The 57,175-nt window shown below is 56.4% G+C and carries 53 protein-coding genes (1 of these 53 running past the window's edge); 11 read left to right on the top strand and 42 right to left on the bottom strand.

The annotated features are described in order from the left end of the window. Positions 1-605, top strand: the 3' portion of a protein-coding gene (locus NCG89_RS00535; RefSeq protein ID WP_251087827.1) for a hypothetical protein. Its footprint begins 73 nt before the window's first position; 605 of the gene's 678 nt are visible here — the last part of the coding sequence; the start codon falls outside the window, past its left edge; it ends in the stop codon at positions 603-605. Positions 606-628: 23 nt separating this feature from the next. Here the strand turns inward: NCG89_RS00535 and tusA are convergent, their stop codons facing one another. Genes tusA through NCG89_RS00515 form a run of 4 tightly spaced genes read right to left on the bottom strand, consistent with a single transcriptional unit; the run spans position 629 to position 2,274 of the window. Further along, a complete protein-coding gene (gene tusA / locus NCG89_RS00530) occupies positions 629-874 on the bottom strand; it encodes a sulfurtransferase TusA (RefSeq protein WP_251087826.1) in 246 nt (81 codons plus the stop codon). A gap of 35 nt (positions 875-909) precedes the next feature. Continuing rightward, on the bottom strand, positions 910-1,137 hold the full coding sequence (locus NCG89_RS00525; RefSeq protein ID WP_251087825.1) for a YheU family protein: 228 nt from the start codon (positions 1,135-1,137) through the stop codon (positions 910-912). After that, complete coding sequence (locus NCG89_RS00520) at positions 1,127-1,957, bottom strand: class I SAM-dependent methyltransferase (protein WP_251087824.1); 831 nt, start codon at positions 1,955-1,957, stop codon at positions 1,127-1,129. The genes NCG89_RS00525 and NCG89_RS00520 overlap by 11 nt, the downstream gene beginning before the upstream one ends. Continuing rightward, on the bottom strand, positions 1,957-2,274 hold the full coding sequence (locus NCG89_RS00515) for an MTH1187 family thiamine-binding protein (protein WP_251087823.1): 318 nt from the start codon (positions 2,272-2,274) through the stop codon (positions 1,957-1,959). The genes NCG89_RS00520 and NCG89_RS00515 overlap by 1 nt, the downstream gene beginning before the upstream one ends. Before the next feature lie 156 nt (positions 2,275-2,430). Between NCG89_RS00515 and NCG89_RS00510 the strand changes: the two genes are divergently transcribed. Next, complete coding sequence (locus NCG89_RS00510; protein ID WP_251087822.1) at positions 2,431-2,946, top strand: glycine cleavage system transcriptional repressor; 516 nt, start codon at positions 2,431-2,433, stop codon at positions 2,944-2,946. A gap of 82 nt (positions 2,947-3,028) precedes the next feature. Here NCG89_RS00510 and NCG89_RS00505 read toward each other — a convergent pair whose 3' ends face one another. The 5 genes from NCG89_RS00505 to prmB all read right to left on the bottom strand — a co-directional run bounded on the left by NCG89_RS00505 (position 3,029) and on the right by prmB (position 7,044). Beyond that, positions 3,029-3,235: a hypothetical protein gene (locus tag NCG89_RS00505; RefSeq protein ID WP_251087821.1), complete on the bottom strand. Its 207-nt coding sequence runs from the start codon at positions 3,233-3,235 to the stop codon at positions 3,029-3,031. A 35-nt stretch (positions 3,236-3,270) separates the two neighbouring features. Continuing rightward, positions 3,271-3,702, bottom strand: a complete 432-nt coding sequence (locus NCG89_RS00500) for a hypothetical protein (RefSeq protein WP_251087820.1) — start codon at positions 3,700-3,702, stop codon at positions 3,271-3,273. Positions 3,703-3,770: 68 nt separating this feature from the next. After that, positions 3,771-4,925: an MFS transporter gene (locus NCG89_RS00495; protein WP_251087819.1), complete on the bottom strand. Its 1,155-nt coding sequence runs from the start codon at positions 4,923-4,925 to the stop codon at positions 3,771-3,773. A 1-nt stretch (position 4,926) separates the two neighbouring features. Continuing rightward, the gene (aroC, locus tag NCG89_RS00490; RefSeq protein WP_251087818.1) at positions 4,927-6,027 is read right to left on the bottom strand and encodes a chorismate synthase; all 1,101 of its coding nucleotides are present in this window, start codon (positions 6,025-6,027) and stop codon (positions 4,927-4,929) included. 72 nt (positions 6,028-6,099) lie between these two features. After that, positions 6,100-7,044: a 50S ribosomal protein L3 N(5)-glutamine methyltransferase gene (gene prmB, locus NCG89_RS00485; protein ID WP_251087817.1), complete on the bottom strand. Its 945-nt coding sequence runs from the start codon at positions 7,042-7,044 to the stop codon at positions 6,100-6,102. Between the two features lie 134 nt (positions 7,045-7,178). On the opposite strand from prmB, the gene folE reads away from it, so the two are divergent. Beyond that, positions 7,179-7,721: a GTP cyclohydrolase I FolE gene (folE, locus tag NCG89_RS00480; protein ID WP_251087816.1), complete on the top strand. Its 543-nt coding sequence runs from the start codon at positions 7,179-7,181 to the stop codon at positions 7,719-7,721. 144 nt (positions 7,722-7,865) lie between these two features. On the opposite strand, the gene NCG89_RS00475 is transcribed toward folE, so the two are convergent. The 14 genes from NCG89_RS00475 to sdhC form a co-directional block, all read right to left on the bottom strand. Further along, positions 7,866-8,747, bottom strand: a complete 882-nt coding sequence (locus NCG89_RS00475; protein WP_251087815.1) for an alpha/beta fold hydrolase — start codon at positions 8,745-8,747, stop codon at positions 7,866-7,868. Continuing rightward, on the bottom strand, positions 8,737-9,216 hold the full coding sequence (gene sixA / locus NCG89_RS00470; RefSeq protein ID WP_251087814.1) for a phosphohistidine phosphatase SixA: 480 nt from the start codon (positions 9,214-9,216) through the stop codon (positions 8,737-8,739). Before sixA ends, NCG89_RS00475 begins: the two co-directional genes overlap by 11 nt. An 11-nt stretch (positions 9,217-9,227) precedes the next feature. Continuing rightward, a complete protein-coding gene (locus tag NCG89_RS00465) occupies positions 9,228-10,247 on the bottom strand; it encodes an NAD(P)H-dependent glycerol-3-phosphate dehydrogenase (RefSeq protein WP_251087813.1) in 1,020 nt (339 codons plus the stop codon). Positions 10,248-10,341: 94 nt separating this feature from the next. Then, positions 10,342-12,255 carry a molecular chaperone HtpG gene (gene htpG / locus NCG89_RS00460; protein ID WP_251087812.1) on the bottom strand — a complete coding sequence of 638 codons (1,914 nt, stop codon included), beginning with the start codon at positions 12,253-12,255 and terminating at the stop codon, positions 10,342-10,344. 115 nt (positions 12,256-12,370) lie between these two features. Beyond that, the gene (locus NCG89_RS00455; protein WP_251087811.1) at positions 12,371-14,032 is read right to left on the bottom strand and encodes an acyl-CoA dehydrogenase family protein; all 1,662 of its coding nucleotides are present in this window, start codon (positions 14,030-14,032) and stop codon (positions 12,371-12,373) included. Between the two features lie 281 nt (positions 14,033-14,313). After that, positions 14,314-15,186 (bottom strand): succinate--CoA ligase subunit alpha, encoded by an 873-nt coding sequence (gene sucD / locus NCG89_RS00450; RefSeq protein WP_251087810.1) that lies wholly within the window; start codon positions 15,184-15,186, stop codon positions 14,314-14,316. Then, a complete protein-coding gene (gene sucC / locus NCG89_RS00445) occupies positions 15,186-16,352 on the bottom strand; it encodes an ADP-forming succinate--CoA ligase subunit beta (RefSeq protein ID WP_251087809.1) in 1,167 nt (388 codons plus the stop codon). The genes sucD and sucC overlap by 1 nt, the downstream gene beginning before the upstream one ends. 139 nt (positions 16,353-16,491) lie before the next feature. Continuing rightward, the gene (lpdA, locus tag NCG89_RS00440; protein WP_251087808.1) at positions 16,492-17,928 is read right to left on the bottom strand and encodes a dihydrolipoyl dehydrogenase; all 1,437 of its coding nucleotides are present in this window, start codon (positions 17,926-17,928) and stop codon (positions 16,492-16,494) included. 76 nt (positions 17,929-18,004) lie between these two features. Further along, positions 18,005-19,219 carry a 2-oxoglutarate dehydrogenase complex dihydrolipoyllysine-residue succinyltransferase gene (gene odhB, locus NCG89_RS00435; RefSeq protein WP_251087807.1) on the bottom strand — a complete coding sequence of 405 codons (1,215 nt, stop codon included), beginning with the start codon at positions 19,217-19,219 and terminating at the stop codon, positions 18,005-18,007. A 65-nt stretch (positions 19,220-19,284) separates the two neighbouring features. Continuing rightward, positions 19,285-22,122, bottom strand: coding sequence for a 2-oxoglutarate dehydrogenase E1 component (locus NCG89_RS00430; protein ID WP_251087806.1), 2,838 nt, complete (start codon positions 22,120-22,122; stop codon positions 19,285-19,287). Positions 22,123-22,385: 263 nt separating this feature from the next. Further along, on the bottom strand, positions 22,386-23,102 hold the full coding sequence (locus NCG89_RS00425; RefSeq protein WP_251087805.1) for a succinate dehydrogenase iron-sulfur subunit: 717 nt from the start codon (positions 23,100-23,102) through the stop codon (positions 22,386-22,388). Positions 23,103-23,119: 17 nt separating this feature from the next. After that, positions 23,120-24,892, bottom strand: a complete 1,773-nt coding sequence (gene sdhA / locus NCG89_RS00420; protein ID WP_251087804.1) for a succinate dehydrogenase flavoprotein subunit — start codon at positions 24,890-24,892, stop codon at positions 23,120-23,122. Between the two features lie 3 nt (positions 24,893-24,895). Next, complete coding sequence (sdhD, locus tag NCG89_RS00415; RefSeq protein WP_251087803.1) at positions 24,896-25,264, bottom strand: succinate dehydrogenase, hydrophobic membrane anchor protein; 369 nt, start codon at positions 25,262-25,264, stop codon at positions 24,896-24,898. Continuing rightward, positions 25,258-25,632, bottom strand: a complete 375-nt coding sequence (gene sdhC / locus NCG89_RS00410; protein ID WP_251087802.1) for a succinate dehydrogenase, cytochrome b556 subunit — start codon at positions 25,630-25,632, stop codon at positions 25,258-25,260. The genes sdhD and sdhC overlap by 7 nt, the downstream gene beginning before the upstream one ends. Before the next feature lie 547 nt (positions 25,633-26,179). Between sdhC and gltA the strand changes: the two genes are divergently transcribed. From gltA to NCG89_RS00395, 3 genes are all read left to right on the top strand, one after another. Further along, positions 26,180-27,463: a citrate synthase gene (gene gltA, locus NCG89_RS00405; RefSeq protein ID WP_251087801.1), complete on the top strand. Its 1,284-nt coding sequence runs from the start codon at positions 26,180-26,182 to the stop codon at positions 27,461-27,463. A 209-nt stretch (positions 27,464-27,672) separates the two neighbouring features. After that, entirely contained in the window at positions 27,673-28,458 is a 786-nt protein-coding gene (locus tag NCG89_RS00400) for a glucose 1-dehydrogenase (RefSeq protein WP_251087800.1), read from the top strand. A 281-nt stretch (positions 28,459-28,739) separates the two neighbouring features. After that, the gene (locus tag NCG89_RS00395; RefSeq protein ID WP_251087799.1) at positions 28,740-28,976 is read left to right on the top strand and encodes a DUF2789 family protein; all 237 of its coding nucleotides are present in this window, start codon (positions 28,740-28,742) and stop codon (positions 28,974-28,976) included. A gap of 441 nt (positions 28,977-29,417) precedes the next feature. Here NCG89_RS00395 and NCG89_RS00390 read toward each other — a convergent pair whose 3' ends face one another. After that, positions 29,418-29,810: a hypothetical protein gene (locus tag NCG89_RS00390; RefSeq protein ID WP_251087798.1), complete on the bottom strand. Its 393-nt coding sequence runs from the start codon at positions 29,808-29,810 to the stop codon at positions 29,418-29,420. Between the two features lie 204 nt (positions 29,811-30,014). Between NCG89_RS00390 and NCG89_RS00385 the strand changes: the two genes are divergently transcribed. Continuing rightward, positions 30,015-31,310: a CinA family nicotinamide mononucleotide deamidase-related protein gene (locus NCG89_RS00385; RefSeq protein WP_251087797.1), complete on the top strand. Its 1,296-nt coding sequence runs from the start codon at positions 30,015-30,017 to the stop codon at positions 31,308-31,310. 3 nt (positions 31,311-31,313) lie between these two features. Here the strand turns inward: NCG89_RS00385 and NCG89_RS00380 are convergent, their stop codons facing one another. From NCG89_RS00380 to NCG89_RS00350, 7 genes are all read right to left on the bottom strand, one after another. After that, positions 31,314-31,709: an HIT family protein gene (locus tag NCG89_RS00380; protein ID WP_251087796.1), complete on the bottom strand. Its 396-nt coding sequence runs from the start codon at positions 31,707-31,709 to the stop codon at positions 31,314-31,316. Positions 31,710-31,774: 65 nt separating this feature from the next. Next, positions 31,775-33,832, bottom strand: coding sequence for a GNAT family N-acetyltransferase (locus NCG89_RS00375; RefSeq protein ID WP_251087795.1), 2,058 nt, complete (start codon positions 33,830-33,832; stop codon positions 31,775-31,777). A gap of 2 nt (positions 33,833-33,834) precedes the next feature. Further along, a complete protein-coding gene (locus NCG89_RS00370; RefSeq protein ID WP_251087794.1) occupies positions 33,835-34,131 on the bottom strand; it encodes a hypothetical protein in 297 nt (98 codons plus the stop codon). Continuing rightward, positions 34,131-34,439, bottom strand: a complete 309-nt coding sequence (locus NCG89_RS00365) for a DUF2288 family protein (RefSeq protein ID WP_251087793.1) — start codon at positions 34,437-34,439, stop codon at positions 34,131-34,133. The genes NCG89_RS00370 and NCG89_RS00365 overlap by 1 nt, the downstream gene beginning before the upstream one ends. A gap of 46 nt (positions 34,440-34,485) precedes the next feature. Then, complete coding sequence (locus NCG89_RS00360; protein WP_251087792.1) at positions 34,486-35,256, bottom strand: pseudouridine synthase; 771 nt, start codon at positions 35,254-35,256, stop codon at positions 34,486-34,488. Continuing rightward, on the bottom strand, positions 35,201-36,841 hold the full coding sequence (locus tag NCG89_RS00355) for a type IV pilus assembly protein FimV (RefSeq protein WP_251087791.1): 1,641 nt from the start codon (positions 36,839-36,841) through the stop codon (positions 35,201-35,203). Before NCG89_RS00355 ends, NCG89_RS00360 begins: the two co-directional genes overlap by 56 nt. A 317-nt stretch (positions 36,842-37,158) precedes the next feature. Beyond that, positions 37,159-38,436 carry an MFS transporter gene (locus tag NCG89_RS00350; protein WP_251087790.1) on the bottom strand — a complete coding sequence of 426 codons (1,278 nt, stop codon included), beginning with the start codon at positions 38,434-38,436 and terminating at the stop codon, positions 37,159-37,161. 88 nt (positions 38,437-38,524) lie between these two features. On the opposite strand from NCG89_RS00350, the gene NCG89_RS00345 reads away from it, so the two are divergent. Beyond that, positions 38,525-40,033: an AbgT family transporter gene (locus NCG89_RS00345; RefSeq protein ID WP_251087789.1), complete on the top strand. Its 1,509-nt coding sequence runs from the start codon at positions 38,525-38,527 to the stop codon at positions 40,031-40,033. A 27-nt stretch (positions 40,034-40,060) separates the two neighbouring features. Here NCG89_RS00345 and phoU read toward each other — a convergent pair whose 3' ends face one another. The 10 genes from phoU to NCG89_RS00295 form a co-directional block, all read right to left on the bottom strand. Further along, positions 40,061-40,786: a phosphate signaling complex protein PhoU gene (gene phoU / locus NCG89_RS00340; protein WP_251087788.1), complete on the bottom strand. Its 726-nt coding sequence runs from the start codon at positions 40,784-40,786 to the stop codon at positions 40,061-40,063. An 85-nt stretch (positions 40,787-40,871) separates the two neighbouring features. Continuing rightward, positions 40,872-41,696 carry a phosphate ABC transporter ATP-binding protein PstB gene (gene pstB, locus NCG89_RS00335; protein ID WP_251087787.1) on the bottom strand — a complete coding sequence of 275 codons (825 nt, stop codon included), beginning with the start codon at positions 41,694-41,696 and terminating at the stop codon, positions 40,872-40,874. A 43-nt stretch (positions 41,697-41,739) separates the two neighbouring features. Further along, on the bottom strand, positions 41,740-43,437 hold the full coding sequence (gene pstA, locus NCG89_RS00330) for a phosphate ABC transporter permease PstA (protein WP_251087786.1): 1,698 nt from the start codon (positions 43,435-43,437) through the stop codon (positions 41,740-41,742). 24 nt (positions 43,438-43,461) lie between these two features. Beyond that, on the bottom strand, positions 43,462-45,696 hold the full coding sequence (locus NCG89_RS00325) for an ABC transporter permease subunit (protein WP_251087785.1): 2,235 nt from the start codon (positions 45,694-45,696) through the stop codon (positions 43,462-43,464). Between the two features lie 169 nt (positions 45,697-45,865). Continuing rightward, entirely contained in the window at positions 45,866-46,834 is a 969-nt protein-coding gene (locus tag NCG89_RS00320) for a PstS family phosphate ABC transporter substrate-binding protein (RefSeq protein WP_251087784.1), read from the bottom strand. 92 nt (positions 46,835-46,926) lie between these two features. After that, positions 46,927-48,222 (bottom strand): phosphate regulon sensor histidine kinase PhoR, encoded by a 1,296-nt coding sequence (gene phoR / locus NCG89_RS00315; protein ID WP_251087783.1) that lies wholly within the window; start codon positions 48,220-48,222, stop codon positions 46,927-46,929. 7 nt (positions 48,223-48,229) lie between these two features. Continuing rightward, positions 48,230-48,937, bottom strand: a complete 708-nt coding sequence (gene phoB / locus NCG89_RS00310; protein ID WP_251087782.1) for a phosphate regulon transcriptional regulator PhoB — start codon at positions 48,935-48,937, stop codon at positions 48,230-48,232. Between the two features lie 84 nt (positions 48,938-49,021). Beyond that, positions 49,022-49,876 (bottom strand): formyltetrahydrofolate deformylase, encoded by an 855-nt coding sequence (purU, locus tag NCG89_RS00305; RefSeq protein WP_251087781.1) that lies wholly within the window; start codon positions 49,874-49,876, stop codon positions 49,022-49,024. A gap of 6 nt (positions 49,877-49,882) precedes the next feature. After that, positions 49,883-50,731 carry an SPFH domain-containing protein gene (locus tag NCG89_RS00300; RefSeq protein ID WP_251087780.1) on the bottom strand — a complete coding sequence of 283 codons (849 nt, stop codon included), beginning with the start codon at positions 50,729-50,731 and terminating at the stop codon, positions 49,883-49,885. A gap of 49 nt (positions 50,732-50,780) precedes the next feature. Then, positions 50,781-51,251, bottom strand: coding sequence for an NfeD family protein (locus tag NCG89_RS00295; RefSeq protein WP_251087779.1), 471 nt, complete (start codon positions 51,249-51,251; stop codon positions 50,781-50,783). Between the two features lie 170 nt (positions 51,252-51,421). On the opposite strand from NCG89_RS00295, the gene NCG89_RS00290 reads away from it, so the two are divergent. From NCG89_RS00290 to NCG89_RS00280, 3 genes are all read left to right on the top strand, one after another. Then, a complete protein-coding gene (locus NCG89_RS00290) occupies positions 51,422-53,572 on the top strand; it encodes a YgiQ family radical SAM protein (protein WP_251087778.1) in 2,151 nt (716 codons plus the stop codon). Positions 53,573-53,772: 200 nt separating this feature from the next. Further along, positions 53,773-53,979, top strand: a complete 207-nt coding sequence (locus NCG89_RS00285; RefSeq protein ID WP_251087777.1) for a cold-shock protein — start codon at positions 53,773-53,775, stop codon at positions 53,977-53,979. Between the two features lie 208 nt (positions 53,980-54,187). Further along, complete coding sequence (locus tag NCG89_RS00280) at positions 54,188-54,718, top strand: acyloxyacyl hydrolase (RefSeq protein WP_251087776.1); 531 nt, start codon at positions 54,188-54,190, stop codon at positions 54,716-54,718. 114 nt (positions 54,719-54,832) lie between these two features. On the opposite strand, the gene rlmKL is transcribed toward NCG89_RS00280, so the two are convergent. Continuing rightward, positions 54,833-57,001, bottom strand: a complete 2,169-nt coding sequence (gene rlmKL / locus NCG89_RS00275; RefSeq protein WP_251087775.1) for a bifunctional 23S rRNA (guanine(2069)-N(7))-methyltransferase RlmK/23S rRNA (guanine(2445)-N(2))-methyltransferase RlmL — start codon at positions 56,999-57,001, stop codon at positions 54,833-54,835. Positions 57,002-57,175 lie beyond the last annotated feature (174 nt).

The following is a 57,175-nucleotide window of genomic DNA, read 5'->3' as shown; positions in this document are numbered from 1 at the left end:
ACAACCGCAGAATCCTGCGGATTATTCCAGACCTTGAAGGCAACTGCCTTCTCTACAGTCATCACGCTCTGTCGACGGAAAAGCTGTTTGCCATCAAAATTTTGGCCTGGGCTCAGCTGGCCGATCAACGCTTTGTTGCGCTGGTGCCCTGGCTAACCGGTGTTGCCAAATGCACCGATCTGCAAAACCCCCAGGATGGTCAGTCCCAGGGGTATTACGCGCCCGCGCCGCAGCGCACCTTCTCCGAGATTCCGCCCCAGTATCGAGCGGCCCTTGAGGCTATGCCGGCCAACAGCGACAGCAACGGACTGGTTCAGGAATTTGCCGACCTGGTCGGCACCCACGCGGCGATGATCACCGGCGAAGAACAGTCTTTTGCCCTGGAGCCGGTGGTGAGCTGGCGCCTTTATGGCGATGGTCGGCTGGAAGCGATGATCGCCGATACCGATAAGGCCACCCAATTCCCGATTTTGTCCGGTGATCCCTGTCTCTACTCCGCCCAGCAGAGCGGCAACTTTCGCTATTTCTTCCAGTATCACATCGCGAATCAAATCAAAGCCGGCGGCCAGATCGCAACCCGGGCCTTACAGCAATTGCTGAGCTGAGCGCGGCCACCCGTTCGCGCCAACTAGGCTTTTTGGAGGAGGTAGCGAAAGCGCGTGGCGTCGCTCTCCTGATGAACCAGGGTGTGACCAAGAAAGTGGCAAAACTTGGGGATATCTCGCTGGGTTGCCGGGTCAGTGGCAATCACTTCGAGCACCTCCCCCACGGCAATATCCCGCATCTTTGCATGCAACAGCATCACCGGTTCAGGGCAGAACAGACCACTGGTATCTAGGGTGTCAGTCACTTCTGGTAAAGGGGCTTCGCTCATCTTCCACGCAATCTCTGTCTCTTTTGCTGCATCGCTCACGGGTGGCGCGGCAACACCGTCCAACTCTCACTGGTCGGGCAAAATGCGATGACCGCCCTACCGGCTTCCAGAGCCTGGCGAAGCTGGAGGCGTTTTTCCTCCTGACTGCACTCCACCTCGCCGTAATCCGTGCCATCCCGGCTAACCAGCTCGTCCAGCATCCCCTCAAGCGCCTCGGGGCTTAGCTTTTGCCAGGGAATTTCCAGGAAGTCATCACTGCTCATGAACGGGCTTACCAAATTTCAGGGTCATGCGATCGCTTTCGCCAATCGCGAGATAGTGTTCGCGTTGCTCATCCCCCAGGCGCAGCCGTGGCGGCAAGGTCCACACCCCAGCGGGGTGATCGTGGTCGTCTTTTGGGTTGGCATTCAGTTCGCTCTCATCGAGCAACAAAAAGCCAGCGGCCTCGGCCAGGGCAATGACCTTCTCCTCGGTGACATAACCCGACTCGATCATTTTCTGCAGGGAGGTACCGGGGCTGGCCCGGTGCTCCACCACGCCAAAAATGCCACCGGGTTTGAGCGCGGCAAATGCGCTGTCAAACACCGTCTGGGCGGTGCCTGCCTTCAACCAGTTGTGGACGTTGCGGAAGGTAAGCACCTTGTCTGCCGATCCGGGCGGCGCAATGGTTATCGCTTCCGGCGGCTCCAGGCTGGTCACGGTTACCTGCGAGTAAACCTCCAGGTGGGTCGCAAGGGTATTTTCGTAGGCCTGCCGGGATCGACGAAAGAACTCCACCTTGCTGTCCGGGCGAAAATGCGCCGCGTAAAGCTTGCCGCAATCCTTGAGCACTGGCGCTAAAATTTCGCTATACCAGCCGCCGCCGGGCCAGATCTCTACCACCACATCACAGGGCTGCACCGAGAAAAACGTGAGTGTTTCCAGGGGATGGCGATAGCGGTCGCGCTGCCGATTCTCAGCGCTGCGATGGGGTGCTTCCAGCACACCGTCCCAGGATAACTGCTGCCCCAGTGGCTCGGTGGCACTGAGGTGCCCCACTGGCAACAGCGCAATCAGGCTCCAAACCCAAAACCGTACCGGCATTAATTCTCTCCTCGCTGATTGTTGAGAAACGCCCTGACACTATCGACCTTTTCCACCATGGACTGGGGCCGGTCTACACGGGTGCCGATCTTCAGGGTACTGGAGATACGGCCCGCCCCCATTTCATGGATCCGCCAATGGCAGCGTTTCACCACATCCATGACCTGATCCCATTCTCCTTCAATATTGGTGCCGAACGCGTGAAGGGTGTGCGTGAGCCCCATGTCCGCAATAATCTCCTGGCACTCGGCAATGTACGGTGTAAGCGACGTGTTGCCCACCATCGGGATAAGGCAGAAATCGACAATGACTTTCATATATTGGCCCCGAACGCGTTACTTGGGTTGGCACCGGCGCTGCGACGGCAACCGCTTTGAGACTATACTAGACAACCGCCGACGACGCTCGATGCGCTGCGCAGTTCAGCCCCGTCACCGGCCAAACCAATGATAATACGGGCAGCGAGGTTTCCCTTGAACAGCACTTTAGTTTTCACCTTTATCGGTGCCGACCGGCCGGGCCTGATCGAGCGCCTTGCCGACGTTGTCGGTCAGCACGGCGGCAATTGGCTGGAAAGCCGCATGGTCCAGCTGGCCGGGCAATTTGCCGGCATCGCCCGAGTAGAACTGGCGACAGAAAAGGTCGATTCGCTCAGCACGGCGCTGAACGCCCTAGGCAGTAGCGGCCTGGTTGTTCACCTGCAGCCGGGCAGCCACTCTCAAACCAGCGCCCCGGAAACCCTGTCGCTGCATGTGCTCGGTCCCGATCGCCAGGGCATCGTGCGCGAAATCAGCCGCGCGCTGGTCCAGCGCAATATCAATGTTCGGGAAATGAGCTCCAATGTCACCAGCGCGCCAATGAGCGGTGAACCCCTGTTTGAAGCGCACATTACCATCGAAGTGCCCCAACGGGCTGAACTCGATGATTTGTTCGATCAGTTGGATGATATCGCCGAAAAACTGGACATTGATATCGACGCGGTCTCCTGACGGGCAGGCCCTGGCACGCCTGACCGGCAGAAACTGGTAATTAGAGCGGCTGCTCTGGAAGCGCGCCCACTTGGGGCCGTCGCTAGCGCAGCAGCTTAATCACAGTGACCAGTGCCGCAGCGGCCAGGGCAATCACGGCAACCCCCAACAGGCAAACGACAAAATACTGAGCGACTTCCTGCCAGGGAATATCAAAACTCCAGATCGCTGATGACACCAGCATCAATGTGGCCAACACAGCCAGAACAGGTGTGCGATAGCGTTTAAACACCGCAAAGTAATGCTTCATGATTCCCCTGATTTGTGCGGCCAGCTCAGCCGCGTTCAGCTCAAGCTGTCTTCTTTAATCCACTCACAACGCAGATGGCCACCCGCCTCTCCCGGCCGATGAATGCCCGCCTCTGGCTGCCACAAAAAAGTGTGGCTGCCACTGAAAGCGGTTTGCAGGTGAACGGTGGCCGTTGCCCAATACATTTTGTCCAGCAAGCTTTCAAACTGTTTGATCCAGTTGCTCCATTCGTGTTCCACCCCTTTATAGGAACTACCGAAATGGATCACATCGGTTTGGCAGGAACCGAGGTCAACCGCCTGCTGCGGCGCGGAGAACATTTCACGGCACAGCAAGGGCCAGTCTTCAACGCTGGGAAGATGGGCCATTGCGCCCCGATTGATCGCCCGACGACTGTCGATATCAACGCTGTCGTCCAGGTAAATCATGTCGGTGATGCACCCGTAAACCACTGATTCGTTTGCCATTGGCCGATGTTCCCCCCGATTGCAATCGCAGCAGTTTACAAAAGCCTCGGAGCCACAACCAGCGCTATTCAGCGTTGTGACAAACGCGACTCTTTCAAACTCAGCGCCGACACGGCCACAGCGACCCCGGCAACCCCCGCCGCGGCAATGAAGCAGGTGTACGGGTCAATATCCCAAAGCCAACCGCTCAGCGCAGCACCACTGGCACCGCCAGCGCCAAAACTCAGGCCGCTGTACAGCGCCATGCCCTGCCCGTGGTGGCCGGGAAACAAGTGGCGGATCACCTCTATGCCCGCCGCATGGAAGCTGCCGAAGCTGGCGGCATGGAGGCACTGGGCGATAATCAGCAGGGGCAATACATCGACAAAACTGGCGATCATCCACCAGCGCAATGCCGACAACAGCAGGCTGACGAGAATAATCTGACGCAGGGAAAACCGCGCCATCAACCAGTGCATCACCAGGAAAAGCAGCACCTCTGCCACTACGCCAAGGGACCATAGCGCGCCGGTCATCGCCTTGGAGTAGCCCCTATCCTCAAGGAAAATACTGAAAAAGGTGTAGTACGGCCCGTGGGACACCTGCAAGAGAAAGCACACGGCAAAAAAGGCCATTACCGCCGGTTTCTTCAGAATACTCAGCAAACTGCCCCGCTCATGCGATGATGGCCGATTCCCCTTGCCTTCGGAAACCAGCAGACTGGCCAGCCAGATCGCGCTGAGCAGTAAGGTGATCAAGTACAGCAAGTGCACGATCGGGTGGCGATCCAACCACCAGCCCACTCCCATCACTGCACAGATAAAACCGATTGAGCCCCACACCCGAATCTGGCTGTAGCGGGTATAGCGACCGCTGAGATGACTGAGGGTCAAGACATCAAACTGGGCCAGTACGGCGTTCCAGAAAAAGCTGTACGTCACCACCACCACGGCCAGCCACCAGAAACTTTCGCCCAGGTAGACCCCGGCAAAGGCGATCACCGCCATGAGCGAACCGCCCCGGATCACCCGAGTCCGCTGATCAAAATGATCCGCCAACCAGCCCCACAAACTGGGGGCCAGTATTTTAGTGGCCATCAGCAACGCCGCCAGAATTCCAATTTCGGCGGAGTTAAACCCAAGGGACTTCAGATACAGCGACCAATATGGCAGCCAGGTGCCAAGCAGGGCGAAATAAAAAAAATAAAACCCGGACAGACGCCAGTAAGGGAGCCCTGAAATCATTTCAGGGCTTGGCGGCGGGGATTACCGGTGTGGAGCAGGCTACGGCGCCATTCTGCGCGCGATTTCGCAGGTAATGGTCCATCAGCACAATGGCGACCATCGCTTCAGCAATCGGCACCGCGCGGATGCCCACGCAGGGGTCATGGCGGCCCGTGGTGATAACATCAACCGGGTTGCCATCAACATCAATGGTCTGTCCCGGGATCAAAATGCTGGAGGTCGGTTTGAGGGCAATGTGGGCCACCAGGTCCTGGCCGCTGGAAATGCCGCCAAGAATGCCGCCGGCGTTATTGGATGTGAAGCCCTCAGGGGTCAGCTCGTCCCGATGGTCACTGCCTCGGGCCGTCACGCAATCAAAGCCGGCGCCAATCTCCACCCCTTTCACGGCATTGATGCCCATCAGCGCCTGGGCAATATCGGCATCCAAGCGGTCGAATACCGGCTCGCCCAGCCCCACCGGCATCCCGGTGGCAACAACGGACAACCGGGCGCCAATGGAATCGCCGGATTTGCGCAGGGCTTGCATGAAGGTTTCCATCTCGCCGATTTTGTCTGGGTCGGGACAGAAAAAGGGGTTGGTCTCAACCACATCCCAATCCACTTTCTCCGCTTTAATCGGCCCCAATTGAGATAGGTAACCGCGAATTTGCAGCCCCAGCGTCTCGGCCAAAAACTTTTTCGCAATCGCACCAGCAGCAACGCGCATGGCCGTCTCGCGGGCCGAAGAGCGGCCGCCGCCCCGGTAATCCCGAGTGCCGTATTTTTGCTGGTAGCTGTAATCGGCGTGCATTGGCCGAAAACGGTCTTTGATCTTACTGTAGTCCTTGGAGCGCTGATCGGTGTTTTCAATCAACAAACCGATGGCAGTACCGGTGGTTTGGCCCTCAAACACGCCGGATAAAATTTTGACCTGATCCTCTTCCCGGCGTTGGGTGGTGTAGCGCGACGTACCCGGCTTGCGGCGGTCCAAGTCAACCTGCAAATCGGATTCACTGAGAGCCAACCCCGGCGGGCACCCGTCAATAATTGCACCCAGTGCGGGACCGTGACTCTCGCCAAAGGTGGTAACGGTGAACAATTTGCCGATGGTGTTTCCAGACATAGTCGCTTCCGATCAGTGCGCATAGCGGGCGCTTCATAAAGTAAGGCGGGGATTATACGGCAAAGGCGCCGCTTAGTCAGAGCCGCCAGCGACAGTGAAGGCATTGGCGTAGGCCAACAACTGCGGACGGTCAATCACGAACACCCCGTGCCCGCCCCGTTCAAACTCCACCCAGGTAAAGGGCACCTCGGGAAAGGCCGCATCCAGCGCCACACAGCTGTTGCCAACCTCCACCACCAGCAGGCCATCGTCTGTCAGCAGCGACGCGGCTTCTTGCAAAATGCGCCGGGTGATACTCAGGCCATCCCGCCCAGCGGCCAAACCCAACACGGGCTCCCGGCGGTATTCTTCGGGCATGTCGGCAAGGTCTTCTTCATCGACATAAGGTGGGTTACTGACAATGAGCTCGTAGCGCTCCCCGGCCAGCGCGCCAAACAGGTCCGATTGCACCACGTTCACCCGGTGGTGCAGTTCATGGCGCGCCACATTGATCTGGGCCACGTTGCAGGCGTCCTCGGAGATATCCGCCAAGTCGACCACCGCGTCCTCAAAGGCATAGGCGCAGGCAATACCAATACAGCCACTACCGGTGCATAAATCCAGAATGCGGCGAGGGAATACGCCACCCAACCAGGGCTCAAAGCCCTTCTCTATCAACTCGGCAATTGGCGAGCGGGGGACCAGCACCCGCTCATCAACATAAAAGCTCAGGCCGGCAAACCAGGCCTCTTTGGTCAGGTAGGCCGCAGGCAGACGTTCACTGACTCGCCGGGCAAACAGATTGAGCACCGTGTCTTTCTCAGCGTCTGTTAGTCGGGCATCCAGTAATTCAGGTGGGCTGTTTATCGGAATGCTCAGGGCGTGCGCCAGCAACACCATCGCCTCATCGTAAGCGTTATCGCAGCCATGCCCAAAGAACAGTCCGGCCCGACCAAACTCACTCATACCCCACCGGAGATAATCTCGCAGGGTGTGCAGAGACTGTTTCAATTCGGTGTATTCGCTCACGACGGTCATCCTGAAAAAAACCGGTATTTTACACGGCTGGCCACACCTTCGCAGCGCGAAATACCGAGCCCGCCATTGAAGTTAACAGGGGGGCACGATTTTGATACCATCCTGCCCTCCTTCACCGCTACGGAACAAACATTGTGAAAAAAGCGTTTGCAGACATTATCAAAGAGATCGGTGAAGACCCCTCCCGGGACGGCCTGCTGGATACGCCCGAGCGCGCGGCTAAGGCCTTCGAGTTTCTTACCGAAGGATACCGGCGCAGCATTGATGACGTTGTGAATGGCGCGCTGTTCGAGTCGGACTGCAATGAAATGGTGGTGGTCTCAGACATCGAGCTGTATTCCTTGTGCGAACACCACCTGCTGCCCTTCATCGGCAAATGTCATGTGGCCTATATCCCCAATGGCAAAGTGCTCGGCCTGTCCAAAGTGGCGCGCATCGTCGACCTGTATGCTCGCCGTCTGCAGATTCAGGAAGGTCTGACCACCCAGATTGCCAACACCATCATGGAGGTCACCAAATCTGACGGTGTGGGTGTGATCATTGAAGCGCGCCATATGTGCATGATGATGCGTGGCGTGGAGAAGCAGAACTCGGTGATGCGCACCAGTGCCATGCTGGGCGTATTCAAAGACAACCAGGCCACCCGCAGCGAATTCCTGTCGCTGATTGGCAAGTAAAGCCTGGCCGGTGATCAATACCGCCGACGATGGCGAAGAATTCGTCAACACAGAAATAGCATGCGCGCCCAACCTTTCACCGGGGCGCGCTACCACAACAAACCCCATCAGCGCTGCGCACAACTTACTCTCCCGTACACTGCACTAGCGCTGTCGGCAAAAGGCCGCAATCTGAGTCGCCAGTTCCTCTGTCATCTCCCCTTCCATATGACAGTGGTGGTCGCCATCAACAGGCACCACCTCAATCCCCTCGTGCAAGGTTATCGGCAGTGATACCAACCGCGGACCGAGACCCCGGCTCGCTGCGAACACCCGGGTGGGCACGGTAATGGCGTCTACCACCGCTTGCCACTGGCTCTTTACCAGTTTGACTGGAGAGGCAAGTGCCAGGCGGCGGTCACTGCGCCAATAGCGCTGACCATCGGATCTGAGCTCGGTGTTGCGCTCAACCAGCCGGCGGGCTGCCTGGTCTGACATCAACCCTTTTTTCATCCGCGCTGCCACCAGTCGCTCAAGATCCCCGCAGGGCGACCCGCCCTTTGGCGGCACCGCGAAATCGACAATATGGCGACGCAATTGTTCGGGTAAGTCATCGCCGCTGGCCGCATCGGCGACAAAACCATCCAGGCAGATGAGATGCGAAAACTGATCTGGCAGCGTCGCGGCCAACAGACTGGCCACAATCGCCCCACGGCTGTGACCCAGTAATATCAGTTGTTCGGCGGAAAAATCCTGGCGGAGTTGCTGAGTGACCTGAGCGAGACCGCGAAGGTCCTCCCAGATGCCATAGCTGCCTGACGGGGGCTTGTGGTCACTCAGGCCGTGGCCATGGAGATCCAGGGCAATAAAGGGGTGTTTTTGCAGCGCGGACGCTGCGGCGAGGCTGTCGAAGCTGGCTGCATTATCCATCCAACCGTGCAACGCGAGGATGGGCTGGCCATGCCCCGGCCAATACTTGCCCCGAAGGGTCAAACCGTCGGCGACAAACTCAACCTCCTGGGCGGTGGTCCTTTCGTCAACGGCCATTGTGGTCATAATTAGGGAAGTGGCGAAGCCATTTCAGCTCTGCGGTACCGGCGGCAATGACCTCGGCTTGCAGCAGGGCCATACTGGCGGGTTGCAAACCCCAGTAGCTCGCCGGAGCGCCCTGGTGCCATTGCCCCACCGCATTGCTCAACAGCGGGTTGTGACCCACCAGGATCAGGCGCTCACCAGAGAAAGTCTCCAGCAGGGTTTCCAGCTCATTGAGGGAAGCGTCGGGGCTGAGAGAGGCAATGCTGCGACGCCGAACACGCCAGTCTGCACTGACAATATCGGCGGTTTGCTGGGCTCGCCGATAAGGGCTCACCCATACCTGATCAGGCTGCCAGCCTTCGGCCGCCAGCCAATCCCGCGCCGCTGCCACTTGCACTTCTCCACGAGAAGTGAGCTGACGCTCCATGTCTGACTTGGCATCCCAGGAAGCCTCACCATGACGGATCAAAAGTACTTCCATAACAGCCTGGCTTACCTTGTTGCGAATTCAACATCCCGATTTTGCTCGGACCACATCATGCCGCCGATCACCTCATCGACAGTACGACCGTTGTACACGATATCGTAAAGGCCGTTGACCAGTGGCATGTAGATGCCCAGCTGGTCTGACTGCTCCTTCATTAACTTCAGGGTGTTAATCCCCTCGGCGACCTGACCCAAGCTGGCAACAGCATCTTCGATCGTCTTGCCCTTGCCGAGTTCATAGCCTACCCGATAGTTGCGGCTCAAAGGCGATGTACAGGTCACAAAAAGATCGCCAACACCAGCCAGACCCAAGAAGGTCATAGGGTCGGCGCCCTTGTGCACCGCATAACGACTCATTTCAGCCAGCGCACGGGTAATCAACATACTGATGGTGTTGTGTCCGCAATCCATCGACGCCGCCATGCCGGCAGTAATGGCATAAACGTTCTTCAGCGCGCCCGCGAGTTCCACACCGTACATATCACTGCCAGCATAAACCCGAAAATAGCCGCACTGCAGCAGGCTTTGCACGGCTTTTGACACACTGGGATCAGAACTGGCGATAACCGTGCCAGTAATCATTCTGGAGGCCAGCTCCTTCGCCAGATTGGGCCCGCTCATCACACCAATAGGGTGCCCGGGAAGTTCTTCCTCCAGTACCTGGCTCATTAATTTGTTGCTTTCCAGCTCGATGCCTTTGGTGGTACTGACCACGATCGCGCCTGGCTCAATCACCTCAGCTAACTGTTTGGCCACGCTGCGACAGGGCTTGCTGGGCACCGACATAAACACGACCTGGCAGCCGGCAACCGCCTCAGCCAGATCGGCGCTGGCCCGCAGGGCCGAATTCAGGGCAATGCCCGGGAGATAATCACTGTTTTCGTGACGTTGATTGACTTCGTCCACCGCCTCCTGACGACGCATCCACAACCGAACATCGTGGCCATTATCAGCAACAATGTTGGAGATGGCGGTGCCGAAACTGCCGCCGCCGACGATGGCGACGCGATACTTTTGATCTGCCATAGTAGAATTTCTTCCTTCTTTTTCTAGCAGTCTATCACCCCGAATTGGTATTGGAATAAAAAAGGCGGCCGAAGCCGCCTCAAACCAAGCTTTATTACCTGCTGAGTTCCAGCAGCAGTTTGTTGAGCTTGTGAACGTAACTTGCCGGGTCTTCCAATTGAGCGCCTTCGGCAAGATAAGCCTGGTTAAACAGAATATCGGCCAGATCGGCAAAGCGATCCTCAACCTGCTCGGCGTCGAGCTTCTGCACCAGTGGATGCTCGGGGTTGAGTTCAAAGATCGGTTTGCTGTCCGGCAAGGCCTGGCCAGCCGCCTCGAGAATGCGGCGCATCTGCGCCCCCATATCATGCTCTGCCACCACCAGACAGGCAGGCGAATCGGTGAGACGGGAGGTAACGCGAACTTCCTCTACCCGGTCTTTCAATACTTCCGTCACCCGCTCTACCAGGTCTTTGTGCTTCTCGGCCAGGGTCTCTTTGGCCTTCTTCTCTTCCTCACCCTCCAACTCACCGAGATCCAGTTGACCGCGGCCGACATCCTGCAGGGCTTTGCCATCGAATTCTGACAGGTGATTCATCAGCCAGTCGTCGATTCGGTCAGACAACAACAACACCTCAATGCCCTTTTTACGAAACACTTCTAGGTGCGGGCTGTTAGCGGCCGTCTTATGGTTTTCACCGACCACGTAGTAAATCTTCTGCTGGCCTTCTTTCATTCGGCCAACATAGTCTTCCAGTGAGTGGGTTTGCTCGGCTTTGCCATCCAGGCTGGTCGCAAAGCGCAGCAGTTTGGCAATTTTTTCCTTGTTGCTGAAGTCCTCCGCCGGTCCCTCTTTCATCACCGGACCAAACTCTTTCCAGAAGGTTTGATACTTCTCGCTGTCCTTCTTGGCCAACTTCTCCAGCATATCCAGCACGCGCTTGGTCAGCGCATTTTTAATGGCATCGACAGTGGGGTCCTGCTGGAGAATTTCCCGGGAAACGTTCAGTGACAGATCATTGGAATCCACTACCCCTTTTACAAAGCGCAAGTACAGGGGCAGGAACTGTTCTGCATCATCCATAATGAAGGTACGGTTCACGTAGAGCTTCAAACCGCGCGCCGCGTCCCGGTGCCACAGATCCATCGGCGCCTTGCCCGGCAGATACAGCAGGCTGGTGTACTCCAGCTTGCCTTCCACTTTGTTATGGCTCCAATGCAGCGGCTCGCTAAAGTCGTGGCTAATGTGCTTGTAGAAGCTGATGTATTCCTCGTCACTGACTTCGCCGCGACTGCGAGTCCACAGGGCGGTAGCGGAATTGACCGCTTCAAATTCAGGCGCTTCGTCTTGCTTCTTGTCATCCTCATCTTCTGAGTAAGACGGCGCCTTTTGCATTTCCACCGGAATACTGATGTGGTCAGAGTACTTTTTGATGATATTGCGCAGTCGCCAGTCATCGGCAAACTCTTTGTCTTCCTCACGCAGATGCAGCACAACAGTGGTGCCGCGCGGCGCGTGTTCGCAATCCTCTACGGTGAAATCGGCTTCACCGCTCGACTCCCAGTGCACACCTGCCGAGACGGGCGCGCCAGCCCGGCGGGTGAATACTTCAACCCGCTCAGCGACGATGAAAGCAGAATAAAAGCCCACGCCGAACTGGCCGATCAGCTGAGAGTCTTTCTTCTTGTCGCCACTGAGGTTTTTCAGGAATTCTGCGGTACCAGAGCGGGCGATTGTCCCCAGATTGGCAATGACTTCCTCGCGGCTCATGCCGATGCCGTTATCGGAAATCGTCACCGTACCCGCGTCCTTGTTGGCGGTGACCCGCACCCGCAAATTGGGGTCATTTTCAAACAGGCTGTCATCAGCAAGTGCCTCAAATCGCAGTTTATCTGCGGCGTCAGAGGCATTGGAAACCAGCTCCCGAAGGAAGATTTCCTTGTTGCTGTACATGGAGTGAATCATCAACTGAAGCATCTGTTTGGCTTCAGTCTGGAACCCTAGAGTCTCTTTTTCTGCTGTGGACATGGCTTCTTCCCGCGATCTACTTGGTACAAAAAAGAGCACGGCGACGCGCTCTCAAGCTGTCAAATAGATGGGGACCACCGCCAAAAATTCAAGGGCAGCCCAGGGGAAATTCGGTCTAACCGCAGTCGATATCGGTGGGCAGAACCCGCTGAAGAATGCTGCCGACATCAATCGACGCCGGCAGACTGCCGTAGAGCGGCGCACTGGCACTCAGGCGACTATCGCAAAAGGCTTTGGCAACCACCGGGTCACCGTGACGCAGCAACATGGCGCCCTGAAAACACAGCGCCAGGGTGTTGGCGAGAGTGCGAGCCTGGAATTCCAATGTTTGCGGCTGAGCCAACAGCGCCGTCAGCGAGTCCACCATCTGATCCAGCCCGGGGTGGTAACCCCGGCAGTGGTCAATTTCGGCATGCCAGGCCTGAATTGCCTCAGGGGATTTTTGCATGACACGCAATATATCCAGAGCCTGGATATTGCCGGAGCCTTCCCAGATGGCATTGATGGGGGCTTCCCGATACAGTCTGGGCATAATGCAATTTTCAATCACACCATTGCCACCGAGGCATTCCATCGCCTCATAGGCATGGCCGGGAGTGCGTTTGCAAATCCAGTATTTTCCCACTGCCGTGCCAAGACGCAGCAGATTTTGCTCGTGCGGGTCGTCAGGCTGGTCCAAGGCCGCAGCCATCCGCAGCGTCATGGCCAGAGAGCCTTCCACTTCCAACTGCAGGTCGGCAAGCACATTGCGCATCAGCGGTTGATCAATCAGGGCCTTACCGAAAGCGCGCCGCTGACGAGCATGAAACACCGCCTGGGCCACAGCCTGGCGTTGGCCTGAACTGGAGCCGATCATGCAATCAAACCGGGTCAGGGACACCATCTCCAAAATCGCCGGAACCCCTCTACCCTCTTCACCCACCAGCCAGCCGTGGGCACCGCGCAGCTCAACCTCGGAGGAGGCATTGGCAACATTGCCCATTTTGTTTTTTAACCGTTGCAGCAACAGCGCATTTTTCACGCCGTCTTCGCGCCAGCGCGGCACCAGGAAGCAACTCAATCCGCCCGCAGCCTGAGCCAGCATCAAAAAGGCGTCGCACATGGGAGCAGACAGAAACCACTTGTGGCCGGTCAGGCTATAAAGTTCGCCGGGGCCGGCGCTACCCAATGGTGTCGCCCGAGTCGTATTTGCGCGAACATCCGAGCCACCCTGCTTTTCCGTCATTCCCATTCCCAGGGTAATAGCGTGTTTTTGATAGAAGGGAATATTGTCTGGCTGATACTGATTACACAGCAGCTTGGGCAACCAACGCTCGGCAATCGCGGGTGTTTTTTTCAGCGTGGGCACTGCCGCAAAGGTCATGGTGAGCGGGCAGGCATGGCCGGCTTCCACCTGATTTTGCAGGTAATTCAGTGCCGCCCGCAGACGGTGACTGCCGGGTGTCTGCCAGGGAAGACTATGCACCCCACTGGTCAAAGCCAGGTCCATCAGCTGATGATAGGCGGGATGAAAGAACACCTGATCCAGACGATGACCGAAGCGATCATGACTTTCCAGCCGGGGTCGCTGCTCGTTGGCATCATAGCCCCATTGGATGACCTCGGCGCTGCCGCAGCGTTGTCCGTGGGTTACTAAACGCGGGTCGGCCGCTTCACCCTGAAAGGCCGCCAGGGTCTGGCGCAGACAAAGGTCGCTATCAACCAGGTTGTAATCCTGCAGCGGCTGAGATTGATTGAACACCTCGTGGGTGGCTTCGGGCCCGTCAATGGGGGACATTTTCTCTCTCCACGCTTGTTCTTATTAGTGGCTCGAAGATCGCCATACGCGGATCGCGCTGACTCAATGTTTCCGCATGACTGCAGGTCAATTAAGCCTGCTGATTCCGAGCGCCGACAGCCAGATGTTAGCAGTGATTACAAAAACTGGGCAAGCATCCATACCTAGCAGCTACACCTAGCACCAACACCAGACACCAGCACCAGAACGCCCATGCGGAAACTCAATTTTCGGGCACAAAAAAGGCGGCCTAAGCCGCCTTTTTTGAAGCAGAACCGACCTTACCAGCCAGTTACTTCTTTCAGTGCGTCACCAATTTGTGCCAGGGAGCGCACGGTTTTAACACCGGCATCTTCCAACGCAGCAAATTTTTCATCTGCGGTGCCTTTACCACCGGAAATAATCGCACCGGCGTGGCCCATACGCTTGCCTGGAGGTGCAGTCACACCAGCAATGTAGGAAACCACAGGCTTGGTTACGTTAGCCTTGATGTAAGCGGCGGCCTCTTCCTCGGCGCTACCACCGATTTCACCGATCATGACAATGGCCTCGGTGCCGGGGTCTTGCTCAAACATCGCCAGAATGTCGATGAAGTTAGAACCGGGAATCGGGTCACCACCAATGCCCACACAAGTGGACTGGCCGAAACCGTAGTCAGTTGTCTGCTTAACCGCTTCGTAAGTCAGGGTACCGGAGCGAGATACGATACCGACCTTGCCGGGCAGGTGAATGTGGCCAGGCATAATGCCAATTTTGCACTCACCGGGGGTGATCACACCGGGGCAGTTTGGACCAATCAGGCGTACGCCGAGCTCGTCGCACTTCACTTTACACTCGAGCATATCCATAACAGGGATGTGCTCGGTGATGCATACGATCAGTTTGATGCCAGCGTTAGCTGCTTCAAGGATAGAATCCTTACAGAATGCGGCGGGAACGTAGATCACAGAGGCTTCTGCGCCGGTTGCGTCGACTGCGTCCTGAACCGTGTTGAATACGGGCAGACCCAGGTGCTCAGTACCGCCCTTACCGGGGGTTACACCGCCAACCATTTTGGTGCCGTAGGCAATCGCTTGCTCAGAGTGGAAAGTCCCCTGACCGCCAGTAAAGCCCTGACAGATTACCTTGGTGTCTTTATTGATCAGAATAGCCATTATTTACCCTCCGCTGCTTTTACAGCCTGCTGGGCAGCGTCGGTGAGGCTGGTAGCGGCAATGATGGCCAGGCCAGACTCAGACAGCAATTTGGAACCCAGTTCAGCATTGTTACCTTCGAGGCGCACAACAACAGGAACGCTGACGCCCACTTCTTTTACCGCGCCGATGATACCCTCGGCAATCAGGTCACAACGGACGATACCGCCGAAGATATTGACCAGAACGGCTTTCACTTTGCTGTCTTCGAGGATGATTTTGAACGCTTCAGTTACACGCTCTTTGGTTGCACCACCGCCTACGTCGAGGAAGTTTGCAGGGAAACCGCCGTGCAGGGACACGATGTCCATGGTACCCATCGCCAAACCGGCGCCGTTAACCATGCAGCCGATGTTGCCAGTCAGGGCAACGTAGTTCAGGTCCCACTCTGCAGCGCGCGCTTCACGGGCGTCGTCCTGGGACGGATCGTGCATCGCTTGCAGGTCTTTGTGACGGTAAATTGCATTGCCGTCGATAACCACTTTGGCGTCCAGGCAATGCAGGTTGCCTTCACTGGTGATAACCAGCGGGTTGATTTCCAGCAGGGCCAGGTCTTTTTCCTGGAACATTTTTGCCAGGCCCAGGAAGATGCTGACGAACTGCTTTACCTGAGCGGGGTTCAGACCCAGTTTGAAGGCCAGCTCGCGGCCCTGGTAAGGCTGCGCGCCTGTCAGGGGATCAATGGTCGCCTTGAGGATTTTCTCAGGGGTCTCTTCAGCAACTTTCTCGATCTCAACACCACCTTCGGTGGAGGCCATGAAAACGATGCGGCGGCTGCCACGGTCAACAACGGCACCGAGGTACAGTTCTTTGTCGATGTCAGTGCAGGACTCAACCAGAATTTTAGACACTGGCTGACCGTTTTCATCAGTCTGATAGGTCACCAGGTTCTTGCCCAGCCATTTTTCGGCGAAGGCTTTGATCTCGTCTTTGCTGTCAACCAGCTTTACGCCGCCAGCTTTGCCGCGACCACCGGCGTGAACCTGGGCTTTTACAACCCATTTGTCACCGCCAATTTTGTCTGCCGCCGCTGCGGCCTCTTCCGGGGTATCACAGGCGTAGCCCTTAGAAACAGGCAGCCCGTATTCAGCAAACAGTTGTTTGCCCTGGTACTCGTGAAGGTTCATGTTGGATTTACCATCTCGGTCTGTGGAAGTGTTATGCGGGGTACAACCTGTCAGTGTTTTGACCCGCTCCCTCTGCACATTGCGCTAGCGCGCAAATTTCGGGAGCTCATTTTCCCGAAATTCGCACACCACCGCAAATCTATTTCCGCTTCTTGCGGTTTGGAATATGAATGGCGTGGCCACTGACGGCAAGAGCCGCTTCGTGGACAGCTTCAGACAGAGTCGGGTGACCGAAGACGGTCAAGCCAATATCCTCTGCGGAGGAGCCAAACTCCATGGCGATAACCACTTGCTGAATCAAGTCAGCCGCACTGGGGCCAATAATGTGGCAGCCCAGAATGCGGTCTGTTTCCGCGTGGGCAATCATTTTTACCAGGCCGCCAGTGTCGTTTGCCGCCATCGCCCGGCCACTGGCCGAAAACGGAAAGGAACCCACGTTGTAGGGAACGCCATCCGCCTTCAGCGCCTCTTCGGTCAAACCGACCATGGCAATTTCAGGGTGGGTATAAATGATCGATGGGATGCAGTCGTAATTCATGGTGACTTTTTGCCCGGCAATACGCTCCGCCACCATCACGCCCTCTTCTGAGCCTTTGTGGGCCAGCATGGGGCCGCGAACGATATCGCCCACCGCGTAAACGCCGGGAGCATCGGTCTCGCAGTAATCGTTAACGAAGATAAAGCCGCGCTCGTCCAGGTTAACACCGCAGTCTGCCGAAAGCAGGTTGGTGCTCAGGGGCTTGCGACCCACGCAGACGATCAACTTATCGAAGGTCTCCGACTTTTCCTCGTCTGCCTGGGTGTAGGTCACCTTCACCTTGCCGCGACTGGCTTTGGCTTCGGTTACTCGCGCGCCGAGGCGAATATCCAGGCCCTGCTTTTTGAAGACCTTACCGGCCTCCTTCGCAATCTGCTGGTCCATGGCGGGCAGGAAGGTATCCAGCGCCTCGAGCAACACCACTTCGCTGCCCAGCCGAGACCATACGCTGCCCAACTCCAGACCGATAACACCTGCACCGATCACGCCCAGTTTCTTGGGCACCGCATCGAACTCCAGGGCGCCAGTAGAATCGACGATGGTGTTGCCATCGAGGGGCGCGGGGGGAATTTCAACGGGCACCGAGCCCGCCGCGATGATCACGTGCTCGGCTTCCAGTGTGGTCACCTTGCCGTCGGGGTCGGTCACTTCGACCTTTTTGCCCGCCAGCAACTTTCCGGTACCTTCAATACCGGTAACGCCATTGGCCTGAAACAGGCCGCCGATACCGGTGGTAAGCTGCTTCACAATCGCGTCTTTGCGCTTGATCATGGCTGGCACATCCATCTCCACCTTGCCGGTGCTGATGCCGTGCACGTCAAAATCCGCCTTTGCCTCGTGGTATTTGTGGCTGCTATCGAGCAGTGCCTTGGAGGGAATACAGCCCACGTTGAGACAGGTACCGCCAAAGGCGACCTGCCCGGCCTTGCCTTTGTTCTTTTCAATACATGCCGTCTTCAGGCCCAGCTGGGCGGCGCGAATTGCGGCAACATAACCCGCAGGACCGGAACCGATTACTACTACGTCAAACTTCGCCATTGCATCATCCTGTTTTCTGTATCAGCGGCGGTGGTCTATCCACCGCCATGCGTTCAGTCGCTATCAGCGCCGGAGATCAGACCTCAAGCAGAATTCGGGCCGGATCTTCAAGCAGGTCTTTGATAGCCACCAGGAATTGCACCGCATCTTTACCATCGAGCAAACGGTGATCGTAGGACAGCGCCAAGTACATCATCGGCAAAATTTCCACTTTGCCATTCACCGCCATCGGCCGCTCTTGGATTTTGTGCATACCCAGAATGGCAGTTTGCGGCGGGTTCAAAATGGGGGTAGAGATCAGTGAGCCAAATACGCCGCCGTTGGTAATGGTGAAGGTACCGCCGGTCATGTCTTCGATACCCAGCTTGCCGTCCCGGGCGCGCAGACCAAACTCACGAACCTTGTCTTCGATTTGCGCCAGGCTCATGTTATCGGCATCGCGCAGTACGGGAACCACCAGACCTTTATCGGTAGACACAGCAACACCAACATCCTGGTAGCCGTGGTAAACCACATCACCACCATCGATAGAGGCGTTCACCACCGGGAAGCGCTTCAGTGCTTCACAAGCGGCTTTAACAAAGAAGCCCATAAAGCCCAGACGGGTGCCGTTGTGCGTCTTTTCAAACAGCTCTTTGTACTGGCTGCGCAGTTCCATCACGGGCTGCATGTTGACCTCGTTAAAGGTGGTCAACATCGCTGTGTTCTGAGAGGCGTCCAGCAGGCGCTCAGCAATGCGGGCCCGGAGGCGAGTCATCGGCACGCGCTTTTCAACCCGGTCACCGGCAGGAATATCCACTGCAGCAGACGGTGCCGGTGCGGCCGATTTGGCAGCAGCGGGCGCGGGGCTAGCCGCCGCGGCGGCGGGCTTGTGATTGAGAACATCTTCTTTTGTGATCAAACCGCCCTTGCCTGTCGCCTTGATTTGGCTGGCGTCCAGACCCTGCTCATCAATCATCTTACGGGCAGCGGGGCTTGCCTTGAGCTCACCTTCAGCAGCCGGAGCTTGTTCCGGTTCAGCCGCTTTCTCAGGCGCCGACGCACTGGCGGCAGCGCCCTCTTCAAACACGGCTACCACCTCATCACTGAGAACGGTATCACCTTCCTGCTTGAGAATTTCCTTCAACACGCCGTCGGCAGGCGCAACAACTTCGAGCACCACTTTGTCGGTTTCAATATCGACGAGGGGCTCATCCCGGCTGACAGCCTCACCCACTTGTTTGTGCCAGGTGGCAATGGTGCCATCGGCCACAGATTCTGGAAAAGTAGGGGCTTTAATGTCTGTACTCATCTTCTATCCTGTCGTATGGGTCGCTGCAATATCGTTAGAATGTGGAGAAATAAACCATCGAGGCCCTAGAGTTTCAGGGCCTCGGTGATGAACTTCTGCTGCTGCTCAATGTGAAGGGCCATGTAGCCCGCCGCCGGTGAGGCCGACGGTTCCCGACCAACATAGCCCAAAAGCAGGTTTTTCTCTGGCTTGAAGCTACGGATTACCCGGGCCATGCGATGGCGACTGTTGTACCAGGCGCCCTGGTTGCGAGGCTCTTCCTGACACCACACCACCTTCTTCAGATTGGGGTATTGGGCAATCACCGCGCGCAGATCGTCGTAGGGGAAGGGATAAATCTGCTCCAGACGAACAATGGCAATGGAATCTTTGCCGTGCTCCCGACGGGCATCACGCAAGTCGTAATAAACCTTGCCGCAACACAAAATCAGGCGGGTCACCTTGGATTTGTCGAGGTTGTCGGTTTCATCGATCACACTCTGGAACTGGCCGCTATGCAACTCTTCCAGGGTAGAAATCGCTTCTTTGTGGCGCAGCAAACTCTTCGGCGACATCACTACCAATGGCCGACGCAGCGGCCGTACCACCTGCCGCCGCAGCATGTGGTACACCTGAGCTGGTGTTGATGGCACGCAAACCTGAATATTGTGCTCGGCGCACAATTGCAAGAAGCGCTCAAGACGCGCTGAGGAGTGCTCAGGCCCCTGCCCTTCATAGCCGTGGGGCAGCAGCATGGTGAGGCCACACAGGCGCCCCCACTTGAGCTCACCACTGCTAATAAACTGGTCGATAACCACCTGGGCACCGTTGGCGAAATCACCGAACTGGGCTTCCCAGATTACCAGGGCATTGGGGCGGGTAGTCGCGTAGCCGTATTCAAAGGCCAACACAGCCTCTTCCGACAGCAGCGAATCATAGATGGCAAAATCTGCCTGATCTTCAGCAAGATTTTGCAGGGGCACATAGCGCTCACCGTCTTTCTGGTTGTGAATCACCGCATGGCGGTGGGAGAAGGTCCCCCGTCCCACGTCCTGACCAGTGATCCGCACATGGCTGCCCTGCTTGAGCAAGGTCGCATAGGCCAGCGTCTCGGCAAAGCCCCAGTTGATCGGCATGGCGCCAACGGCCATTTTTGCGCGATCTTCATAAATCTTGGCCACCTGGCGCTGAACACTGATCCCTTCCGGAATCCGGTTGGCACCGTCGGCGGCCTCTTTGAGCAGCTTGGCATCGATCCGGGTGTCACCTGGTACATCCCAGGCGTGCCCCAAGTAGGGCGACCAGTCGACGAACAATTCTTTATTCGGCTCTTTCACCAGGCTCTTGGCCACGTGCTCGCCATTGTCCAAGGCCTGACGGTAGTCGTCGGCCAGCGCGCTCGCATAGTCACTAGTGATCACCCCAGCATCAACCAGCTTTTGCACGTACAGCGCGCAGGTGGTCTTCTGCTTGGAAATCTTGGAGTACATCAACGGCTGGGTGCCCGAGGGCTCATCGGCCTCATTGTGGCCGCGACGGCGATAACAGACCAGATCCACTACCACGTCTTTCTTGAATTCTTGACGGAAATCTGCGGCCAGCTGGCTGACAAACAGCACCGCTTCGGGATCGTCGCCGTTGACGTGGAAAATCGGCGCCTGAACCATCTTGGCAACGTCGGTACAGTACTCAGTGGACCGGGCGTCATCCTGGCGGCTGGTGGTAAAACCGACCTGGTTGTTGATCACGATGTGGATTGTGCCACCGGTCTTGTACGCCCGGGTCTGGGACATCTGGAAGGTTTCCATGACCACACCCTGACCAGCAAAAGCGGCGTCACCGTGCAGCACGATGGGTACCACTTTGTCGCCCACTGGGTCATTGCGTCGATCTTGACGGGCCCGCACTGAGCCCTCAACGACGGGTGAAACGATTTCCAGGTGAGACGGGTTAAAGGCCAGCGCCAAGTGGACTTCACCGCCCGGGGTCATCACATTGGAAGAGAAACCCTGGTGGTATTTAACGTCTGCAGAACCCTGATATTTGACCTTGCCTTCAAATTCGTCGAACAGCTCGGCGGGGTTTTTCCCCAGAATGTTGACCAGCAGATTCAAACGACCCCGGTGGGCCATGCCGATCACCATTTCCTTGGCGCCGTAGGAGCCGGCCCGTTGAATGACGGCGTCCATCATCGGAATAAGGCTTTCGCCCCCTTCCAGACCAAAGCGCTTGGTACCCGGGTACTTCGAGCCCAAGGATTTTTCCAGGCCTTCCGCCGCGGTCAGCCGCTCCAGCAAATGCTGGCGAGCCTCGAGACTGTATTCTGGTTGGGAGCGTACGCTCTCCATACGCTGCTGAATCCACGCCCGCTCACGGGTGTCGACAATGTGCATGAATTCGGCACCGATGGATCGGCAGTAGGTGTCACGAATTGCTTGGTAGATTTCCCGGAGGGTGGCACTGTCTTTGCCAATATAGAGGCTGCCGGTTTGGAATACGGTATCCAGGTCGGCTTCAGTCAGCTGATGATATTGCAATTCGAGATCGGGTACTCGCGGGCGCTGCCACAAACCGAGGGGGTCGAGCTGGGCCTCCTGATGGCCCCGCTGGCGATAGGCGCTGACCAGCTGGATGACTCTAACCTGCTTGCGTTCGTGCTCGCTGATTTCACCACCACTTGCTGCACCATTCACCCGCACAGATGAGCGGGCCAACTTGGCAAAGTGTTGTTGAATAGGACTGTGGGGAATATCGTTGAGGGTCTGCTCGCTGGAACGCGGCAATTGCTGGAAATAGCTGCGCCATTCTTCCGGAACGGCATTGGGATCAGTGAGGTAAGTTTCGTAAAGAGCTTCGACGTAGCTCGCATTACCACCTGAAATATGGGAGCTTTTCCATAGCAGCTCCATTGACGCTTTCTGCATTCTTGTCCACCTAAAAGCGAGGGAAGTGGCCGCCTGAATGGCGCCGGGCCCGATAAGGCTCGACCCACCCTGCCTGGTCTTACCGCATTAGTGTATGCGGCAGACTCCAGTGTTACCACAGGGAACGCCCATTCCCTTCAATACGTTATATGCTCGTTTAGTGCCGGTAAGCACCGAGTTGTATTCATTGCGGCGCCCGATACTGCCAGGCGCCCAAGGACACATTTGCGCAGATTAAATTTCCCGAAAAATCGGGCGGAATATCAGGTTGCCCTGCTCAGCAACATATTCCGGATGTGGCCAATTGCCTTGGTGGGATTGAGTCCCTTGGGGCAAACATTGACGCAATTCTGAATGCCGTGACAGCGGAATACACTGAACGGATCATCCAGCTCGGCCAAACGCTGTTCGGTCGCCGTGTCCCGGCTGTCTGCCAGAAAACGGTAGGCCTGCAGCAGACCACTCGGACCGATAAAGCGATCCGGGTTCCACCAGAAAGACGGACAGGCAGTAGAACAGCACGCACACAGAATACACTCGTACAGGCCGTCCAGCTTTTCACGCTCTTCGGGTGATTGCAGACGCTCGATTGCGGGCGCCGGCGTGTTATTGATCAAGAACGGTTTGATCTTCTCGTACTGCTTGTAGAACAAGCTCATGTCGATGATCAGGTCGCGAATGACCGGCAGACCAGGCAGTGGGCGCAGCACCAGGGTGTTGCCGCCTTTGCCATTTTTCAGGGCCTCGGAAATTGGCGTGATACAGGCAAGACCGTTCTTGCCGTTAATGTTCATACCGTCGGAGCCACACACACCTTCGCGGCAGCTGCGGCGGTAGGTCAGAGACGGATCCTGAGCCTTGAGCAGCTCAAGTACGTCCAGCACCATCAGGTCTTTGCCACCGGTGTCGATCTCGGTGTCCTGCATATAGGGCTCTTGATCGACTTCGGGATTGTAACGATAGAGGCTGACTTTCAACATTTTCTCTCTCCCCTAAATCAGTAGGTGCGTACTTTGGGCGCAAAAGCTTCGCGGGTCTTCGGTGCGAAATTCACCGCACGCTTGCCGACACGCTTTTCACCGGGGAAATACATGGAGTGGCACAGCCAGTTTTCGTCATCGCGGTCCTGGAAGTCCTCACGCGCATGGGCACCACGGCTCTCTTTGCGCTCTTCAGCAGCAATGGCGGTCGCTTCAGCCACTTCGAACAGGTTGTGCAGTTCCAGGGCTTCGATCCGCGCTGTGTTGTACGCGTTGCTCTTGTCTTCCAGATGCGCATTTTCAATGCGGCCACGCAGATCAGCCAGCTTCTTGACGCCTTCCTGCATGAAGTCGCCCTTGCGGAATACACCGAAGTGATTCTGCATGACGCTTTGCAGCTCGGCGCGCAATGCGGAAACTTTCTCGCCGCCTGAGGTGTTGTTCACCTTGTTCAGACGCGACATGGCTTGTTCAACATCGCTCTCGGACGCGTCGCGCATGTCGATGCCTTCACGCAGGGCCTTCTCAATGAACAGACCAGATGCGCGACCGAACACCACCAGATCCAGCAGCGAGTTACCACCGAGGCGATTAGCGCCGTGAACCGATACACAGGCAACTTCACCACAGGCATACAGTCCGGGGATCACCACGTCATTGCCGTTGGCATCAACGGTCAGGGCCTGGCCGTGAATATTGGTGGGAATACCACCCATCATATAGTGACAGGTCGGGATAACCGGAATGGGCTCTTTGACCGGGTCAGCGTGGGCAAAGGTCCGGGACAGCTCACAGATACCGGGCAGACGGCTCTCCAGAACCTCTTCGCCCAGGTGATCCAGTTTCAGGTAAACGTGATCACCATTGGGACCACAACCGCGGCCTTCAATAATCTCCAGGGTCATGGAGCGGGCAACCACATCGCGGCCCGCCAGGTCTTTTGCGTTGGGCGCATAACGCTCCATAAAGCGTTCGCCGTCCTTGTTTACCAGGTAACCGCCTTCACCGCGGCAGCCTTCGGTGACCAGAACACCCGCGCCGGCAATACCGGTGGGGTGAAATTGCCACATTTCAATGTCCTGCACCGGGAAGCCTGCACGCAGGGCCATGCCGATACCGTCGCCAGTATTGATGTGGGCGTTGGTAGTAGATTGATAGATACGACCTGCGCCGCCGGTGGCGAAAACAGTGGCCTTGGATTTGACGTGGACCACTTCCCCGGTTTCGATGCAGATTGCGATAACACCCACAACCGCGCCGTCCTGGTTCTTCACCAGATCAGTGGCATACCACTCATTGAAGAAGACGGTGTTATTCTTCAGGTTGCCCTGATACAGCGTGTGCAGCAGTGCGTGACCAGTACGGTCAGCCGCCGCGCAAGTGCGGGCAGCCTGACCGCCCTCACCGAAATTTTTGGATTGCCCACCGAAAGGACGCTGATAAATTCGGCCTTCTTCAGTACGGGAGAACGGCAGACCCATGTGGTCCAGCTCAAACACCGCCTCGGGACCCACGCTGCACATATACTCGATGGCGTCCTGGTCGCCGATATAGTCGGAACCCTTAACCGTGTCATACATATGCCACTGCCACTGGTCGTTCGGGTCGTTACTGGCAATCGCGCAAGTAATACCACCCTGAGCCGACACCGTGTGCGAGCGCGTTGGGAAGACTTTGGAAATAACGGCGGTCTTGTAACCAGACTGGGCCAACTGCAGTGCCGCGCGCATACCCGCGCCGCCACCGCCAACAATTACGCCATCAAACGAAATAGTACGAATAGTAGACATCTATTACCCCCACAGAATCTTCATACCCCAAACGAGGTACGTAAACAGAACGACAGCCGATGCAGCTTGAAATGCCAGACGCAGAACCAATCCGCGCCCACCCATCAAGCGTTCTGTCAGATAATCTGTAGAGACAGCCCACAAACCGATCCACGCATGGGAGACGACTGAGAGCACTGCTGCAGTGCTAAACACCTTCATAAAGGTAGAATCGAAAAAGCCTTTCCAGGTAGCGTAATCGAGCCCGCTGCCATTCATGACCAGATAACCACCCACTACAATCAAGTAGGCCAACAAGACAACACCGCTGACCCGCTGAATCAACCAATCGGCGACGCCGCTGCGTCCAAAGCTTGTAACTGCCTTTACCATACCCACAACCCCGTCAAAATGACCATTGCTGCCGTAACCGCCAACACCAGTTTGGAACCGGTCTCGCCGCCCTTCATGGATTCACCAATACCAGCGTCCATAATCAGGTGTTTTACACCCGCCGCAGCGTGATAGCTCAGGCCCACCAATACGGCCCAGACAACCAACTTGCCCCAAAAAGAAGACAGGCACTGCTTAGCTTGAGCAAAGCCCTCTGGGCCGCTGAGACTTGTGCCCAACAGCCAAATCAGCACGGCCATGCCGGCTACCAGAAATACGCCACTGGCGCGATGCAGAATTGAGGTATATGCGGTGATCGGCAGAGCGATCGTCCCGATATCCAGATTCACAGGTCGTTTATCGTTCACGGTTTGTCACACTTTTGTTTTGAAGCCCAGAAACACAGGCGGTTAAAAGGAAGTGGATCAAGCAAAACCGGGCCTCTCCAACCCGGATTTCTTCCACGAGGCAAGAGCGCGAGACTCCAGAAGAAACGCCGCGCATTATAGGGCCATCGAATGGCAATTACAAACGACAAGCGTCAGGGAAATGGCCTTGAAATCATGCTTATTTCAACCGCTTAAGCGATTATCGTGCACCGTTTTTGTGCCTTTATCGAATTGTGCGAATGTTGACACAAATCACTTAACGCACCACAACAACGCACAAATAAGCAAGAATCCAAATAGCAATTCCTTCTCCCGGCGACTCAGGCTAAAATGCGCGTCTCGTTGACAAAAGCAGCGAGCACTCTATATTTGTCAGTCCTTCAAAGGGTCACTGCGGCCGCCTATCCCACGCGGCACATTCGCAGCCCCCAGGGCTTCCAAAGTTGGCATCCGCGCCACCGCGCAGACGTCCAGACGGCGGAAGACAAGCCAAAAGCTAGTTCACAAGGTACAGGAGCCCGTCACAATGAGCGATAAGAAAGCCAGTCTGAACATCGATGGTAAAACGCTGGAATTAGATGTTTTCTCTGGCACTATTGGTCCAGATGTAATTGAAGTCGGCCCACTGACGGGCAACGGTTATTTCACCTACGATCCGGGTTTTGTGTCCACCGCAGCCTGCGAATCCAAAATCACCTACATTGACGGTAACCAGGGCGTGCTGCTTCACGGCGGCTATCCCATCGAGCAGCTTGCTGAGCACTCCGACTACCTCGAAACCTGCTACCTGCTCCTCTACGGCGAACTGCCCACCAGCACTCAAAAAGACGCCTTCGTCAATAAAGTCCGCATGCACACCATGGTCAACGACCAAATGAGCACCTTTTTCAAAGGCTTCCGCCGGGATGCTCACCCCATGGCCATCATGTGTGGCGTTGTCGGCGCCCTGTCCGCCTTCTACCATGACTCGCTGGACATTGCCGACGAGCAACACCGTCAAATCTCGGCCATTCGCCTGATTGCGAAAATGCCTACCCTGGCGGCAATGACCTACAAATACACCATCGGTCAGCCCTTCATGTACCCGCAGAATCACCTCAGCTACTCTGAGAACTTCCTGCACATGATGTTCGGCAACCCCTGCGAGCCCAGCAACGTCAATCCAGTTCTGGCCAAAGCCATGGACAAGATCTTCCTGCTCCACGCCGACCACGAGCAGAACGCCTCCACGTCCACCGTACGTCTGGCCGGCTCCACTGGCGCCAACCCCTTTGCCTGTATCTCAGCAGGCATCGCTGCACTTTGGGGACCGTCTCACGGCGGCGCCAACGAGGCGGTACTGGACATGCTGATGGAGATCGGCGATGAGTCACGCATTGACGAATTTGTCGCCCGCGCCAAAGACAAAAACGATCCGTTCCGCCTGATGGGCTTCGGCCACCGGGTTTACAAGAACTTTGACCCGCGCGCCAAAGTCATGAAAGAAGCTGCCGACGAAGTACTGGCAGAACTGGGCATGGAAAACGAACCCCTGCTGAAAATTGCCAAGCGCCTGGAGCAAATTGCGCTGGAAGACGACTACTTCGTCGAGAAGAAGCTGTACCCGAATGTCGACTTCTACTCCGGCATCATCCTCAAGGCCATTGGTATTCCAGTGAGCATGTTCACCGTGATCTTCGCCCTGGGCCGTACCCCGGGTTGGATTGCCCACTGGAACGAAATGATCAGCGGCAGCTACCGCATCGGCCGTCCACGCCAGCTTTACACTGGCCCAGCACAACGGGATTTTGTCCCACTGGACAAGCGCTAATCGCGACACAGACGTTTCTCAGGCCGCTATCTCAGCGGCCTTTTTTTGCCTGTGGAATCGACGCGCTGCCGAGTGACACCTCGCGCCGCCCTTACATCGCAATCAGCACATCCCGCAATGCGCGTATTCCCCAATTCCCCTTTAGAATTCACCCATGCAGTGACACTCAGCGCTCACATATCTAACCGACCGGAGATCAGCTCCTGCCCATGGAATGCTCGCATCGCCTGACCAATAAGCTCGCCGTCATTACGGGAGGCGCCCGCGGTATCGGCGCGGCCATTGCGCGGCGATTTGTGGAAGAAGGCGCCGTGGTCATCGTTACTGATGTGCTTGATGAGCAAGGTCAGGCGCTGTGCGATGAACTGGGTGAACAGGCCAGATATCACCATTTAGACGTTAGCGATGCGAGCCAATGGCAGACATTGATGAACTTTGCCCGCCGTCTGGGCAAGGTGGAAATCCTGATAAACAATGCAGCCATTTTGCACATCAACAGTATCGACGATACCAGCGAAACGGATTTTATGCGGGTCGTTCAGGTCAACCAGCTGGGTACCTTTCTCGGGATGAAAGCGGTACTGGCAGATATGAAGCAGGCCGGTGGCGGCAATATCATCAACATCTCTTCCATCGACGGTTTGCAGGCAAAAAACGGAATTGCCGCCTACAGTGCGACCAAGTGGGCAATGCGAGGCCTGACCAAAACGGCCGCTATCGAGTTTGGTAAATTTAATATTCGCGTTAACAGCATTCACCCCGGCGGCATTTATACGGCAATGCACGGCGCCACGAAGGAAGGTGAGTTGCCCGACGAAAATATGACTGGCTTTTACAAGTATCACCCGCTACCCAGGGTGGGTATGCCCATTGAAGTTGCCAATATGGCGGTTTTTGTAGCCTCTGACGAGTGCAGCTACTCCACCGGCGCAGAATTTGTGCTCGACGGCGGCTGGCATGCAGGAATGCGAATTAACGCTTTGCCCGGATGTTAGCGCCGGTTAACACCCGTCTGTTGTGACTATAAATCCGGCAATTCAATAACGAAGAAAGAGGTCGGGTAATTTCAAATATGCGAAAGCTTGCCCCACGAGCGTAGCGTCTGAAAGGCCGGCCGGCGCATCGCCAGGTGAAGGCAAATAGGCCCTCCAGCAGGTGCAACTCAATGGGTGTTAACAGGCCCTGAAACTCAATCTAGAATAACAACGTTGACGCTGGCAAACTGGCCAGAACCTCGACACAAATAACACTTGAAAGGAAGGGAAGTTAGCCACCCATGCTGGACCCAGAAATCCACTCTATGAACAGCCTGTTTCGTCAGCTCGGCTTGCCTGACAGCGACGAAGACGTTGAAGGTTTTATCATTCGTCACCGCCCCATTCCCCGAGACCTGGAATTGCACGAAGCCAGTTTCTGGAAAAAAAGTCAGGCCGACTTTCTCAAGCAGGCACTGGACGATGATGCGGAATGGGCAGAAATGGTCGATGAGCTCGACGCCCGCCTGCGCTACTAAGAACCACTAGCACCCACCACGTGGGGCACCGAAGCGCCGCAAACACCACGGTGAGTCGCCTGCATTCAAGGCGGTTTCTTGCGCGAGCGCGCCCTACCGCTGCGCCCATACAACGGGCGCAGCGGCCTCTCCCTTGGCGCTACCGCTCTCCACCGCCGTTTGGACCGATCCCCTATTCATCCAAGCCCACAAAATCAATTTTCGGATACTTTATCCACTTGAAAGTATGACCAAATCCGCAGATCACACAGGCATGGGGAGTCTCTCCAGTTTGCGGATTCATCTCGCCCGTGCAGCGGACCATACCATGGCCGCAGCCGTCACAGAGGTAATTGACCTCGACTGACCGAACGGGCCGCGTTACTTCAGGCATACAAACACCTCCCAACTCACTGCTATCCAGCCTGTTTTCACCAGGCAAGCTCAGCACTAACGCCGCAATTAAAGCGGCCCCTCGCCGTCTTCCGTCGGCGCTGATGGCGCAGCTTTTGACTGACTAGAGGACGCTTTATCCTTCGCCATACTCTGCTTGGCTTGCTCTAATTGGCGCTCTACCGCATCAACCATCGCAGACCAGCCTTCAATCAGCGCCGCATTGGCACTATCGATCACGCCGCCCAGGCTGGCGCTTTCCATTTTTCGCACCTGCCCTTCCATCTCATCAAGACGATTCACCAGCGCCTCGTTGCGAATATTGGCCAGCTGCAATTGTTCCTGCAGTTGTTGTATTTGCTGATTTTGTGCCAACTGCCGCTGATAGTTCATATAATCCACCGCAAGCAGCGCGACGACTGCCAAAACCGCCACAATGGCTCCCAAAGCCGCTTTCATCATGTTTCTCCAATAGGTCAGTGGTGATGCGTCGACATTACTACGAGCCCAGCGAGTTGCACAGCCTTGGTGCGCAGGCAGGATTGCTGCATTGCCTCAGACCATTCAAGCTGGCAATTCTCTCCAGACAATACTAGGGGATAATTAGACCACCTCCGTTTACAATTCGCCCTTCACATCATTTTTTTGATTCAGGAATTCATCGCTATGCGCCTGCGCTTGTTATTGACCGGCAATGAACTCATGGCTGGGGATATTATTGATTCCAACTCCGCCAAAATCGCCACAAAAATTGCGCCGCTAGGCTGGGAAATCGAACGAAAAGTCACCGTTGGCGATCACCTGGAGTTGCTCTGCGAGCAAATTGATGGGCTCTGCCAGGGAGCCGACGTGTTGCTGATTAACGGAGGCCTGGGCCCGACAGTTGATGACCTAACCTCTCAGGCCCTTGCCAGGGTAACAGGCCGCCTCATCTGCGAGCATCCCGCCGCTCTGGCTCATTTGCAAAACTGGTGCGAAACCCGGGGCTTTGCCCTCGGCAAGGCCAACCGCAAGCAGGCCATGCTGCCCGAGCACTGCGATATTATCGATAATCGCCGGGGCAGCGCGGTGGGCATTTCGCTGGAACACAAGGGCTGCCTGGTATTGGCCACACCCGGTGTTCCCAGCGAATTAATGATCATGCTCGACGAGGTCATTCTGCCTCTCTTACAACAGCGTTTTGCCTCAGACCACCGACGTATTCGGCGCTTTGGTGTTTTTGGTCTCGGTGAATCGTCCATTCAGGAGTTGGTCAACCAGCATCTGACCGACCTGCCCCAAGGTATTGAACTTGGCTTTCGCGCCTCCATGCCGGTGTTGGAAGTCAAGCTTAGCGCTGGCGCTGATATCAACGACGAAGAATTACAGCACTGGAGCGATCGCATTGCCGAGCTGCTGCACGATCATTTGTTGGGCGTCATTCCCACCAGTCTGCCCGCCACACTGCTTGCGCAGCTCGGCAGCCAGGACCTTACCCTATGCACTGCAGAGTCTTGCACCGGTGGTTTGATCGCCTCACAAATCACAACGGTGCCGGGCTCATCCAATGCCTTTACCGGTGGCGTGGTGAGTTACAGCAATGACCTGAAAACGAAGTTACTCAATGTGTCCCCGGCGACCCTGAATGAACACGGCGCAGTCAGTGAGGAAGTTGTGATCGAAATGGCCACCGGAGCACTGGCCGTCACCGGCGCCGACAGGGTGATTGCCGTAACGGGTATCGCAGGCCCTGGCGGGGGCAGCGAAGACAAGCCTGTGGGCACGGTATGGATCGCCTGGGGCGGCAGCAATACTTTGCAGACCGCGCGTTTTTTGCTGCCCTTTGACCGGGAATTTTTTCAAATGTGGACGGCTGCGCTAGGTATGGATTTGCTGCGCCGACAGCTGGCCGAACTGCCGCCCATGTCGAGCCTGGGCCAGCGCTTTCAGCGCTGGGACCTGCCCAAGCACAATCTTCTCTGACCCTTAGCCAGCCAGGGCCTGACGAATTTTTTCTGCCTCGCTGGCCAGTGCCCCCTGGTCAGCTATACTCGCCTGGGACAGATGAACGTCGCCCATCTGATTGATTGGCCACAAATGCAAATGGGTGTGAGGCACCTCCAGTCCGACAATCGATAACGTCACTCGCTGACACTGATAGACCGTCTTTAGCGCTTTGGCGAGCTTGCGAGCAACACCCTGTAAATGGGTCGCCAGCGACTCTGGCAAATCGTCCCAGTGATCCACCTCTTCAATGGGAATAAGCAACACATGACCGGGCCGCACCGGCTCGATGGTCATGATCGCCACGCACAACTCATCTCGCCAGACAAAATGTCCCGGCAGTTCGCCCGCAATGATGCGACTAAAAATACTGGCCATAATCGGTGACTCCTTAATTACCCATGTCTGAAAATTGAATAGAAATAACGGCTACAGCACCAGATTTACACTGCCCGACGCCAGGCCGCTTTGAACTCCGCCTCCACGGCGGCCCGCCCCGCAAGCCCCTCCATCTCGGCCAATTGCGACCAGCTTTTGGCCCAGACCAGGCATCCCAACACAACGCGCTGCTCTCTACCCGTCGCACTGACCAGGCCTGCACTGGGCAGCATGCGCCGCAAGCCGCTGGCGCAGTGCTCAAATGTCAGCTCCCCAGCAAGATAGCGCGCCAGCCGCTGTTGATCGGCGGCAGACGGTGGCGCCGCAGGCAACACGGACAATAGCCGTATCGCACTGGGAACATCCAGTGATCGTTGCACCAGCGCCAAACTATCAACCACATTGTTCGCCAGGTCGTCTCGCAGGACCGCCAGAGGGGTTTCCACGAGGGCCGTCAATGAACGGGCCACCACCAGCGAATAGCTGCCGCTACTGCTGTCCCGGCGGCTACCAAGGTATCGGGGAGCAAACCCGGCTCGCTGCCAGAACGCGATCAATGGATCACTCAGAGCAAAGCTCGCGCTGACATAGTGCTGACCAAGATCTGCCGCCTTCTTTGTGGCGGCGGCGAGCAGCGCCTGCCCCAGTCCTTGCCGGCGCGCCTCAGCCGCAACCGCAATGCGGCGAACCCGCCAACTCGGCTGGCTGAGCAGTTCGATGTCACCGGCCATCCGGGCCAGCCGCTGAGCGGCCAGGTTGCCCGGCGGTTGCCGCCGACCTGCGATGATCGCCTGCGCCATCGCCACCGGCAGCCCACCCTCTTCGACACACTCACAAACCCCAATAACATTGCCGTCACGCAGCGCAATAAGCAGCGGCAGCGGCGAGTCGAGCAAGGCTTGTAAATCGGCGGGTGTGGTTTGGTAGTGGGCTTGAAGCAGTAAGGAAAACACGGCGGACAACCGCGCTTCGTCGGTCATCAGCTCATCGATGGCCGTCCAGGCTAATAAGGCTTCGCCGCCGCCTGTTACTGCGGGCACCTCAGTCGCCGGCCGCGGCGTCGACGCCATTACAAATACCCGGTTAAAAAAAGCTTCCAGCGGGTCATCAGCGGCCCAGCGCAAAGGCTGGACCAGGCTCATTCGCCGGGCCTGCGGTCGCAGGGCTTTTAATCGGTCGGCAAAGCGCAATTCAAAGCCACGTCCGCTGCCTTCGTAACCGCTGACCGTTGTGGCGAACACCAGCCGCGGAAAGCGTTCCGTCAATCGCTCCAGCAGGCCAACAGACAGACTCGCCGCCTCGTCCACCATGACCAGATCCCAGGCCTCCGTGCTCTCCAGTGCCGCATCTGGTGGCGAATGCGGCAACGACGGGCCCGAATCACCCTGTACAAATGCACCGGTTTGCTGGGCGTAATGCCGCTGGGCAACCGCCACTGACGCCGCCATCGACGATACCAACAACACCGTGGCGCCTGGCTGTCGCTGCTGCAGCTCGGCAGCTGCCATTCCCAGGGCCGCTGTTTTTCCTCGCCCCCGATCCGCGGTGATAACCAGCGGCCGCTTATTGCGCCCGGTGGCTACCCGAACAATTGCCGCCACCGCGTCCTGCTGATCCAAGCTCGGCAGCGACCGCCGCCAGGGCAAATGATTTTCTGCCGGAAGCGCCGGTATTTCCCCCTGCTCGGACAACACAAACACCCCTTGCGCGCCGCTGGCCAACTCGATGAAACGGCGCAAAAAACGACTGGGAATACGGTGGTTCGAAGGCGCCTGGCTAGCGGAAAACTCACCCGGCCAATCACCCAGCGGTGGTGCGAACAAATGCAATAGACCACCAGCCACCAGGGTACCGGCAACGGCTAACCAATCGTTTACCCGACGGACTTGCCGGCAGTCGATCAGCGCACAATCAAACTCCTGGCCGAGAACGGCCTGCCCCCGTGTAAGCCCCGTCTCAATAACTGCGCAGCGCTGTGACGTGTGGCAAGAGAGACGGCGCCATTGCTGTTGACACCAGTCCTCATCGCCCGCCCAGATCAACAGGTAGCGATGGCCGTTGTGTCGTCCGCGCGTTGCGAGGGCGTCACAGAAAGTATCTAGCTCAGCAGCAGAATGGGGCATGCTCAGTCATCACGCGTGCTGGGTGTTACCGGCGCTGGCTTCATATGCAAGTGCAGAATAATCCGCTGGTCATCAAGGTAGCTTTTGGCCGCGTGCTCACAGAGTATCTCCCGGCACAAGGTCACCAGCAGTTCGCGAAGCTCGGCACTCTCAATCAGGCCTAACTCCTGGGCCAATTCCATGCGCCCTTCAAGCCGGTAAAGATGGGCGGGTGGCACGTCCAAGCCAGCGGCCTGGTCTTCGAAAAAGCTGCGCAAGCGAACCGAAAGCGACGCTAAAAATTCTTCTTTTGCTGCCATTAGTCCCGACTCCGCTCGCCCTGCACCAGCACCCAAGGCGCAACGACGACCGCCCACACGGTGGCATCGTGTTCCAGCCAGGCATCGTTTTGCGCCGGGCTGGCCTTTATCAAGTCGCCATCCTTTAACCAACGGGCCACACTGACAGTGTCGTCCTCAACCATCGCGGCCGCCGCCGCCACCAAATCCAGGTCGGGCGAAGCGACCAGCACATCGCCGCGCTGGTAAAAGGCTTGCAGCTCACGCCAGGCGATGGTGGAGGTCTCGCGATTGAGTTTGGCGAGGGTTTCTTGAGAAAGCTTTTTCATTGGGATCACAGTATTGGATTATCAGAATCTTTCGCCTGGCGGCGCGCTAGCGGCACGAACGATCGGGCCAGGCCAGCGACCAGGGCGACGCCAAGTCTAACAAGGCCGCCTGACAGGCTCCAACGGCAAATTCGCGCCCCACTGTGGGCAGTCGCTGAAATTCATAGGGCTGCCCGGCCAGTGAAAACTGTAGCGAATAAGCATGCAGATATAGCCGATCCCAGCAGCCCTGCTGCTCCGCAGGGCCGTAGCGCCGATCCCCCAGAATCGGCACCCCGAGGCTCTTCATCACCACCCGCAACTGGTGGGTTTTTCCGGTGTAGGGTCGCAGCAGATAAAGTCGTCGGCCTGGGCTGAGGGAATAACTGAAAAAATGGGTACGGGAAGGATTAACGCGGTCCTGGCTGAGGCGATAATTGCCATTGCGGGCCTTAAGCAGATCGCCAACCACCCTGCCCTGCTTTTTCTTTGGCTTGCCGTCGGCGAGGGCGACATAGCACTTGGCAACACCATCATTTGCAAACAGCCGGCCAAACTCCTGTGCAGCTGCAGGGTGTTTGGCCAGCATCAGCAGCCCTGAGGTATCATCGTCCAGGCGGTGTACAAGAAATAGGCTGTTGAGGCCGAGGGCTTTTTTCAAGCGGTCAACCAGGCTCTCACCCCGGTCGTTTCGATGGAGGTTACTGCCAGCCGGTTTATCAACAACAATAAAATCTGCGTTGCTATAAATCAGCTGGCAGCCGTCTTCGGTAAGGGTGTCCTCAGGCGCGCAACTGCTTTTGTTGCTCGAGACTTTCCGCGGCCTGTTTAATGACATCAAGGTTCTCCGGCGACAACGCAGCTTGATCGATCTGTGCCAGCAAGCTTTCAAAGGCCGGACTATCCCCCAATTGGGCATAAAACTCCAGCAGACTGAGCTGGGTGCTCAATTCGCTGGTATCGCCCAAATCTGGCAGTGACACGGCCACGTCCTCCACCTCGCCAAAGTCGAGGTCGAAGACCGCCTCTTCTTGAGAAGGCACCTCCGCCTCTGTTGCAGAGGATGTCGCTTGGGCCGCCCCTTCAGGCGCAGCGCCTTTGGGCAGGTTGCCAATGTCCATGAAAACTTCATCAAAGTTATCGGACTCCACTGGCGCAGATGCTGGCAATGGCGCGTCTTGCTCGGGTTCTTTGCGCTGTCGACGCAGCAGCAAGAGCAGCAGCGCCACTGCAACGCTGGCGCCCAGACCCAGCAGCCAGCCAGAGAAGCCGGTGCCATTATCTGCTTTGACCTGTGGCGCTAACGGAGCCTCCGGCAGGCTTGCCTCCGCCTCCTCTTGCCCTTGCACAACCGCGCGGCTTTCCAGGGCTAATTTCTCTGCCCGTACCTGGGCCAGCTCGTCTCGCACGGCCTGCAGCTCAGCGCGCATGGCCGCCATATCCTCGGACATCAGCGCCAGGTTCTGCTGCAACATTTGCACTTCTGCGGCAGACTCCGAGCCGACAGCATCGGCGGTAATTGAAAAGGGTTCGGCAATTCGCTCCGGCTGCTCAGCACCTGCCCCCACGATTGATGGGCTGCCATCGGCACGATTTTCCTCTGCTGCCTGCTGACTCTGGGTCGCGGTTGGCGCGGCCGCGGTTGCCACCGCCACATTCGCCGCGCCAGCAGCATCCGCCCTTTGCCCCTGCTCTGGCAGCGTCGCGGCGTTTAATGAACTGGGGCGCAGGTCGAGGGACACAGCCTCTTTGAGCAGCGAAGGCTTACCGCCCACAAAGGCATCGGGGTTGGCCGCAAAAATCTGCTCCATCAGGGTATTGATGTTGCCGCCCCGAGACTGGCGTAACCGCGAGGCGATAGCCCACAGACTATCGCCCCGTCGGGTTCGATAATTCTCGGTGGTGGCCACGAAAGCGGATCGCTCGGGAGTCGGTGTTCTGCGGGTCGGTGACGGCAGAACGGACGGTGTTTCGCGGCGGGGAGACTCCGGGCGCTTCTGAGGTGGCGGGGATATCGACACCAAGCCCGGCAAGTCCAGCAAAAGCGTGTACTCCCGGGTCAGTGCACCGCTGGGCCAACGCAACTCGACACTGAAATTAACAAAGGGCTCTTGGGCATTTTCCTTGCCCGTCAGCCAGATTTGCCCCTGGCCATTTTCGTCAATCTGGCTTTCCACCGTTAGACCACTGACGTTGACCCCGCCCATCGCGCTCTCGGAGGACGAATCCCATGCGGGGTTAAGCCTGACCAATACCTGCTCGGTGCTCAAGCCCTGGGCACCGTAGATCGGGATTTTGACCCGTAGCGGCTCACCCAACTTTGACTCCATTGACGCAGTCCCTACCCCCAGAGCGCTCGCCAAAGGCGCACTGAGCAGACCGCAGGTCAGCAATGCGACTGAAGAGGCCGTGATACGATCCATGAATTCCTCCTGTCTCTGCCTTGCGGCCAACGCGAGCTGCAAGCCAATATTGTGACGCAGCGCTCAAATCACTGCGTTATACAGAGATAATCAACTTGGCGCGCAAAGGCAAGACAAAACACACTCCTGCAGCAACCAATCCCCCTACCCTGTATTAAAGATAAAAATCTGACCACATCTAGGTGTCGCATCGCAAAATTTGAGCATTTGTCATAAAAATGACTTTTCCCCAGATATCTTGAATAAGCTTGTGGATAAATCTGTTGAAACAGGCCGAGAGATAGCAATCCCGCCGGTCGGCGAAATCTGTTTAGAAATTAGACAGCGCCGCCGCTACCAGAAAACCACTGCCGCCGCCAATGCCTGGTCAGCAGCAGCGACATGACCAACATGACCAGGGCCGCTGCCCAGTAAGGATAATGGCTCGATACACTGTAGAGCGCGCCACCCAGCAGCGGCCCAAATACAAAACCCAAACCAATAATTGAGCCGAGCATGCCCGCCAATTCGCCTTGCTCCCGGGGCTCGACTACCAGCGACGCACTCGCGGTAAACGCGGGGCCAGTGAGGCCCATGCCCAGGCCAATCATCGACATTGCCAGCATGAGATGACTGAGCTGGGTGGCGTTGGCCAACATGAGGTAGGCCAAGAAACTAAAAGGCATACCACTGACAAGCAGTGTTATCGGCTTGGCGCGGACCCGTTGAACCAGCAAAAACTGGGTCATTAACATGGTTGCGGAGGACACCACCATCGCCACCGAGAACAACTGGGCTGCCCGCACACTATCCACCCCCAGCGTGTCCTGAAAATAAAACCCGAGTGTTTGCTGTACCATCGCCACCAGACTGAACACCGTGAAGCCAATCAAGATGAACAGGCGGTAGCGAGGATCAAAATAGGACATCCGACGGCGACGCTCACCCGTTTCCTGCGGTGGCGGCGGCAAGGCCGGTAGGAATCGCCAGACCAAAACGGCGGCACACAAAGCCAATATTGCCTGAACAAATAACGGGGCAAGAAAGCTGAAGTGCACAAACCAGGCAAGCACAGGGCCGATCATCACACCGAGCTGATTTGCCGCCTGTAGTCGCCCCATTCCCTTGGTACGTTCGCTGGGGCTCGTCGTATCGGCCATGTAAGCCGAAGCGCCGGGGTGGGTGCCAGACATTACCAGCGCATGGAACGCCCGACTGACAACCAACAGGAAGTACAGGGCGGCACCGCCAAGCAGGCCGGACAAACCAACGTAAGAGGCTAGATTAAAAACCGTCGAGCCCAGGGCGTATCCCAACAGCCCCATCAAAATGACCGGCTTACGTCCCAAGCGGTCCGACAGACGCCCCCAAAACGGGGCGGCAAAAAAGAAGATCACGGCAGCCATGGCCGACAGCGACGTAATCGCAAGCTCCCGAGGCTGAAACTGGATACCAAGCAACGGCAGCCGAAAGACCAGTTCATCCAGATGCATTTCGCGCCCGAGCATCGGCACAATCGCAAACACCACGGTTTGCCCCATTCCCACTGCCATCATGGCAAGGTAGAGCGCGAACAGGATTTTTGCTGGGGGATGCTGTGACGAGGGGTGATCCACAATCGCGTTCTCAATGACCCGCCGTTGACGCTGCCCAGCGGTAAAATGTGCCGGTATGATACAGGATTGTTAGACCGGGAGTGGAATCATGCGCAGTCACCCATCGTCACCCAGCCTGAGCCAGCGCTGGTTGAATGGCATCGAAGCAGCAGGCAACCGACTGCCCAACCCGGTACTGCTGTTTGTGATATTTTGCCTCGCTGTGGTGGTGATATCCGCTCTGGTGCAAGGCGCCGGTCTGACCGCAACCCACCCTGTCACCGGCCAGTCCCTCACCGCAAAATCCCTGCTGAGCGAAGACGGCCTGCGCTGGATGTTGACCAGCGCCGTGAGCAATTTCACCCAGTTCGCTCCAGTCGGCCCAGTTGTGGTGGCAATTATGGGCATCGCCATCGCCGAGCATTCCGGCCTGTTGGGCAAGGTGTTAGCGTCGCTGGCCCACCGGGCGCCGCCGCGCAGTTTGAGTGCGGTGATTGTTTTCACTGGCGTCCTTTCCAGTATCGGCTTTGACGCTGGCTATGTCGTGCTGATTCCGCTGGCAGCACTGATCTTTCGCGCCGCCGGTCGATCACCCCTGGCCGGCATCGCCGCGGCCTTTGCCGGCGTATCGGGCGGGTTCAGCGCCAACTTATTGCTCGGGCCAGTCGATGCGATTCTGGCGGGCATCTCCACCGAAGCGATCGGGCTAATCGATCCCCAGCGGGAAGTGTTGGCCAGTGGCAATTATTTCTTTATCGCTATTTCAGCGGTATTCATTACCGTGGTGGGCGCGCTGGTCAACGAGACCCTGGTAGAACCGCGCCTAGCCAAACCCGAGCCACCCACTGAAGCTTCTGCCCAGCCCCTCAGCACAGAGTCCGGCCGTGCACCCATTTGGCTGCTGGTATACTCCGCCGCCTTTGCAGGCTTGCTGGTTTCGCTGGTTCTGCCCGAGGGCGGCTTGCTGCGCAATCCCGATCCCAATGGGCTTGCCGCCTTGCCACTGCTGAAAACCCTGGTCATCTGGATTGCGCTTTATGCCGGGGGAGCGGGTATTATTTACGGCTATCTGAGCGGCAAATATCGCAGCAGCCATGATTGGGTGGCGGGCATGGAGCAAGGGGTAAGCACGCTGGCGGGATATCTGGTGCTGATGTTTTTTGCCGCCCAGTTCGTGAATTACTTTGCCTGGTCGGGCCTTGGCGCCATGGCGGCGGTTGGCGGTGCAAGTTGGCTGGGAGAGTTGGCCCTGTCCAAGACCACGCTGTTGCTCTTATTTATTATGACCAGTGCCGCCATCAATCTGTTGATTGGCAGCGCGTCAGCAAAATGGGCGGTGATGGCGCCGGTGTTTGTGCCCATGCTGGCCCTGCTCGGCCTGCCGCCGGAGGCCACCCAGATGGCCTATCGCATCGGCGATTCCTGCACCAATATCATCACCCCGTTGATGCCGTATTTTGGGGTAGTGGTCGCCTTTATGCAGAGTCACGACAAGTCGGCTGGCATGGGCACACTCATGGCCATGATGCTGCCCTACTCGATTTGCCTGCTGTTGAGCTGGAGCGCACTGCTGCTGTTGTGGCTGGGACTGGGCTTGCCGCTGGGGCCCGGCGCCTAGCGGCGCCCTAACCGAAAGCGACTTGCGCTACGACTGCTGCTGAACGGTTGCCGCCATTTCATCAATACCCGCATGGCGCACATCGGCACCCTTAACCAGGTAAATCACATGCTCAGCAATGTTGCGGGCATGGTCACCAATGCGCTCCAGTGAGCGCAGTGCCCACATTACTTGCAGCACCGAAGAGATGGTGCGCGGGTCTTCCATCATGTAGGTCACCAGGCTGCGCATCGCCGTGCCGTATTCCATGTCTACCGCGTTATCTTCCTCGGCCACCTGCAGGGCAAGGTCGACATCCACCCTGGCGAAGGCGTCGAGGGCACTGCGCACCATGCCCGTCACGTGATCGCCAATATGGCGGATCTCCAGCACGCTGCGCGGCAAGCCGCCCAACTCGCTGAGTTTGATCGAGCTGTCAGCCACCTTGCTGGCCTCGTCGCCCATGCGCTCCAGATCACTCAGCGTTTTACTGATCGACAACACCAGGCGCAAATCGCTGGCAGCAGGCTGACGCCGGGCTAGGATAATCGTGCACTCTTCATCAATGGACACCTCCAGGGCATTGACCAGCCGGTCACCCTTTTTGACCTCTTCAGCCATCCCGGTGTCTTGCAGCATAAACGCCGTTGTGGCGTCGGCAACTTGCTTCTCTACCAAGCCGCCCATTTCCAGCATTCGCGTTTTGATTTCATCCAGCTCGGTATTGAATTGCTGGGAAATGTGATGTGCGTGATGAAGATCGCGTTCTTTCATTACTGCCCGCCCGTAAGTATCTGTGTTGCCTCGACTATGAAATATCCCGCTTGTGGGTTTTACCCCACGGTGGGCGGCCGGCTGATTAGCCGTAGCGCCCGGTAATATAGTCTTCGGTTTGCTTATTATCTGGGTTGGTAAACAGGGTGTCGGTATTATCAAACTCAATGAGTTTGCCCATGTACATGAATGCAGTGTAATCCGAAACCCGGGCTGCCTGCTGCATATTGTGTGTGACTATTACGATTGTGTACTGATCTTTAAGTTCGTAGATCAGCTCTTCAATTTTCAGGGTGGAGATCGGGTCCAGTGCCGAGGCAGGCTCATCCAGTAGCAATACTTCCGGCTCTACCGCGATGGTGCGCGCAATGACCAGACGTTGCTGCTGACCGCCCGACATTCCCAGCGCGTTGTCATGGAGACGGTCTTTCACTTCATCCCACAGCGCCGCCCCCCGCAGCGAGCGTTCAACCACCTCATCTAACACCCGCTTTTTGTTAATACCTTGAATACGCAACCCGTAGGCGACATTTTCATAGATCGACTTGGGAAAGGGATTCGGCTTCTGAAATACCATGCCCACATGGCGGCGCAGGGTCGACACATCAACGCCCTTTTCGTAAATATTGTTGCCATCGAGGCGAATGGCGCCCTCAATGCGGCAGCCATCCACCAGATCGTTCATCCGGTTAAAACTGCGTAGCAGCGTTGATTTACCGCAACCACTGGGACCGATAAACGCGGTCACCTTGCGCCGGGGAATCACCATATTAATGTCATACAGCGCCTGCTTTTGGCTGTAATACAAATCCAGGTTTTCCACCGTCAGCGCAATTTCCTCGCGCTGAATATCATTTTCGCTTCGAGTACGGCCCAGAGAATCCAGATCGATGGCGTGAGATTTGGTCATATTTGCTTCCGATTTCAAATTAGCAGCCATTGCCAGTACCGCCCTACATTTCCAGCGACTTGTATTTTTCGCGCAAATGGTTGCGCAGCCCCACCGCGCTCAGGTTTAGCAGCGCGATAATAATCACCAGCAGCAAGGCTGTGGCGTATACCAGGGGACGAGCCGCCTCCACATTGGGGCTTTGAAAACCCACATCATATATGTGAAAGCCCAAATGCATAAATTTTTGGTCCAGATGGACAAAGGGGAAATTCCCATCGACCGGCAATGAAGGTGCCAGCTTAACCACTCCAACGAGCATCAGCGGAGCCACTTCCCCAGCCGCCCGGGCTACCGCCAGAATCAAGCCGGTCATCATTGCCGGACTGGCCATGGGCAGTACCACCCGCCACAAGGTTTCCGCTTTAGTTGCGCCCAGCGCCAAACTGCCCTCGCGCAGATTGCGGGGAATCCGCGACAAGCCTTCCTCGGTAGCAACAATCACCACCGGCAGCGTCAACAAAGCCAGAGTGACCGAGGCCCACAGGAGTCCCGGGGTGCCAAAGGTGGGTGCCGGCAGTGCCTCTGGAAAAAAGGCCTTGTCCATTTCGGCACCGAGAAAATAGATAAAAAAGCCCAGCCCAAATACCCCGTAAACAATGGACGGCACACCAGCCAGGTTGTTGACAGCGATACGGACGATGCGCGTCATCAGGCCTTGTTTAGCATACTCGCGCAGATAGACCGCAGCGATCACGCCAAAGGGTGTCACCAACACAGACATGATCAACACCATGATGACGGTGCCAAAAATTGCCGGGAAAATGCCCCCTTCCGTGTTGGCTTCCCGAGGTGCCTCGCTGAGAAACGCCCAGAATTGTTCGAAGTAAAACCCGGTTTTGGCAAACACCGACATGGTGTTGGGACGGTGGGCTTTAACCACCGTGGCAAAGCGCATGGTCACTTCACGACCACTGGCTGTCTTGGCGGTAAAACTGTCCTGCCGCCACTCTCGATAGAGTTCCTGCAAACGCTTTTGCAGCACCTGATACTGCGCTTCCAGCTCGGCCCGACTTTCGGCGTTCGCGGCCTGGACCCGCTGCAATTGTTGCTCGCTCAAGCTGGAGTCCAACTCCGCCGCACGATCCTTTAACCGCAGTCGTTCCATGGCATGGTTGATGGAGCCGATATCGTGTTTTTCGATTCGCTCAATCTGCTCATGCAACAGATCTGCTGCAGCCACTTTATTCTGAAAGGCCTGCCACAGATCTGCATCGGCAATTTCCAGCGTTTTTCCCTGTTCTTGAATGGCGGTGAGATAGCCGTAGAAGTTGCCCCACTCCCGCCGCTCGATCACCACCACCGACTCCGGATAGCTGATGGCACTGAGGTAGTCACTCAGCACCCATTTGAAATCAACACCAGTAACATCACGGTTACCCTGTTTTACCAGTGCCCGCTCGACAAAGGGCTTGGTTTCCGGCAGCGGGTATCCAGCGCTAAGCAGTTGCTCCAAGGGAACAGATTCGGTTTCAACGTGCTCTGCCAGCAGAGCCGAGGCGACTTCCCCCGGCGGCGCGTAGGTAGCAGACATCACCGCAGATGGCCAAAAGTGACCAAATCCCCGTACCGCCAAGAGCACTAACAAGCCGATTACCGCGAGGGTGCTGACCGTTACCGCTGCTGCGTTGGCCCAAATCATCGGCTCGCCGCGCTTGCACCAATTTAAAAAGCCGTCCTGTTGTTGCCCGCGTAGATTCATTGCTTTTCTCTTCTCCACCAGCAATTACAGGTTGCCGTAGCGCATGCGCAAACGCTGACGCACCACTTCTGCAACGGTGTTCACCAGGAAGGTGAACATGAATAAGACAAACGCCGCGAGGAACAATACCCTGAAGTGAGTGCTATCCACTTCGGTCTCGCCAATCTCGACCGCAATATTCGCCGCCAGCGTGCGCATTCCTTCAAAGATATTGGCATCCATAATGGGCGTGTTGCCGGTGGCCATCAGTACAATCATGGTCTCCCCCACAGCACGGCCCATACCAATCATCAGTCCAGAAAAAATACCTGGGCTGGCGGTGGGCAGCACGACACCCACCAGGCTCTGCCAAGGTGTCGCGCCCAGCGCCAGAGACCCGTGACTAAGATGTTTGGGCACTGAGAAAATCGCATCTTCAGCGATGGAGAAGATCGTTGGAATCACCGCAAACCCCATCGCAATTCCGACCACCAAGGCGTTGCGCTGATCAAAGGAAACCCCCAGATCACGCGTCAGCCAACGCCGCATATCGCCATCAAAAAGCATCTTTTCCATGGGAGCGCCCAGCGCCACACACAGCATCACTAGGCCGATAATCACCGGCACTAACAGCACTGGGTGCCATCCATCAGGCACATGTTTGACCACCTTGCCGGGCAACTTGGACCACAACCATGCAAACAGCAATATCGAAACGGGCATCAGCAACAGCAGACTGAATACCGCCGGCATATTCTTTTCGATGAAGGGCGCCAACCACAAACCCGCCAGAAAGCCGAGAATGACCGTAGGCAGGGCCTCCATCAATTCGATCACGGGTTTTATCTTGCGACGCAGCGTCGGCGCCATGAAGTACGCTGTGTAAATGGCTCCGCAAATCGCCAGCGGTGCGGCAATCAACATCGCATAGAAAGCCGCCTTTAAGGTGCCAAATGCCAGCGGTGCAAAACTGTATTTGGGTTCAAAATCGTTGCTCGCTGAGGACGACTGCCAGACGTAGGCGGGCTCAGAGTAGCTTTCGTACCAAACCTTTTCCCAAAGGGCTGACCACGACAGCTCCGGGTGCTCATTGTGCACCGCGTATTCCAAAATATTGCCATCGTCACCCTCAACCAGAAGGCGGTTAGCCCGGGGTGATATCGCCATCGCCGCTGGATGCTTCAGCGGCAGCGCTTCGTTCAGCAGTCGGCGGTGGGCCGTTGAGTGAAAAATATCGAGTTGGCCCTGACTGCCCAACGCCAGAAAACCCTTGCGTCGGTGTTCAGTGACCAGGGCCGAAACCCCCTCTTCGGCTGAGCGATCGAACTGGCGAATTTCTTTCAACCGATAACCACTGGCCGATGCGGTATCTCGCACCACAAACCACTGAGCCAAGTCTCCCTCGCTGGATGCGGCCAAGATCGAAATACCACCAAGCAGAAAGCGGATATCGCTCAGGTTGCCGCGTTCAAACAAATGCCCCTTGTCGGCAACCGTACCGGCACGTAAATCAATCAGACGAAACTCACCACTTTCACTAAAGACATACAGCCAGCGCTGATCGGGATCGATCAACAGAGACTGCGCAACCATTGTCAGGGGCGGTAACGGCAGGGCCGCCTCCACAAGCGTAACCTCCTCTGTCAGGAAGTCCTCTTCTTTTTGCCAGCGTTTTCCCACCAATTTGCCATCGGAAACGCCGACGACAACAAGCGCATCATCGCCATCATTTACAGCCAGCGCGTCTAACGAACGCCCCTCGGCCAATGTCAGCGGCGCATCACCATACGGAAAGCTCAACCGCGGCGTAATGACGCGGGTGTTGTTAGGGTAACTGGTACGGTAGTCGTGTTTCGCAATGAGAACTTCGCCCGAATCACTACCGAGCGCAAAGACGCGGCTGACCTCTGACTCAATGGTAAAACTGGATAAATCACCCGAGCCGACATTGAGCTGTTGGCGCTTCATCTCACGCCCTGAGCCAACTTCAAAAAAAACAGCCGCGCCGTCCCGGTCTAGGCGAAACCCCACCTCGGCCTGCTCTTCCATTGCCAAATACAAGGCTGCGCCGCCGGCTGGCGCCGGGTATTCGGCCAGCTTTTCAATACTGGCAGCGCGAAACAATGGCAGGATTTCGTAGAGGAGATAGAAAAAAATCAACAGAATGGCGAACAGAATCGCCACACCGCCGCCGGTGATCGTGACCGCGGCAGCCGAGTCTTTAAATTGGCGCCAACGACGGAAAGCCGACGCGGTATTTCTCACTTCCGCAGAATTCATGCAACGTTGCCCTGATGGGTGCCCGAGCGGTAAACGTAAACCACCCAGCCTATGTTAATTCGGTTGCCAAACCATGACACGCAATGCCATGACTTCAGCAACCTGCCGAACGATAAACAAAGGGTCGCCGCAGTCACTGCGCCGACCCTTAAAACATCATCCGTGCCGCTTACATTTCAAGCAGCGCGTAGATACGCTCAACCACTTTGGCGGGCAGCGGCACGTAGCCGTCTTTTACCACCACTTCCTGCCCCTCACGGGACAGCACCAGCTTAAGAAACTCACGCTCCAGCGGCGCCAGCGGCTGGTTTGGCGCTTTATTGACGTAGACATAAAGGAAGCGTGATAAAGGATAGGTTCCCTTGGTCGCGTTTTCTGCGGTGGCTTCAACAAAGCTACTCTTGTCATCTTTCGCCAGCGGGATCGGCCGAACACTGGGTGTTTGGTAGCCAATACCAGAGTAGCCAATGCCGTTAATCGAAGTCGATACCGATTGCACGACTGAAGCCGAACCGGGCTGCTCATTAACACCATTTTTGAAGTCGCCTTTACACAGGGCTTCTTCCTTAAAATAGCCGTAGGTTCCCGATACCGAGTTACGGCCGAAGATCTGAATATCACGGCCAACCCAAGACCCGCTCATTCCGAGCTGCCCCCAAGACTGCACCGCCTCTACAGCGCCGCAGCGGCGAGTGCTGGAGAAAACCGCATCAACTTGGGCAATCGTCATACCTTCGATCGGATTATCCTTGTGCACAAACACCGCCAGGGCATCAATGGCCACAGGCACGGCAGTGGGTTTGTAGCCGTATTTGCCTTCAAAGGCCTCGATTTCCTTATCCTTCATTTTTCGGCTCATTGGGCCGACATTGGAGGTACCCTCGGTCAGCGCTGGGGGCGCGGTGGACGACCCAGCGGCCTGGATTTGCACATTCACATTCGGGTAATGCCGCTTAAAATCTTCAGCCCACAGGGTCATCAGATTGGCGAGGGTATCGGAACCGACGCTGGAGAGATTTCCGGCGACACCCGACGCTTTCTCGTAAGATGCCAGACCGGGGTCTACTTCGGCGCCCGCCAGCGAGAACCCTGCGGTCACACTCAGCGCCATTGCCATTAGACTTTGCTTGATTTTCACGGACCTCTCCTCAAACCAGTAAACTCGTCTAAGGGGGCACTCTAAACCCCAATTGTTACAGTTATGTTACAAAACGATGACTACCCAAAAAATCACTTTAACTTATTGATTAGTAATGATTTTGGAAAAACACAACTGAAGCAACTGCCCTGGGATATGACACTTTTAATACGCAATTCGGCGCGATGTCGAATCAACACGTGCTTGACAATCGCCAGCCCAAGGCCGGTACCGCCAGTGTCGATGGAGCGACTTTCCTCGACGCGATAAAAGCGTTCGGTCAGCCTGGGAATGTATTGCGGCTCAATGCCAATGCCCGTGTCTTCGACTTCAAAATAGGCGTGATAGTCATCCTGAAACCAGCGCAGAGTAATTTGATCCCCGGCCTCGGTGTACCGCGCAGCGTTGACCGCCAGGTTCGAGAAGGCGCTGCGCAGTTCAGCGTAGCAACCCCGTAGGTCAGCATCATCATCGCATTCAACCCGAATCTCCCGCTCCCCTTTTGCCGCGGCCGAAACCTCTTCGGCAATCATTTCCATCAGCGGGCGCATTCTGATCTGCTCTTGCTCGGAGGCCGGCAACGTTTCCAGCCGCGACAACAGCATCAAGTCTTGAATCAGATTATGCATGCGCCGGGATTGTTGCAGCATCTGAGCGATGGCCCGATCCCAACGGGGGTTTTCGCCACCGTGCTCGGCAAAGGTTTCGAGATAACCATTGATAACAGTCAGCGGCGTACGCAATTCGTGGGATACGTTGGCAACGAAGTCCTTGCGCATTTTTTCGAGGCGATGGGTCCGGGTCACATCTCGCGCAAACAACAACCTACTACCCTGGCCGAAAAAACTGATATTGATACTCAGCTGTATATGCCCATTGACTGGAGACGACATCTCCAATGGCATTTTGTATTTTTCTGATTCGAAATAACGCAGAAAGGCTGGCGCACGGATCAAGTTGACTAGTTGGCGCCCCGTGTCCTCCTCGTGCTGCAACCCAAGCAAGTCCACTGCCGCGGTATTGCACCATTCAATATTACCGGCTGCATCCAACATCACTACGGCGTCCGACATAGACGCAAACGACGCCCGCAGATACTCCACCGTAGCGCCCAGACGCGCCCGATCCTGGGCGCCCTGACGATGCAGGTCGTAGATTGAATCTAAAACCTGTCCCCACATACCTGTTGCCTCCGGTGGCTCACCGTCCATGCCACCCTGTAACCATGTATTCAATTTTTTGAGTTGTAACAACAGCCAAGCACACGCGGCAATAGCAGCAATCAGCAGCGGCCAAACACCCACTTGGAACAGCGCGCACACCAACGCAATGCCAATTAGGGGAATACTGACTTTAGTCAGCTCGGTCTTCCAGCCACTATCCCGCATTGCGTCGTCAGGCGCTTATGCCAGTCGCAGAAAAACGGTAACCGGTGCCTCGCACGGTCTGGATTAACTGACCGAAATCCTGACGATCCGTCTGCAGCGCTTTACGCAAACGGCGGATATGCACGTCAACCGTGCGCTCTTCAACATAAACGTTGGTTCCCCACACCTGATCCAATAGCTGGCCACGACTGTAAGCGCGCTCTTGGTGGGTCATGAAAAACTTGAGCAGTTTGAATTCGGTTGGGCCCATATCAAGGGGGTCCTGGTGGGCAAAGACCCGGTGACTCGCCGGGTCGAGTTTCAAGCCATTCACTTCAATACTTTCCTCGTCACTCTGACTGCCACTGCGACGCAACACTGCCTTAATCCGGGCCATCAACTCCCGGGAGGAAAAGGGTTTGGTGATGTAGTCGTCAGCACCGACGTCCAGACCCTGGACGCGGTTATCCTCATCGTCCTTAGCGGTCAGCATAATGACCAACAGGTCTTTGGTGAGCTCTTCACGACGCAGACGGCGCAGCAATTCAATACCGCTGGTCACTGGCATCATCCAGTCGAGCAGAACGAGGTCGGGGCGCTGATCAACGATAATGCCATGGGCTTCCTGGGCATTACTGGCTTCCAGGCACTGGTAGCCGGAAAGTTCGAGGCCGACCCGAATCATCTCGCGAATAGCCGCCTCGTCATCGACAATCAGAATGGTCTTTTCATTCATTCTATAAGCCTTTAACGACGATTTTCATGACTGCATTAAATCGACACTTGATGACATTTTTATGACGATCGGTTTTTTTCTAATCTAATCAAACACTACCGTTTTATTCCCGTGAACTAGCACGCGATCTTCCAGGTGATTGCGCAGGGCACGAGCGAGTACCGCCTTTTCCACGTCTTTCCCCAAACGCACCATATCATCCTTGCTGTGTCGGTGGTTCACCCGAATCACATCCTGCTCGATGATGGGGCCTTCGTCGAGGGTCTCAGTCACGTAATGGCTGGTTGCACCGATAAGCTTCACCCCACGATCAAAGGCCTTTTGATAGGGATTGGCACCAATAAATGACGGCAGGAAACTGTGGTGAATATTGATCATTCGGCCCGGAAACGCCTGACAAAACTCCGGCGGAATGATTTGCATGTAGCGGGCCAGCACCACGCAGTCGGCTTGGGCAGCCAGGGTGAGCCGCATAATCTTGAGTTGGGCCTCAACTTTCGTCTCGGGAGTAACCGGCACATATTCAAAGGGAATACCGTGCCACTCCACCATACTGCGCAGGTTTTCGTGGTTACTAATGACGCAGGGAATGTCGCAGTCCAGCTCACCGCTGTGCCACCGGTGCAGAATATCGGCAATGCAATGGGAAGCGTGGCTGGCCAGAATGACGACTTTACGTTTGATATTGGAATCCACCAGCTGCCACTCCATGTCATAGGAGCCGGCAATCTCTTTAAAGCCTTCGCAAAAGGCATCAACACCGTGGGTCAATGACGCTGCGCGAATTTCATTGCGCATGAAAAACCAGTTACTTTCGGCGTCAGCGTGATAATTCGCTTCCGTTAGCCATCCGCCTTGCTCGGCAACATACTGGCTCACCCGCGCGACAATACCAACCCGGTCGGGACAACTGATAACCAGTCTTAAAGTATGCTCCATAAACTCCTACGCCTTGTTCAAAATGCCCTTGAGCGCCTGGGGCAGGTCTGCGGGCAACACAACCGTTTTCGCATTGCTGGAGCTGGACAGCTCCACCAGGGCATCTGCATATTTCTCGCCCAGCAAAAACAACGCCGGCAACTCTTCTCCCTTCACCGCCGCCGAGATCGCCTCAATCGCCGCGCCGCTGGCCCGCGCCAGCACAACCTGCGCCTGGGCATCCCGCTTGGAAGCCTCTAGCCGCCCTTCTGCCTCCAGAATGGCAGCCTGCTTTTCGCCCTCGGCTTTGGTGACTGCCGCCCGCCGCTGGCGCTCGGCCGCCGCCTGCTCCTCCATCGCCTGTTGCATGGTTGGCGAGGGACTGATGTCCTGAATTTCCACCGTCTTCAGGGTAATTCCCCAGTCGGCAATATCGTCAGAAATTGCCGCCTTCAATTTGGCTTTGATCTGGTCTCGGGAGGACAGCGCCGCGTCCAGGGCCATCTCGCCGATGATGGAACGAAGCGAAGTTTGTACCAGATTCTGAATGGCCAGAGTGTAATCCTCCACCCCGTACACCGCCTTTTCTGGCGATACAATGTTGATATAGGCCACCGCGTTGGCAATGATCACCGCGTTGTCCTCAGTGATAACTTCCTGGGAAGGGATATCCAGGACAATATCCTTGGTCGTGATCTTATAGGCCACGGTGTCCACGTAAGGAATAATAAAATTCAAACCTGGCGCCAGGGTGGAGTGGTACTTGCCCAGACGCTGCACAATATATTTGCTGCCCTGGGGCACCGTGCGCACACCCATTGAAATGGTGACCACCACCATGAACAGCAAAGCACCGGTTACTGCGAGACTTTCCATATCTTCAGCCCTTTAAGAGTCTGGTGAGAAAGACGCCGCGCTACCCCGCCTAACGGGACGACTCGACGTGGGACACAATCAATTTATTGCCAGACAGTTCCTCAACCCGCACTTTGTCGCCCACTTCGATGGGGTCGTTGCAGATAAAAGACCATTCTTCACTACCCAACATCGGCACCGAAAAGCGCATGACCCCGTGACCAAACTTGGCGCCTTTGCTAATCACCATCCCTTCCTGAGCAACGATTTGCTCCCGGGCCATGCCGGCCAGAGACTTGTTTTTCATTTTGGGGTGGACGTATTTAAACCAGATAAACAGGTCCAGGCAGGACAGCACCGCCCAAATCGCCAGCTGCACCGCAAAGTGCAAATCGACCACGGCGATAATCAAACCCACTGCGACGGCGCTGGCGCCAAACCAAAGCAGCACAAAACTGGGGACAAAAATTTCGCTCGCGACCAATAGCAGTCCCAGCACCATCCAGTGCCAATATGCGATATGCGCGTTTAACCAAGACATTGTCGACTCCGACAGACCTTCTGCCGCGCAAGAATAGCCTATGCGCCAGGCAAGTGCACCTCACCCCGAATGACGGCAGCATTTGATGAATTGAAAGGGGTTGAATACAGCAGCCCCACTGATACGGTACAATACGTTTTTGCCACATTTAGCCCCATCTTCAGGTCATTATGTCCCCAACACCCCTGTTCAATTACCGCCGTTACTGGGCCGAGTGTTTCGGCACCGCTGAATTTCTGCCAACCAGTCGCGCAGAAATGGACGCTCTGGGCTGGGACAGTTGCGACATCATCATTGTCACTGGCGATGCTTATGTCGATCACCCCAGCTTTGGTATGGCGGTCATCGGCCGGGTACTTGAGGCCCAAGGCTTCCGCGTTGGCATTATCGCCCAGCCCGACTGGCAATCCGCTGAGCCATTTAAAGCACTGGGCCAGCCGAATCTGTTCTTTGGCGTTGCGGCCGGCAACATGGACTCCATGATCAATCGGTACACCGCCGACCGCCGCCTGCGCCATGACGACGCCTACTCGCCGGACAATGTCGGCGGCAAGCGGCCTGACCGGGCAGTCATTGTCTACTCCCAGCGCTGCCGGGAGGCCTATAAAGACACCCCCATCGTGCTTGGCTCCATTGAGGCCAGCCTGCGCCGGATCGCCCATTACGATTATTGGAGCGATAAAGTCCGCCGTTCAGTTCTCCTCGATGCCCGCGCTGACATTCTGCTCTACGGCAACGCCGAACGGGCGATCGTTGACGTCGCTCACCGACTATCCCGGGGAGAAGCCATTGCCGACCTTCAGGATTTGCGCGGCACCGCTTTTTTGCGCAAGTCCGTCCCCGCCGGATGGACCGAGATCGACTCAAGCCATGTGGATTTACCGGGCAAAGTCGATCCAATCATCAGCCCCTATGTGGATACCAACGCCACCGAGGCTTGCAGCACCGCCCAGGAAGATGCCGCACCCGCCCTGGCAGACACGGTGCAAGCTGTGCGTATTCTCGACCCACGGGTTGCGCGCAAAGCCGGCGCCGATAGTGACACCACCGTGATCCGGCTACCGGATTACGAAACGGTGAAGCGCGATCCGGTCAGTTATGCCCACGCTGCCCGGGTCCTCCATCTGGAGACCAACCCCGGCAACGCTCGGGCGCTGGTGCAGCGCCACGGCGACCAACAGGTATGGCTCAATCCACCGCCGATTCCACTGACCACCGAAGAGCTGGATTGGGTGTTTGAGCTGCCCTACCAGCGCCGCCCCCATCCATGCTATGGCGATGCCCGCATCCCGGCCTACGAGATGATCCGCTTCTCGGTGAATATCATGCGGGGCTGTTTTGGTGGCTGTAGCTTCTGCTCAATCACCGAGCACGAAGGCCGTATCATCCAAAGTCGCTCTGAAGACTCCATCGTTAAAGAGGTGGAGAAAATTCGGGACATGACACCGGCCTTTACCGGTGTGGTCTCGGATCTCGGTGGTCCCACCGCCAATATGTGGCGGCTCAACTGCAAGAGCAAGGAGATCGAGGAAAATTGCCGCAGGCTCTCCTGCGTGTATCCCGGCATCTGTAAAAACCTCGACACAGACCAGAGCCCGCTGATTGGTCTGTATCGTCGGGTGCGCGAATTGGACGGCGTGAAAAAGGTACTGATTGCCTCGGGCCTGCGTTACGACCTGGCGGTGGAAACCCCGGCCTATGTCAAAGAGCTGGTCACCCATCATGTCGGCGGTTACCTGAAAATTGCCCCGGAACACTCTGAAGATTCGCCCCTGTCAAAAATGATGAAACCCGGCATGGGCAGCTACGACCGCTTCAAAGCCATGTTTGATAAGTTCTCCAAACAAGCGGGCAAAGAACAGTATCTCATCCCCTATTTTATCGCCGCTCACCCCGGCACCCGGGACGAGGACATGATGAACCTCGCGCTGTGGTTAAAGCGTAATGGCTTCAGGGCTGATCAGGTACAGGCCTTCTATCCCTCACCAATGGCTAACGCCACAGCAATGTACTATTCCGGGAAAAACCCCCTGCGCAAAGTCACACGCAAAAGTGAGGATGTGTTTAGTGCAAAAGGCTTAAAGCAGCGCCGCCTGCACAAAGCCTACCTGCGTTACCACGATCCGGAGGGATGGCCGGCGATCCGTGAGTCCCTGCTCAGCATGGGTCGCAAAGATCTCATCGGCTATGGAAAGCGGCATCTGGTCCCGCCCAGACAACCGGCAAACTGGGTACCCAAGAAAAAGCAGCCCAAATCTGCACCGGGCAAGGGCCGCTTGCTAACTCAACACAGCGGACTTCCACCGAGAAAAACGCAATAAAAAGTTCACGTTTTAGTGGCCAAAAGGCTTTCTAAGCCGTTCGCGAGTGTGTATATAATGAGTTCGCTGGCAAATAGATGCAGCTCGGTTTTATGTAAAAGCACCACGAAGTCGTTTTAAGTACCTCGTTCTGTTTCATAAGTACCCTGCCTATCTCTGCTCATGCAAACCAAGGTAAATACACATAACGAGGTAAAAACATGTCTAAAAGCACTGGCAAAGTGAAGTGGTTCAACGAAACTAAAGGCTTCGGCTTTATCGAGCAGGATTCAGGCCCAGACGTTTTTGTTCACTTCAGCGCCATCAGCGGTACTGGCTTCAAAACCCTGGCCGAAGGCCAAGCGGTAGAATTCGACGTTCAAACTGGTCAGAAAGGTCCTCAAGCGGCCAACGTCACTGTCCTCTGAATGCCTTGAAGGGGGCTCACTCCGGGCTCCCTTTTTATCCCCTCTCTGTTTCTCCCTCTACCTCCCCCCAATTAAATCAGCATTTTTTCCTCTCTCTTTTCAATTTTTTGCTAATTCTCAGCACACCAAACCTGATTGAAGATTGATGGGAGACATTGGTCTTTTAATATGATTATATTGCCGAAATCATGCATTTAATGGATTAACTATGCCGCGTTTATTGTTCGCCTTTGCCCTCCTCTTCGCCTCCACCGCCTCCTTTGCCGACAACTATCACAAGCACGAATGGCGTGCCGGTGTGTTGGCACACAACAAAGGCCCCATCGCCAGCGAAACGGAAGACGGCCCCGACATCAATATTGCCTACCACCACTTTCTTACCGAGTACTCCTGGGCGGGTATTTATGCCCACGGCGGCGCCGTGATTAATCTCGCGGACGGCACAAGCTATATTTACACTGGCCTGAACTCACAGACGTTTTTCGGCAACTCCCCGTTTTTCTTTGAAATTGGCGGCGGCTTCGCCGTGCACGACGGCGACCTGGAAAAGGAATCGCCCGAGCGCCGCGAGATGGGTTCTCGGGTGTTGTTCCACTTTGAAACCAGCCTCGGCTACAACTTCAGCAATGGCATGTCGCTAAGCTTTTACTTCGACCATATCTCCAACGGCTCGATCCTCAACGACGATGACAACCGGGGCCTGGACACCTACGGCCTGCGCCTCGGCTACAGCTACTGAACTTATCTACCGCTAGCAATAGCAGCAAAAAGGCCCGTTGCGCGCCAACGCAATGGGCCTTTTTTTATAGCTGATTCTATGCAGGTTAGTCGCTAACCACCAAAGCACATAAGCTTATTTATGGCGTAAAAACCAGCAGTAATGAATGGGTTTACTGCGTCCTTTAAAATCCTCATCAATTGACCAACGGCAGCGGTCTTCAATCTGGTAGCGCTCAGCCAGACTCGTATCCAGTTCAAAGCCACGCTTGTTGGTTGAGAAGATCAGTAAGCCATCCTGAGCCAAGCGGGCCATGGCACCATTGATCAACTGGGCATGGTCTCGCTGAGTATCAAGCACACCTTCCATCCGCTTGGAGTTGGAGAAGGTCGGCGGATCAAGCAGAATCAAGTCGTACTCGCCATCGTTGCTGGCAAGCCAGGCAAAGCAATCTTCTTGTATCGTGCGGTGGCGCGCATCACTGAGGCCATTGAGGGCGAGATTTTTTCGCGCCCATTGCAGGTAGGTGTTCGACATATCCACTGAGGTGGTATGCATTGCGCCCCCGAGCCCCGCATGCACGCTGGCCACGGCGGTATAGCAAAACAAATTCAGAAAGCGCTTACCCTTTGCCAGCTTGGCAATCTCAAGCCGCACCGGCCGGTGATCCAAAAACAGTCCGGTATCGAGAAAATCCCGCAGATTCACTAACACCGTGGCCTGGCCTTCCGTTACCTCGATAAATTCATTGCGCTGCTCTCGGCGCTGGTACTGTTTACCTTCTTTCTGCCGCCGCCGCTCCTTGATGGCAATATCGCTTTCAGCGCATTCAAAGACCTGAGCGCAGGCTTGTATCACCTCCCGCAACCGCTTTAACGCCGCGTCCTCCGAGATCGAGGTGGGAGCAATATACTCCGACACGTGAATTCGTCCCTGGTAGTCATCTATCGCTACAGCGTATTCCGGCATGTCGGCATCGTAGACCCGATAGCACTCAATGCCCTCGCGCCGGCGCCATTTGGCCATGCGCTTGATATTTTTGCGCAGTCGATTGGCAAACATCTCGGCACCGGCACTGAGCACCACCGGCTCAACATCCGCCGCTCTGGGTTTGCCGGCCTGCTGCTGAACGAAAGCCCCAGGCTGAATATCAAACAGCAATAACTTTGAAGGCAGTTCACCGTTCAGGAACTGATATTGGCGATGGCTGCGAATCCCCATGCGCTTACCTAACTCGGGATTACCCGTAAAGACCCCCGCTTGCCAGTGCAGAAACTGGCTTTTCATTGCTCCGCCAAGATGGCGATACAAATGCACCAGCTCAGCCTCGTCGCCCAGGCGTTCGCCATAGGGCGGATTGCATATCAGCAAGCCTTGATTTTCAATTTGCCCGGGCAGCGACAAGGCCGACAGCTCCTGCCGGGACACTTCAATGTGCCGCGCGAGCCCGGCTCGGGAGATGTTCTGCCTGGCAATGGCAGCGGTTTTGCCGTTGGCGTCATAGCCAAGCATCGGCGCATAGCTGCGGGCCAGGGCACGCCGCCGCCCCTGCTCAGCCTCTTCCAGGATCGCATCCCAAATATCTGCGCGATGCTGGCGCCAACCATTAAAGCCCCAATAGCGGCGGCCCAGTCCGGGCGCAATATTCATGCTCATCATGGCACCCTCAATCAGAAAGGTGCCAGAGCCGCACATTGGATCAAGCAAGGCGCCGCCGCGACTGGCAATGCCCAACCAACCGGCACGCACCAGTATGGCAGCGGCGAGATTTTCTTTGAGTGGCGCCATCCCACCCTCCTGGCGATAGCCGCGTCGATGTAGGCTGTCACCACTTAGGTCGATCGCCACAACGACCTCGCCTTTGCGTAGGCGCACGTTGATCCGTAAATCCGGAGAAACCTTTGCCACCGAGGGCCGTTCCAGACCAGCCTCGGCAAATCGGTCGACAATGGCGTCTTTGCAACGCAATGCCCCAAAGTGGCTGTTGCGAATGTCCTTGCTCGTTCCGCTGAAATCCACCAGCAAGCTGCCACCGGCGGCAACATGCTGCGTCCAGTCGATGGCCTTTACTCCCGCGTACAAGGCCTGTGCATCCCCCGCAGAAAATTGGCTCAACTTGAGAAACAGGCGATTGGCCAACCGCGACCAGAGACAAAAACGGTAGGCACTATCCAAGCTACCTTGTAACTCAACGCCACCCACCGACTCCTTCCCGACCGCAAAACCCAGTTGGGCTGCCTCATCGGCAACAAGCAGCTCGAGGCCCTTGGGACAACTTGCCTGAAAATTGAGCACATCGCTCATACACCGCTCCTCTGAGCACTCGGTTTGGCAGCCTTATTGAAACCTTGGCAAATCCGCCGCTTTGTGACGTAGCGATTTTTTTTCGCGACCCGCTTAATCATGACAATTAGAATACCCACTACCCATGTACATTTCTTGCTTATGAATCAGCGTCTTACCAATTAGACGAAAGCC

This window comes from Spongiibacter taiwanensis, from assembly GCF_023702635.1.
GTDB lineage: Bacteria > Pseudomonadota > Gammaproteobacteria > Pseudomonadales > Spongiibacteraceae > Spongiibacter > Spongiibacter taiwanensis.
The sequence above is the reverse complement of the archived record's forward strand: the minus strand, read 5'-3'. Positions and strand labels throughout refer to the sequence as shown.

What these genes read in the sequence shown, in the direction of transcription:
- tusA (WP_251087826.1), bottom strand. Translation starts at nt 874, where the DNA reads ATGAGCGAAGCCCCTTTACCAGAAGTGACTGACACCCTAGATACCAGT.
- NCG89_RS00525 (WP_251087825.1), bottom strand. Translation starts at nt 1,137, where the DNA reads ATGAGCAGTGATGACTTCCTGGAAATTCCCTGGCAAAAGCTAAGCCCC.
- NCG89_RS00520 (WP_251087824.1), bottom strand. Translation starts at nt 1,957, where the DNA reads ATGCCGGTACGGTTTTGGGTTTGGAGCCTGATTGCGCTGTTGCCAGTG.
- NCG89_RS00515 (WP_251087823.1), bottom strand. Translation starts at nt 2,274, where the DNA reads ATGAAAGTCATTGTCGATTTCTGCCTTATCCCGATGGTGGGCAACACG.
- NCG89_RS00505 (WP_251087821.1), bottom strand. Translation starts at nt 3,235, where the DNA reads ATGAAGCATTACTTTGCGGTGTTTAAACGCTATCGCACACCTGTTCTG.
- NCG89_RS00500 (WP_251087820.1), bottom strand. Translation starts at nt 3,702, where the DNA reads ATGGCAAACGAATCAGTGGTTTACGGGTGCATCACCGACATGATTTAC.
- NCG89_RS00495 (WP_251087819.1), bottom strand. Translation starts at nt 4,925, where the DNA reads ATGATTTCAGGGCTCCCTTACTGGCGTCTGTCCGGGTTTTATTTTTTT.
- aroC (WP_251087818.1), bottom strand. Translation starts at nt 6,027, where the DNA reads ATGTCTGGAAACACCATCGGCAAATTGTTCACCGTTACCACCTTTGGC.
- prmB (WP_251087817.1), bottom strand. Translation starts at nt 7,044, where the DNA reads ATGACCGTCGTGAGCGAATACACCGAATTGAAACAGTCTCTGCACACC.
- NCG89_RS00475 (WP_251087815.1), bottom strand. Translation starts at nt 8,747, where the DNA reads ATGGCCGTTGACGAAAGGACCACCGCCCAGGAGGTTGAGTTTGTCGCC.
- sixA (WP_251087814.1), bottom strand. Translation starts at nt 9,216, where the DNA reads ATGGAAGTACTTTTGATCCGTCATGGTGAGGCTTCCTGGGATGCCAAG.
- NCG89_RS00465 (WP_251087813.1), bottom strand. Translation starts at nt 10,247, where the DNA reads ATGGCAGATCAAAAGTATCGCGTCGCCATCGTCGGCGGCGGCAGTTTC.
- htpG (WP_251087812.1), bottom strand. Translation starts at nt 12,255, where the DNA reads ATGTCCACAGCAGAAAAAGAGACTCTAGGGTTCCAGACTGAAGCCAAA.
- NCG89_RS00455 (WP_251087811.1), bottom strand. Translation starts at nt 14,032, where the DNA reads ATGTCCCCCATTGACGGGCCCGAAGCCACCCACGAGGTGTTCAATCAA.
- sucD (WP_251087810.1), bottom strand. Translation starts at nt 15,186, where the DNA reads ATGGCTATTCTGATCAATAAAGACACCAAGGTAATCTGTCAGGGCTTT.
- sucC (WP_251087809.1), bottom strand. Translation starts at nt 16,352, where the DNA reads ATGAACCTTCACGAGTACCAGGGCAAACAACTGTTTGCTGAATACGGG.
- lpdA (WP_251087808.1), bottom strand. Translation starts at nt 17,928, where the DNA reads ATGGCGAAGTTTGACGTAGTAGTAATCGGTTCCGGTCCTGCGGGTTAT.
- odhB (WP_251087807.1), bottom strand. Translation starts at nt 19,219, where the DNA reads ATGAGTACAGACATTAAAGCCCCTACTTTTCCAGAATCTGTGGCCGAT.
- NCG89_RS00430 (WP_251087806.1), bottom strand. Translation starts at nt 22,122, where the DNA reads ATGCAGAAAGCGTCAATGGAGCTGCTATGGAAAAGCTCCCATATTTCA.
- NCG89_RS00425 (WP_251087805.1), bottom strand. Translation starts at nt 23,102, where the DNA reads ATGTTGAAAGTCAGCCTCTATCGTTACAATCCCGAAGTCGATCAAGAG.
- sdhA (WP_251087804.1), bottom strand. Translation starts at nt 24,892, where the DNA reads ATGTCTACTATTCGTACTATTTCGTTTGATGGCGTAATTGTTGGCGGT.
- sdhD (WP_251087803.1), bottom strand. Translation starts at nt 25,264, where the DNA reads ATGGTAAAGGCAGTTACAAGCTTTGGACGCAGCGGCGTCGCCGATTGG.
- gltA (WP_251087801.1), top strand. Translation starts at nt 26,180, where the DNA reads ATGAGCGATAAGAAAGCCAGTCTGAACATCGATGGTAAAACGCTGGAA.
- NCG89_RS00400 (WP_251087800.1), top strand. Translation starts at nt 27,673, where the DNA reads ATGGAATGCTCGCATCGCCTGACCAATAAGCTCGCCGTCATTACGGGA.
- NCG89_RS00395 (WP_251087799.1), top strand. Translation starts at nt 28,740, where the DNA reads ATGCTGGACCCAGAAATCCACTCTATGAACAGCCTGTTTCGTCAGCTC.
- NCG89_RS00390 (WP_251087798.1), bottom strand. Translation starts at nt 29,810, where the DNA reads ATGATGAAAGCGGCTTTGGGAGCCATTGTGGCGGTTTTGGCAGTCGTC.
- NCG89_RS00385 (WP_251087797.1), top strand. Translation starts at nt 30,015, where the DNA reads ATGCGCCTGCGCTTGTTATTGACCGGCAATGAACTCATGGCTGGGGAT.
- NCG89_RS00380 (WP_251087796.1), bottom strand. Translation starts at nt 31,709, where the DNA reads ATGGCCAGTATTTTTAGTCGCATCATTGCGGGCGAACTGCCGGGACAT.
- NCG89_RS00375 (WP_251087795.1), bottom strand. Translation starts at nt 33,832, where the DNA reads ATGCCCCATTCTGCTGCTGAGCTAGATACTTTCTGTGACGCCCTCGCA.
- NCG89_RS00370 (WP_251087794.1), bottom strand. Translation starts at nt 34,131, where the DNA reads ATGGCAGCAAAAGAAGAATTTTTAGCGTCGCTTTCGGTTCGCTTGCGC.
- NCG89_RS00365 (WP_251087793.1), bottom strand. Translation starts at nt 34,439, where the DNA reads ATGAAAAAGCTTTCTCAAGAAACCCTCGCCAAACTCAATCGCGAGACC.
- NCG89_RS00360 (WP_251087792.1), bottom strand. Translation starts at nt 35,256, where the DNA reads ATGTCATTAAACAGGCCGCGGAAAGTCTCGAGCAACAAAAGCAGTTGC.
- NCG89_RS00355 (WP_251087791.1), bottom strand. Translation starts at nt 36,841, where the DNA reads ATGGATCGTATCACGGCCTCTTCAGTCGCATTGCTGACCTGCGGTCTG.
- NCG89_RS00345 (WP_251087789.1), top strand. Translation starts at nt 38,525, where the DNA reads ATGCGCAGTCACCCATCGTCACCCAGCCTGAGCCAGCGCTGGTTGAAT.
- phoU (WP_251087788.1), bottom strand. Translation starts at nt 40,786, where the DNA reads ATGAAAGAACGCGATCTTCATCACGCACATCACATTTCCCAGCAATTC.
- pstB (WP_251087787.1), bottom strand. Translation starts at nt 41,696, where the DNA reads ATGACCAAATCTCACGCCATCGATCTGGATTCTCTGGGCCGTACTCGA.
- pstA (WP_251087786.1), bottom strand. Translation starts at nt 43,437, where the DNA reads ATGAATCTACGCGGGCAACAACAGGACGGCTTTTTAAATTGGTGCAAG.
- NCG89_RS00325 (WP_251087785.1), bottom strand. Translation starts at nt 45,696, where the DNA reads ATGAATTCTGCGGAAGTGAGAAATACCGCGTCGGCTTTCCGTCGTTGG.
- phoR (WP_251087783.1), bottom strand. Translation starts at nt 48,222, where the DNA reads ATGCGGGATAGTGGCTGGAAGACCGAGCTGACTAAAGTCAGTATTCCC.
- phoB (WP_251087782.1), bottom strand. Translation starts at nt 48,937, where the DNA reads ATGAATGAAAAGACCATTCTGATTGTCGATGACGAGGCGGCTATTCGC.
- purU (WP_251087781.1), bottom strand. Translation starts at nt 49,876, where the DNA reads ATGGAGCATACTTTAAGACTGGTTATCAGTTGTCCCGACCGGGTTGGT.
- NCG89_RS00300 (WP_251087780.1), bottom strand. Translation starts at nt 50,731, where the DNA reads ATGGAAAGTCTCGCAGTAACCGGTGCTTTGCTGTTCATGGTGGTGGTC.
- NCG89_RS00295 (WP_251087779.1), bottom strand. Translation starts at nt 51,251, where the DNA reads ATGTCTTGGTTAAACGCGCATATCGCATATTGGCACTGGATGGTGCTG.
- NCG89_RS00290 (WP_251087778.1), top strand. Translation starts at nt 51,422, where the DNA reads ATGTCCCCAACACCCCTGTTCAATTACCGCCGTTACTGGGCCGAGTGT.
- NCG89_RS00285 (WP_251087777.1), top strand. Translation starts at nt 53,773, where the DNA reads ATGTCTAAAAGCACTGGCAAAGTGAAGTGGTTCAACGAAACTAAAGGC.
- NCG89_RS00280 (WP_251087776.1), top strand. Translation starts at nt 54,188, where the DNA reads ATGCCGCGTTTATTGTTCGCCTTTGCCCTCCTCTTCGCCTCCACCGCC.
- rlmKL (WP_251087775.1), bottom strand. Translation starts at nt 57,001, where the DNA reads ATGAGCGATGTGCTCAATTTTCAGGCAAGTTGTCCCAAGGGCCTCGAG.